Here is a 57671-nt window from a genome sequence, read left to right as displayed (position 1 = left end):
TTTGGATTCGACAAATAGGTAACAGCAACTATTTTAGCCTTTTAAGGGATCATTTCGCTTGACTTGCTCCCAATAGGCATCCAGTTCCTCAACGGTATGCGCCTGCATGGGTTTGTCCGCCTGGGCTGCCAGGGCCTCCACACCACGAAAGCGATGTTCAAACTTGTTGGTCGCCCGGCGCAGCGCCTGCTCAGGGTCCAGCTTAAGATGCCTGGCCAGATTCACCACGGCAAACAACAGATCACCCAGCTCATCCTCCATCTTGTCGCTATCCTGGGCGGCGACCTCCACCATCACCTCGTCAAGCTCCTCATGGATCTTGGCCACCACAGGCCCTAAGTCGTTCCAGTCGAAGCCCACAGTTGCCACCCGGCGCTGTACCTTGGCCGCGCGGGTCAAGGCTGGCAGTGCCCTTGGAATATCATCCAGCACCGAATGCAGCGAGCGCCCGGCGCGCTCCTTGGCCTTGATGCTCTCCCAGGTCTCGCGCACCGACTCGCTCGAGGCCTGACTCATCTCGCCAAACACATGGGGATGACGCTCGGTGAGCTTAGTGCAGATCTTCTCCACCACCTGATCAAAATCGAACCTGCCCTGCTCTTTACCCAACTGACAATAGAAGATCACCTGAAACAGCAGATCGCCGAGTTCCCCGGGGAGCTCATCCAGGGTGCCGCGCTCTATGGTGTCGGCCACCTCGAAGGCTTCTTCCAGCGTAAACGGTACTATGGTCTGATAGCTCTGGGCCTTGTCCCAGGGGCAACCCGTTTCCGGGTCTCTGAGCCGCTCCATTATGGTCAGCAGCCTTTGGATGTCTGATTTGCTCTGCATCGTTTACCTCATCAAAAAGGCGGCCAGGGCCGCCTCTTATTACGCTTTATAGGCTGTCATTACAGCTTAGAGGCGTCTCGCCTCGATAACGCCGCTGACCTGAGACAACTTGGCGATCACCCGCGACAAGCCCTCGAGGTTATACAGCTCAAGTTCCAGCTCGATAGCCGCAGTCTGGGTCTTCACATCCGACGATGAACTCATGGCCAGCACGTTTGATTTCTCTGCCGCCAGCACAGAGGTGAGATCCCTCAGCAGCCCGCTGCGATCATTGGCCAGCACCTTGAGCTTGAGCTTATAGCCGCCGGAGTAGTTCTCACCCCAGACCACATCGACACTGCGCTCGGGATGCACTCGCATCAGCTCCTTCACCTGTTCGCAATCGGCTCGGTGAACCGAGATCCCCCTGCCCTTGGTGATAAACCCGAAGATCTCATCCCCCGGCACCGGCTGACAACACTTGGCGATATGGCTGAGCAGGTTACCAACGCCATTCACCTCGACCTGGCCCTTGCCCTTACCTGTAGAACGCGCCTGATTCTTCTTCAGCAGATCTTCCAGCGCCTCCTCTTCGGAGACTTCGTTGACCCGCATACGGCTCTGTACGTGGTTGACCACCTGGTTGAGCCTGACGTCACCGCCGCCGATACCGGCCAGCAGATCGTCCATGCCCACCATGTTAAAGCGTTCCACGGCGCTGTGAGCATCTTTCAGCGTAAGGCCAGAGCGTGCCAGTTCGGCCTCGAGCATCTCACGGCCGGCGACGATATTCTTGTCCCTGTCCTGCTGCTTGAACCAATGCTGGATCTTAGAGCGGGTGCGCGATGCCTTGATATAGCCCAGGTTAGGGTTAAGCCAGTCGCGCTTAGGGTTAGGATGCTTGGAGGTGATGATCTCTACCCGTTCACCGGTTTCGACCTGATAGGTAAAAGGCACAATGCGGCCATCGACCTTGGCACCGATACACCTGTGGCCCACCTGGGAGTGGATATAGTAGGCGAAATCCAACACGGTCGAGCCCATGGGCAGATCCACCACGTCACCGTTTGGCGTAAACACATAGGCTCTGTCTTCGAATACCTGGCTGCGCACCTCGTCCACCAGGTTGCCGCTCTCGGCCACATCTTCCTGCCACTGCAGGATCTTACGTAGCCAGTTGATCTTCTCTTCGTAGCCGCTCTGCTTGCCTGTGGTGCCCTCTTTATACTTCCAGTGGGCAGCCACCCCCAGCTCGGCATCTTCATGCATCTGCTCGGTACGGATCTGGATCTCCACCGTCTTGCCCTCTGGCCCCACGACTATGGTGTGGATCGACTGATAGCCATTGGGTTTAGGGTTGGCCACATAATCGTCGAACTCTTTAGGAATATGATGCCAGAGCGTGTGTACTACACCCAAGGCGCCGTAGCAGTCCTGCAGACGCTCGGTGACGACTCGCACCGCGCGCACATCGAAGAGTTCATCGAAGGTAAGATCTTTACCGCGCATCTTCTTCCAGATGCTGTAGATATGCTTGGGCCTGCCATAGACCTTGGCGCGGATCTGCTCTTCGTCCAATCGCTGCTGCAACTGGTTAACGAAGTTATCTATATAGGTCTCGCGATCCATCCGCTTGCCATCGAGCTGCTTGGCGATGTCCTTGTAGATCTCAGGGTGCAGATAGCGAAACGAGATATCTTCCAGCTCCCACTTGAGCTGACCTATGCCAAGGCGGTTGGCCAGAGGCGCATAGATGTCGGCGATCTCCCGTGCCAGTAGGACACGGGTTTCCTCATCGGCATTCTTAACCTCACGCAGCAGACAGATACGCTCGGCCAGCTTGATCACGACGGCGCGGACATCCTCCACCATGGCCAGCAGCATCTTACGTATGTTATCTATCTGGGGTTCGGCGTTCCGGCTCTGCTCGTTGACCTTGAGGGCCCCAATGGCTTCCATGGTGACCACGCTATTGACCAGGGTGGTAAGCTTGTCGCCAAACAGCTCAAGTATCTGCTCCTCGGTCAACAAGCCAGCATCGAACACCACGAAGATCACCGCCGCCTGCAGGGTCTCGATATCCATGTTGAGCGGCGCCAGGATCTCGATCAGCTCTCGGGCACGGCCGATCAGCAGGGTATCGTTAGCATCATGTTTCGCCACCAGCGCCTCGATCTGCTTAATCAGCGCGAGTAAGGTGCTGGCGTCATCGGCGTCACTCAGATAACGATTAACCCACTCGGTCAATTGAAAATCTGTGTCTTTAAAATGTGCTTCTCTAACAGATACCATCTACTGCATGTCCTATTACTTGATTGCTTGCCCCTAACAGCGTTCGACCGCGGCCTAAATAAGCGCCATATGACATCGCCAATAATGAACTCACTATCTTGGGGATTCCCTCGCCAAAGTCAAATGATATACGCCGACTATTTGCGCGCTTAGGCCAAGATTAACAACTATTTACCCAGCTCAAACAAGGCCATGGCCTCGATATGATGTGTCTGGGGAAACATATCGATGAGGCCTAGTCGACTCAGCACATATCCCTGGGCGAGCAAGGGCTCACAATCTCTGGCCAGACTCACCGGATTACAGGAGATATAGACGATCGCCTTAGGCTTCATCTTCTTTAACCATTGTAGACTCTCATAGGCGCCGGCTCTGGCAGGATCCAGCAGTAACTTGTCGATACGCCCGAGCCAAGGTGCAGCGGACAGATCCGCGCTAAGATCCCCATGATAAAACTCGGCGCCCTCGACGCCGCTCGCACCGGCATTTAGTCTTGCCTGGGCCACCATGGCTTCGACCCCCTCGACACCCACCACCTGGGCGCCAGCCTTGGCCAGCGGCAGGGTAAAGTTACCCACGCCGCAGAAGAGATCCAGCACCCGCTCGCCGGGATGAACCTGCAGCCAGTCGATGGCCTGAGTCACCATCTGCTGATTGATCTCACCATTGACCTGGATGAAGTTGCCTGGCGAAAAGCCAAGCTGACTGCCATCCTCTAGCCGATAGAAAGGCAGGCCCTCGTCGCCCCAAAGGGTCTCAAGCCTGCTTTCGTCGTCGAGCAATATCACCCTTACCCCATGCTGCTCGCCAAAGGCTGCTAGCAAGGCTTTATCCTTGTCATTCAAGGGACTCGTGATACGCAGCACCACACCAGGGCCCGAGTCGACTGACAGTAGCTCCACATGGCCCAGACTACGCTTGGCACTCAGGCGGTTAAGGCATTGATTGAGCGGCGTGATAAGATCTGACAGCGACTCAGCCAGCACGGGGCAGGCATCTATGTTAACCACCTCGCTGCTGGCCAGGGCACGAAAGCCCAGGTTGAGGTGCTTACTATCGCACTGATACTGGGTTGCCAGACGGGCGCGGCGGCGATAGTGCCAGCCCTCGCCACTTAGCGGTTCACTCATGGCCTGAGGCTGGGTGCGGCCCATCTTATTAATCAGGTTTTCAAGCGCATCTTGCTTAGCGGCACGCTGGGCTGAGAGCTCAAGGTGTTGCAGGTCGCAGCCGCCACAGCGGCCATAATAAGGACAACTCGGGGCGATACGCGCCGCGCTGGCGGTCTCGACCTTAATCAGCTTCGCCTTGGCGTGACGCTTCTTCTGCTCTGTTATCTGCGCCGTTACCTTTTCACCGGGCAGGGCGCCGGGAATAAAGACGATTTTTCCCTGATGCTCGGCTATCCCCGCCCCTAGGTGATCCAGCTGGCTCACATGGAAACTTTGCTTGGCCTGGGTTTGTTGTGTCTTACGGGGTTTAGCTTTATAAAATTGTGCCATTTAGGCCTCTAAAACAATAAAAATACTAGTAAAGACTGCACAAAGTCTGGCAGTCTAATGTAACCTATATCCATCGTAGATAAATAATACCAACTCAATGAATAGTGCAGACAATATGACTAAATACAGCCTGAGAGCCTGGGTTCTCGTGCTGGCCTTAGCGCCCACTATTTTGGTTGGTATTTTGCTTGGCAGCTATTTTACCATAAATCGTTTCTATGAGCTGGAAGAAAGCTTAATCGAGCGCGGCGGTAACATCATCGAGCCCCTCGCCATCTCGGCCGAAATAGGCCTGGAAACCAAGAATTTCGAGACCACCAAGCGACTGATCACCTCGGTACAGCTCAACAAATCCAACCTGGTGCAGTTCATTGCCATCTTCGACACCAGTAACCGGGTGATAGTGACCTCGCATCACTATAAGAGCCACGAGTTTATGCGCTACAACGAGCCCATAGATTCGCTGCAGACCACAGAGGTAGAGGAGTTTGGCGATAGCATCATCATGCGCAGCCCCATCTTCTCCAGCCAGCGCGAACTTGTGGTCAGCCCCTACGACAGCAACTCCATGGCCCAGCAGGTTAACTCCGCCAAACTCGGCTATATCGCCGTGTTACTCAACAAAGAAAATGCCCTGCTTGAGCAGCACAGGGCCGCGGTGGCCGCCTTTATCATCGTCCTTATCGGCGTGCAGCTTAACCTATTATTTACCTTCCGCCTGGTGAAAAACGTTACCCACCCCATCACCGAGATGGTGCGCGTGGTGGCCAAGATCCGCGAGGGCAAGTTGGACACCCGGGTCGACGGCAACCTGATCGGTGAACTGGACCTGCTCAAGCGCGGCATCAACGCCATGGCCGGCTCCTTGTCGGAATACCACGAGGAGATGCAACAAAACATCGACCAGGCGACCTCGGATCTGCGGGAAACCCTGGAGCAGATAGAGATCCAAAACGTCGAACTGGATCTGGCCAAGAAACGCGCCCTGGAGGCCAGCCGTATCAAGTCTGAGTTCCTGGCCAACATGTCCCACGAGCTGCGCACGCCGCTCAACGGGGTGATAGGTTTCGCCAAGCAACTATTAAAGACGCCACTGCATGCCAGTCAGCAGGACTACATCAAGACCATAGAAAAGAGCGCCACCAACCTGTTGGGGATCATCAACGACATCTTAGACTTCTCCAAGCTGGAGGCGGGCAAGATGGAACTGGAGAACATGCCCTTTGCCCTGCGCGAGCTGATCGACGACACCATCTCACTGCTGGCCAACAGCGCCAAGGATAAAGATCTCGAACTAGTGGTGGATATAGAGCCGAGCATCAACGACAACGTCTCTGGCGATGCCCTGCGGGTCAGCCAGGTGATCACTAACCTGGTGGGCAACGCCATCAAGTTTACCGACAGCGGTAGCGTGCACCTCAAAATGCGCCTGACCAGCGAAGAGACTGACAAGGTCAATGTCCGCTGTGAGATCACCGATACAGGCATAGGCATAGACAAGCCACATCAGGCGCAGCTGTTCCAGGCCTTCGGCCAGGCAGACTCCTCCATCTCGCGCCGCTTCGGCGGTACCGGCCTGGGCCTGATTATCACCAAACGTCTGATCAACCGTATGGGCGGTCAAATCGGCTGCATCTCGGCGCCGGGTAAGGGCTCTACCTTCTGGTTCACCCTGCCTCTCAAGTTGAGTTCCTACCCTATCAGTCAGTCGCTAGAAACCGATAAACTCATCGACAAGACGGTGCTCTTGTTCGAGCCAAGGGAACTGTCACGCAAGGTCCATGAGAGCCTGCTTAGCCACTGGGGCATGCAGAGTGTCAGCATCACGACCCCGGAAGATCTGGCCCGTGTCGCCGGCGAAGAGGGACGTCACTTCGACTATGCCATCATCAGCTGTAACGATCTGGCCAGTAGCCCTAATCTGCTCAACGTACTGAATAAGATTGCCAAGATCAGCGACTATACCCTCTACCTATGCAGCAGCACCGAAAGCGCCGCCAAGATGAGCCTGATCCAGCCCACTGTAGACAAGGTGATGCAGGCGCCGGTAGGCGAGCGCGCCCTGGCGGTGACCCTGATCAATCCTCACCGAGCCCAATTCGAAGCCATGCCGTTCAAAGAGGCGGCCAAAGAGACCCAGGAGCGCGAGCCCATGAGCGTATTGGCGGTGGATGACAACCCCGCCAATCTCAAGCTGATAAAGACGCTGCTCAAGGAGCTGGTCACTCAGGTTACTGTCACCGACAACGGCCAGGAGGCAGTAGAGATCGCCAAGGCCAAGAGCTTCGATCTCATCTTCATGGATATTCAGATGCCGGGCACCGACGGTTTTAGCGCGACCAAGCAGATACGTGAGCATTCGCTCAATCGCAACACCCCCATAGTCGCCGTGACCGCCCACGCCATTGCCGAAGAGCGCGAGCGTATCGATCAGAGCGGCATGGATGGCTACCTGCCAAAACCTATCGATGAGGCTGCGCTCAAGAGCGTGATTAGCCGCTGGAAGACGCGGCCACAGTTTACCCATTTCGACCAGCACACCCTCAATTGGGATCTCTGTCTGACCCAGGCCAACCAGAAGACCAACCTGGCGCTGGAGATGCTACAGATGTTGGTCGACTCCCTGCCCGAGACCCGCGACAACATATCGGGCGCCCTCGAAAGACAAGACAGCCAGGCCATGGTCAGCCATGTCCACAAGCTACACGGCGCCAGCTGCTACTGCGGCGTGCCGACCACGCAGCGACTCTGTCGAGAGATTGAACAGTCACTCAAGCAAAATGCCGACGTCGATCTCGTCGAGCCGGAAATACTTGAGTTACTTGACGAGCTTTCTAAGGTAGAATCGGCCGCAAATCAAGTAATAGCCCAGTTATCTATGGATGTGATCGATGAGTAATAAACCCGGGTTTTTCAAGCGCCTCAAGGCCCTCGAACTGGAACAGAAGAAGCTGTTCGCCATCGCCCTTTGCCAACGCATGTACCCCAACTATCAGCTGTTCAGCGAAGTCTGCGAGTTTGGCGACCCACAGGTGCTCGATACCGTGCTCAACCTGCTGTGGCAATCTATGTACGATCAGAAGCTGAAGCTTAACATCGACCTCTACCTGGAGCGTCTGGATCTCAACACCCCAGAACCCAGCGATTTCGATGTCTATGGCGTCTACCCAGCCATGGATGCGGCCGTCGCCCTCACCTCACTGCTCAGCGCCCTGCAGAGCAAGGTTGAAGACGATATCACCAACATCAGCAAGCTCTCATCCGCCACCGTAGCCAACTATATCGAGGCCACCCTAGAGGATGAGATGGATGAAGCGGCGCTGGACGAGCACATCTTCAATCACGAGGTGATGCAGGAAGAGAAGGCACTGCAGGCCTCTTTACTGGAGATCATCGAAGAGAACCCTAAGATCACCGCCGACTTCGTCAAGGCGCTGCGCAAGGAGGTTGTTCAGGCAGGCGTATCCAACATAGGTATCTCGGCGGGCGCCTAATGCGCAAACTTATCTACCAGGGATTTGTATTGACCAACCCCGATGGGTTAACCAATACCTGGTGCCTCACCATAGGGGAGCAGCGACGCGTCGGCTCCCTGTTTGAACTCAGGCGTCAGATCCATTTCTATCTGGAGCTGGGCATCCTGCCGCCGCCCAAGCCGCTGCAAAGACGGTCTGGCCCCAAGCATTAGACTTTAGCGTTATAGGGACACGACGGGCTAAGTGGTAACCTAATAGCCATAACAGTTTTTAGGATAAGCGCCACTCAGACTCAAGCCAAGGAAGTCGTCTCCCTATGTTATCCACTCTCTCGCCACTCTTTGTCGTATTTGGCATCATGGTCACCGGCTTTGTCGTGCAAAAAGCCCGGCTACTGCCCGAAGGCAGCGACAACGTGCTCAATCAATATGTCTATTACATCGCCTTTCCGGCAATCATGATGATAGTGCTGGCCGAAACCCCAATCGAGGAGATCGCCAACTGGGGCTTTATTGGCGGTTATAGCCTGGCCATGACCCTGATTTACCTGCTCACCGGCCTGCTCTCCCTCTGGTTACAACCCAAAGAGAAGCCCCTCGCCGCCATCAGGGCCCTCAATACCACCTTCGGCAACACCTCCTTTATCGGCATCCCGCTGATGATGATGCTGTTTCCCGGCGATCAGCTGGCGTTGGCCGCAGCCGCCTTGGCCAGCCTATTGTCCGTCACCGTATTTGCCATAGTGCTGGCCCAACTGGCATTGTTTCAGGGCCAGACAGACAGCGCACTCAAGACGGTAGTGTTAGCCCTCATCCAAAACCCCATCATATTGGGCAGCCTGGCCGGGGTTGCTATATCGGCCGCCCACATAGAGCTGTACAGCCCTATCGCCGAGATCATCAGGCAATTTGGCATGACCTCCAGCCCCTGCGCCCTGTTTGCCATCGGCATGGTGCTCTGCAAGGCCAATCAGGGAGGGAGAAACGCCACTGGCATACAATCGCGTCTGGCTGAACTCACCCTGCTCAACCTGACTAAGCTATTGCTACAGCCATTGCTGGCCTACCTGTTGCTCGGCGCCCTGGGAGTAAAGGGACAACTATTGGAAATGGGCGTGATTCTGGCAGCCCTACCGACTGCGCCAGCGTCTACCTACTGGCCCACAGGTTTAATGTGGGTGCCACCAGTAGCGCCCAGACCATCAGCTTAGGAATAGTGATTAGCTTTGCCACCATTCCACTGCTGCACCATTGGCTCGGCTCAGGCACCGCCAGCGTGTTTTAACGGATAAAAAGCACACAGGTATTTACTGTATAAAAATTCAGTATATACTGTTCATGAATACAGTACTTTGTAAAAGGATGTCATCATGCTTTGTCAGCTCAGCATCAATAACTTTGCCATTGTCCGCTTTTTAGAACTCGATTTTAAGTCTGGGATGACCAGCATCACAGGCGAAACCGGCGCGGGGAAATCGATTGCCATCGATGCCCTGGGCCTGTGCCTGGGTAACCGCGCCGATGCCAACACGGTCCGCCCCGGTGCCAGCAAGGCCGAAGTCAGTGCCCGCTTCGCCCTCAGCGATATCCCGCTGGCCAAACGTTGGTTAGAGGACAATGATCTCGAGCTAGACGATGAATGTATCCTGCGCCGCACCATAGGCAGTGACGGCCGCTCACGGGCCTACATCAACGGTAACCCGGTTCCCCTGAGCCAGATGCGCGCCCTGGGCCAGCTGCTTATCGGCATTCACGGTCAACATGCCCATCACGCCATGCTGAAGAGTGAGCATCAACTCACCCTGCTCGACAGCTACGCCAACCACAAGATGCTGCTCGAGGCCTGCAGCGCCAGCTACCAGCGCTTCAAGCTGATCCAAAAAGAGCTGAGCCAGCTGCAGCAGTCGCAGCATGAGCGCATCGCCCGCAAACAGCTGCTGCAATATCAGGTCGAGGAGCTCGACGAGTTCGCCCTGGGCGAAGAGGAGTTTGAAGAGATAGAGGCCGAGCATAAGAAGTTGGCCAATGGTACGGCGCTTATCCAGGCCTGCCAACGCACCCTCTATCTGCTGCAAGACAGCGAAGAGGGCGCCATCGAATCGCTACTCAACATGAGCCTGGATCAGGCCCAGGAGCTCGAAGGTTATGACCCTGAGCTAAAAGGCGTAGGTAACATGCTCAACGATGCCCTGATCCAGGTGCAGGAGAGTAGCAGCGAGCTACAAAGATACTTAGACAGGCTGGAACTGGACCCGGATCACTTTGCCGCCCTGGAGCAACGCCTGTCTAAAATCATGATGCTGGCGCGCAAGCACCATGTGAACGCCAAAGATCTCTATCAGCATCATCAGGCACTTAGCCAGGAGCTCAGTGAGCTGGACTCGGATGAGGAGAAACTCGATGAGATCGCCCAGCAGCTCGAGAGCTGCCGCGAGAGCTTCATCGCCCATGCTCAGAAGCTCAGCCAGAGCCGCCAGCGTTACGCCAAGGAATTGGACAAGCAGGTTACCCGCTCTATCCATGAGCTGAGCATGCCTAAGGGCAAGTTTGTCATCGACGTGCAGTTTAATCCCGAGATGATGTCGCCAAACGGCTGCGATACTGTGGAGTTTCAGGTCACGACCAACCCGGGTCAGCCGCTACAGCCCATCGCCAAGGTGGCCTCGGGCGGCGAGCTGTCGCGTATCGGACTGGGCATTCAGGTGATCACCGCCAAGAAGGTTGCCACTCCGACCCTCATCTTCGACGAGGTCGACGTGGGGATCTCTGGCCCGACCGCGGCCGTGGTGGGCAAGATGCTGCGCGCCTTAGGCGAGTCGACACAGGTACTCTGTGTGACCCACTTGCCCCAAGTGGCCGGCAACGGTCATCAGCATATGTTCGTCAACAAGCAGAGCAAGTCAGGCCAAACCGAGACCTCCATGGTGCCACTGGATAAGGGGCAACGTATCGAAGAGCTGGCGCGCCTACTGGGCGGTGATGTCATCACCAACAATACCCTGGCCAATGCCAAAGAGTTACTACAGGGCTAAGCCAGTAAGATCAAAAAATTGGCCACCATTAGGCTGGTTAGCAAGCAAAGCGCGGCAAGATTCAGGCCGCGCTTTTTATTTCATAAGCACCTCTGAGACGAGCCTATTGCGCCGCTTATGTAGCGCTGTTGCACAGCGAAGAGACTCTGATAAACTGAGCCCTTTGCTGTCGATACTAAGTTAAAAGCCACAAGGATTTGAAATGCGACACTTTTTTCGTGCTCTGAAATGGATCTTATTCACCCTGCTGCTCATTCCCGTCGGCGGCTATCTCATCTTGCTGCTGATCAATCTACAAGATAGCGAGCCATCAGCTCAGGCGAGCGCCTATCTTGAGCAGGTAAACGCCGAAGAGACCGCCTTGAGTCTGCACCTGGAAAACAATCCTTATCTTTATGCCATGGGTTTCGATGCGCCGAAAGATGATGACCCGATGGAGGTCGGGCTTAAACGCTATCAGGCGCTCAAACAACTTGTTGTTTTAGAAAGGCCAGAAAAGACTGTCGACGAAAAATTCGAGCGTCCCGAATGGCCAATTACCACTTGCCTCAAACAAGAAGGCTATCTTGATGACTGTGCAGCCCTATTGGCCGAGACAGAGACACTAAAGACTACACTCGTTGACCATACCTGGCTGATTAAGCGCTACCGCACCCTACTCTCCCTCGGTAATTGGCAGGATGATACCCTTTTCAACATGTATAGCGATCTTCTACCTATCCAACATCTGATCGCCGCACAGCAGCTATACCTTGTCGATGCCTACATCAATGGCACGGATTCAACCTCCCTTATTACCGCCATAGACAAAGATATGCAGTTCTGGCAGCAGGCAGCCGAACGAATCAATATGCTAGGTAATAAATTCCTAGCCATCTCGGCGCTCAAGCAAAACATGAAGCTGGGCGAGCTGCTCGTTAGTCAAATGCGAACAGAGGATGAAGATACTAGCTTACCTAGCCTTTGGCTGGCCCCCACTGCAGGAGACGTGCTATCCCTTGAGCGAGCCAAACGTGGCGAATGGCACTTCCTGACTAAGATGACACAATCATATGAGGCGGGTGAAGACGCAAGCATCACCGCTAAGGTCACCGAGGCTCTGCTTATGCCACTGTTGCAACAACAGGATACCGCCAACCGCTACGCCAACTTCTTAACGGGTGAGGCAGACATCAAGCCCTGCCCCGATGACCTCTCGCTATCGACCCTCAAAGAGTACGCCTATAACCCCATGGGAAAATTTATTCTCTGCTCTGGCATCTCCTCTTTTGAGAGTTATCAGGCAACGGCTAACAAGGTGGAATCGCTGCGCGCCGAGCTGGTTACCCGCTTAACGACTCCTGCTATCTCAGCAGAGATGAAGACTAAGGCTAGTGAAGAAGCTAGGGATAACTCGCCAGAAGAATAAACCTTCTGTTTCGATCATCGTCTTGCTCTCATCCCCTGACACATATCAGGGGATCTTTAACACATGAGTTTATTCCGGAAGACGATCGAAACCGGGCACAGATTGGACTTCTTCCCCCCAATTCGCCCGTTCTTCCATGAACAGCTTTGCCATCGGCGCTATAGGCACCTCAACGTCCAGACAGCCAGCCGGCACTACCAGGTTGAACTCATCGAGCCGATAGGGCATTGGCGAGCCACATACCTTACAGAAGCAGCGCCTATGTCGACTATTGGCCACCTGGAAATGTTGCAGCAAGGCCTCTCCCCGCCGCCAGTTGAGCACAAGATGATGAGAAAATAGATTAGCACCATGGAGCGAGCCTGTGCCCTTCTGACAACGATGACAATGACACAGATAAAAGGCATCGAAGCGGCCCACCAAGCTAAAGGCCACACCGCCACATAGGCAGCTACCACTGAACTCAACTTCCGACCTGTTTTGATTAAGGCTCTCATCATCCATAACTTGTCTCCTGTTGCCTGAAAGCGACTAATACCAATCGTAATAAACAATTTATCATTCTAGCTTGTTAAAACGCTCGATAACTGTATTAGTATTTTTAATTGTAGAATAACTACTTATCTAAAAATCCTGCTTTGTTCTCAAGCGTTTTTCCTGCGCTATTTCTGATCACATATTTACTGTGATTGGTATAAAAGTTAAAACCGCGCAAGCAGTCAGCGCAGCGACAAATCAAATTTTTGCTGGTGTGCCAAAAACAAAAATCCCGATTGTCTCGGCGCGCTCGCCATCGACAGTCGGGACTTAATTTCAACTCAGAACTGGGTAAACCAATCACTATCCGGCCAGATAGACGATCCCCTGTAGGCACAAAAATGCAAACACCCCGGCGAGCACATCATCAATCATGATGCCTATGCCGCCATGAACCTTGGCATCCAGCACCTTGATGGGCCAGGGCTTGAGGATGTCGAAGAAGCGAAACAGCGCGAAACCAATCGCCAGCCAGAGCCAACCGGCGGGCGCAGCGATGAGGGTGATCAACAGACCCGCCACCTCGTCCCAGACGATGGCACCGTGATCATGCACGCCCATATCTTTTGACGCCTTGTCACAGATATAGAATCCGGCGAGTACGCTCACAAGCGTCAACCCCAGATACCAACTCAGCGGAAGGCCTGCCATCAACAGATAAAGCGGAATCGCCGCCAGGGTACCGAAGGTGCCAGGCGCCTTAGCGGCGAGGCCTGAACCGAAACCCAAGGCCAGGAAATGAATAGGATTTGCCAGTGAGAGCTTCTTAAGAACCGGATCGCTCGACCATAACTGCATGTTTAAAAGTGCTCGAAACCAAAGTGTGTTGGGGTGTAGGGTTCGCCGTCCTTGATCAGGCGCAGTTTATCGCCCGTGGCTATCTGCCCCACCTGAGTAAAGCTTACCCCGGCGTGGGCCAGCGCCGTCTCCAGCGCGCCGCGCTGAGCCTCAGGCACGGTAAACAGCAACTCGTAATCTTCGCCGCCGGTCAGGCCATAGCCAAGTGCTACTGATTCATCCAAAGATTCGCGCATCTGGGCCGACAAGGGCAGACGATCGACATCCACTACGGCTCCCACCTGAGACTGTTTAAGGATATGGCCTATGTCAGACACGAAACCGTCGGAAAGATCGATGGCGCTCGAGGCTAATCCTCGCAGCGACTGACCCGCGAGCACCCTAGGGGTCGGGAAATAGTGACGCTGAATAAAGTGCTCTCTCGCCTCACCCTCGACATTAAGCTTGTCTCCCAAAATGGCCAGCCCCACGGCGGAATCGCCGAGGCTACCTGTCACATAGATCCAGTCGCCATTCTTGGCGCCGCCTCGGGTTAACGCCTTGCCTTCGGGCACCTGGCCATTGATGGTGATGGTGATCGACTTAGGACCACGGGTCGTGTCACCACCAACCAGGGCAACTCCATAATACTCGGCGGCCTCTTTCAGCCCCTGACTAAATTCCTGAAGCCAGCTCTCATCCACCTCAGGAAGCGTAAGGGCAAGCGTCATCCAGGCGGGCTCGGCCCCCATGGCGGCGAGATCAGACAGGTTAACCGCCAGCGCCTTATAACCCAGCGCCTTGGCAGGCATGTCGGCATAGAAGTGTACATTCTCAACCAGGGTGTCACAGGAGATGGCAATCACCTTGTTTTCACCAGGCTGGACCAGGGCACAGTCATCGCCTATGCCGAGGTGCACATCACGGCGGTTCTGGCCTAGGTTAGCGAAGAAATGATCTATCAGTGTAAACTCTTTCACAGTCTTAAGAACCATAGTAAGGGTTAATCAGCTAGCACACTTTCTGACGGGGGAGGTGTCGGGGCTAAACCTGAATATAAAAAACGGCATCCTGGGACGCCGTTTATTGTATCACTTTTTAGCGACTATCTTATCGAGAATGCCGTTAACGAACTTGTGGCCATCTTCGGCGCCGAAGGCCTTGGCCAGCTCGATCGCCTCGTTGATGGCGACCTTGTATGGCACATCCTTACGGAAGGTCAGCTCGTAGGTGGCGATGCGCAGCACCGCCTTCTCGATAGGCGAAACCTCATCGAACGGGCGCTCGAGGTGAGGCATAATCAACTCATCCAACTGAGCCGACTTGGTCGTGGTGCCTGATAGCAATTCACGGAAATAGCTAACGTCGACGCCATCGATCTTCTGCTCAGTGAGAAATTCATGCTCCACGTCGGCAACATTATTGCCGCTTAGCTGCCATGAGTAGATAGCTTGTACCGCTAGACGACGGGCTTTACGGCGCTCTGAAGGTTTCATCTTGGTTCCTAATCTTACAACTGCTGTTCTAGTTCTTGCAGAACATTGACCATCTCTAGCAGACCAAGTGCCGCTTCGCCGCCCTTGTTACCTGCCTTAGTACCAGAACGCTCGATAGCCTGTTCAATGGTATCTGTGGTCAATACACCGAATGACACAGGAAGGTCGAACTCAAGCGCTATCTGAGCCAGCCCCTTGTTACACTCGCCTGCAACAAAATCAAAGTGTGGCGTACCACCACGGATCACGGCGCCCAGCGCAATGATACCGTCAAATTTACCACTTGCCGCCACACGACGGGCTGCCAGTGGCAGCTCTACGGCACCGGGTACGCGGACAACGGTAATGTTGTCATCGGCGACCTGACCGAAGCGCTTCAATGTATCCACCGCGCCTTCTAGCAGACTTTCAACCACGAAGCTGTTAAAACGTGAAACCACTATGGCCACTTTGGCGTTTTTCGACTCGATATTACCTTGAACTACGTTCATTTATCTTACCTAAATTAGCTTAACAAACCCGGCACGGGAAAAAAGAGGCGGTATGATACCACAGCCCACCGCGTTGATCCCCATGCAATTTAACTCAAATCGATGAATTCCCTACAGAGTAACTTATTCTGCAATATATTCAGTGACTTCCAACCCGAAACCCGACAGCGAATGGTAACGCTTAGGCGAGCTGAGCAGACGCATGCTGGTCACGCCAACATCGGCGAGGATCTGCGAACCCACGCCCACCTGACGTGAGGTGCCCTGCCACGGTGCCGGTGCGCCAATCTCACCCTTATCTTCCGCCTCGAACGCCTTAACCTTGGCGATCAGCTCCTCGTTACTCTGCTGATGACCCAGTACCACTAACACGCCGCCCTCATCGGCGATACGCGCCATGGCTTTTTCCAGCGGCCAGCTGCGCTTCTCGTCACGCTCAGAGTGCAGCAGGTCGTTGAAGGTGTTTTGCAGATGCACGCGCACCAAGGCGTTAGCCTCTACCTCTCCCTTCACCAACACATAGTGCAGCTGGTTGTCTATGGTGTCGCGGTAGGTGATCATGTCAAACTCGCCGAAACGGGTCGGCAGCTTGCACTTGGCCTCGCGCACCACTGTGGTTTCCTTGGTGTTACGGTATTCGATCAGATCGGCGATAGTGCCTATCTTAAGGCCATGCTTCTCGGCAAACACCTCAAGATCCGGGCGACGGGCCATGGTGCCATCCTCGTTGAGGATCTCGACAATCACCGCCGATGGCTCATGACCGGCCAGGCGCGCCAGATCGCAGCCCGCCTCGGTATGACCAGCGCGGATAAGTACCCCGCCCTCTTGAGCCATCAGTGGGAAGATATGACCCGGCTGCACGATATCCGACGGCTTGGCATCGCGGGCCACGGCGGCCTGCACGGTAACGGCTCTGTCGTAGGCAGAGATGCCCGTAGTCACCCCTTCTGCCGCCTCGATAGACACGGTGAAGTTGGTGGAGAACTGGGCATTGTTGTTGCTCACCATCAGCGGCAGGTTAAGCTGCTCGCAGCGGGCCTTGGTCATGGTCTGGCAGATGAGGCCGCGGCCATAGGTGGCCATGAAATTGATCGCCTCGGGCGTCACCAGGTTGGCAGCCATGATCAGGTCGCCTTCATTCTCTCTATCTTCGTCATCCATCAAGATAACCATCTTACCCAGACGGATATCTTCGATAATCGCTTCTATGCTGTGTAGTGCCATTGTTAGACCTTAAACTGTTAGACCTTGAAATATTCTTATAGTAAGAGTAATTTAATCTGCTATCGACCGGGATTGCCAGTGTCTATCTTAAAAAGCCGGAGCGAGCTAACAGATCCATGGTGACCTTTGATTCTTTCGCTGGATTTTCCTCTGAGTGAGAGAAACTCAGCAGGCGCTCTAGGTGCCGGGCGATCAGATCCACCTCGATGTTGACCCTGTCACCCGCCTTGAGATCAATAAGCGTGGTTTCGCTGGCGGTGTGAGGCACTATGGTCAGGCGAAAACGCTCGCCGTCCACCTCGTTCACCGTCAGGCTAACGCCATCTATGGTGATAGAGCCCTTATGGGCGATATAGCGCGCTAAGCCCTTAGGCGGCGTCAACCAGAATTCGATCGCCTTGCCGCGATACTGCCTGTCGTCCACGCTGGCCACGCCGTCGACGTGGCCGCTTACCATATGTCCGCCAAGACGCGTAGTTGGGGTGACCGCCTTCTCCAGGTTGACCTTCTGCCCCACCTGATAATGGGCAAAGCCGGTCAAGGCCACGGTTTCGGCGGAGATATCGGCCACATAACCATCGACCATCTGCTCGACGACGGTCAGGCACACGCCATTGGTGGCGATGCTGTCACCCAATTTAACGTCACTTAAGTCCAGCTTGCCGCTCGCCACGGTCAGGCGAATATCATCGCCGCGACGCTCAATTTTTCTCAGGCTGCCCACAGCCTCGATGATCCCTGTAAACATGACTAACTACTCTTTATCGATCGGTAAATGATTGTGACTTAATTGAAAGGTAAGGCGTCTGTCGGCGCCGATGCGGCGATCGTCACACAGACGCAGGCCGGGTAACTGTGCCATCTCAGTATAGTCTGGCAGGGCCAGCAGGTTACGTCCGTGGCCGCCTAAGATCTTGGGCGCCTGATACAGCACCAACTCGTCCGCCAGTCCCTGTGCCATGAAGGCACCGGCCAGAGTCGCCCCGGCCTCCACCATCACACTGTTAACTTGCTCGCCAAGGTGTTCGAGCAGCGCCTTTAACGGCACCTGGCCATTGTCGCTGGTCAGTTGCAGCTGACTCACCTGTTCGGGCCAGGCATTCACAACCTCATCGGGATAGGGCTGGCAGCTCACCAAGAGCACGGGGGACTCAGTGTCAAACAGCTTAGGCTTGGCGCCAAGACGCGCGCGAGAATCGAGCACGACACGCAGAGGCTGACGAATATCGGCATCCGCTAGTTGCTCACTTAAACAACCTAGCTCCCCATGTCGCACGTTCAAACTTGGGTCGTCGGCCAGTACCGTCTCTATGCCTGTCACCACGGCGTCGAAACGGGCGCGCATGCGCTGCACGTCACGGCGCGCCTCGGGGCCGGTGATCCATTTAGACACGCCATTGGAAAGCGCCGTCTTACCATCGAGGCTGGCGGCCAGCTTGATGCTTACCCAGGGCAGCCCGGTGCGCATCCGCTTCATAAACCCGGGGTTGAGGGCGGCGGCCTCTTCTTGCAGCAGGCCGACCTCGACGCGAATACCGGCATCCTCGAGCATCTTGATGCCCCGACCGGAGACCTGAGGGTTTGGATCGGTGACCGCTACCACGACGCGGGAAACCTGCGCCTTAATCAGCCCCTCGGCGCAGGGGGGCGTGCGGCCATAGTGACTACAGGGCTCCAGGGTCACGTAGGCTGTGGCGCCTTTGGCGTTATCGCCCGCCATACGCAGGGCATGCACCTCGGCATGGGGGCCACCGGCGGCGATATGAAAGCCCTCGCCCACAAGGGTCTCCCCCTGGACGAGCACGCAGCCCACATTCGGATTGGGACGGGTGGTGTACTGGCCCTTGCGGGCCAACTGGATGGCACGCGCCATCATCTGAGAATCAAATTTGGACCAGGCCATGTCTGGATCGCCATCTCTTGAGAATAATTGGGGAAGCCCCGCTACGCATAATCTAAGACTTGCCCGGTTTGCTCTTATCGTTTTGCAACTTGGCAATCGCCTCGCCGAACTCGGAGACATCTTCGAAGGCGCGGTACACTGAGGCGAAGCGGATATAGGCCACCTTGTCGAGATTGACCAGGTGATCCATCATCAGATTACCTATCATCTTAGAGGTGACCTCGCGCTCGCCCGTGGCCCTTAGGGTAGATTTAATCTTGCTGAGCGCCTGCTCTATCTCGTCCATCGACACGGGGCGCTTCTCGACCGCTCTGAGCATGCCGCCACGCAGCTTGTCTTCATCGAAGGGTTGGCGGCTGCCATCTTGTTTCACCACTCTGGGCATCACCAGCTCGGCGCCTTCGAAGGTGGTAAATCTCTCGTGACAAAGCAGACACTCGCGACGACGACGCACCTGATGACCATCGGCCACCAGACGAGAATCAATCACCTTAGTGTCGGTTGCGCTGCAAAACGGACAATGCATTGAGCCTCCAGCATATGCTAATCGGTATCTTGGGGAGCTTTCCCTTGAAATAGATACAAAAATGGCCGCTACCAATATTAACATCAGTAGCGGCCATCGGAGTTTACCCGATTTAACCCTTAAGGTTAACCGTAAACAGGGTACTTAGCGCACAATTCAAGCACCTGGTTCTTCACGCGCTCGATAGTGCCTTCGTTGCTGATGTCATCGAGAATGTCACAGATCCAGTTAGTCAACTCAACCGCTTCTGCTTCTTTAAAGCCGCGACGCGTGATGGCTGGCGAACCGATACGCAGACCCGAGGTCACGAAAGGTGAGCGTGGATCGTTAGGCACTGAGTTCTTGTTTACCGTGATGTTGGCACGACCCAGGGCCGCATCGGCATCTTTACCCGTGATATCTTTAGCGATCAGATCCAGCAGGAACAGGTGGTTTTCTGTGCCGCCAGATACCACATCGAAACCACGCTCGATGAAGGTGTTAGCCATCGCCTTAGCGTTAACCACAACCTGCTGTTGGTAAGCCTTGAACTCAGGAGACAAGGCTTCCTTGAAGGCCACCGCCTTACCGGCGATAACGTGCATCAATGGGCCACCCTGACCACCTGGGAATACCGCCGAGTTCAGCTTCTTGTACAGGTCTTCGTCGTTTGCCGCAGACAGAATGATACCGCCGCGAGGACCGGCTAGGGTCTTGTGAGTCGTCGAAGTCACCACGTGTGCATGTGGCACTGGGTTAGGATAGACACCGGCAGCGATAAGGCCTGCAACGTGAGCCATGTCAACAAACAGGTAAGCACCAATCTTGTCGGCAATCTCACGCATGCGCGCCCAGTCGACGATACCAGAGTAAGCAGAGAAACCACCAATCATCATCTTAGGCTTGTGCTCAACGGCCAGACGCTCCATCTCGTCGTAGTCGATCTTGCCAGACTCGTCGATGCCGTAAGGCACTATGTTGTACAGCTTGCCAGAGAAGTTTACTGGTGAGCCGTGAGTCAGGTGACCACCGTGAGCCAGGTTCATACCCAGTACGGTATCGCCTGGTTGCAATAGCGCCATGTAAACTGCGCTGTTAGCCTGTGAGCCGGAGTGAGGCTGAACGTTAGCATAGGTCGCACCGAACAGTTCTTTGGCGCGCTCGATAGCTAGGTTTTCGACGATATCGACATGCTCACAACCACCGTAGTAACGCTTGCCAGGATAACCTTCGGCGTACTTGTTCGTCAGCTGAGAACCTTGAGCCTCCATCACACGAGGAGAGGTATAGTTTTCCGAGGCGATAAGCTCGATGTGCTCTTCTTGACGACGAGTCTCTTCCTGGATCGCTTCAAACAGTTGCGGATCAAAGTCGGCGATGTTCATCTCTTTTTTCAGCATTGGTCACTCCAGCTGTAAAGTCTTATTAAGGTAGGGTTGCGCGGTATTCTACAGTGCATTCGATCACAATCCCAGCATTTGCGACATGAAATTAGTTGCGATTCAAGCTGAGAAATGTTCATCAAAATGCCCCTTACAACAAAAGTCGGGCGATTAAGCCCTGTTTTGCCAAGACTCCTTTTTTGCAAGGGACAAAATGGCTGGTTTACAGCCTTTTGAACGAAAACACTGTTTTATTAATCCAACAAAAATGACGGCGCCGGACCGTCATTTTGCATTAGTAAAGGTAATCAGTAAGGTAATCAATAATGGTATTCGAGTTGCAGCCAACTACGCTGCTCCGTGTCGTCGAGGCGGCTATAGATGCCAGGGTTGTCGATACCGTGAATTTCGCCGCTGCGATCGATCCGCTCATGGTGCAGACTCAGGGTCAAATCGCCGCTAACACCATAGCTGAGATAGATCTCATACCTGTCTCTCGCGTCATCAAAATCCAGGTCGCTGTTGTTGGGATTCCACAGCGGCGTGCGCTCATTCTCCCTGTCGTTGATCGAGGTCCAGCGCTGAGACTTAAGGCGCATGCCCAGCAAGAGGTTGCGGTAACTGGCCTCCAGCGACAGATTAAAGGTGTGGCCCCAGGCGTAACCATACTCTCCCTCCCAAAGCACTGATTTAGTGCCCCAGAAATGCCGCCCCTGAGACAGATAATCTTTGGTCGCGAACGGCTTCACCATGGCAAAGTCACCAAAGAGATCGCTGCGCAGATCGATATTGATATCTTGAGTCGACCAGTTGGCCCCAAACGACAGTCCGAGTAGATTGACCACGGCGTAGAAATCTTCATCCAGCTCCAGCCCCAGGCTGGTATATTCCATGCCCGTCGATGGGCCGACATAGAAGCTGTGAGACCAGTCGCTGGCCAGTCCCCCGCCTCTATGTTTGCGGCCGTAGCTGCCCAGCAAGAGTTGCGTGGCCATCTGCCACTCCTCCACGCCCTCTTGAGAGAGGGCCGTCTCCATCATCATCTCGACCCGGCTTGGGGTGCCGCTCAGTGAATCATACTTGCCTTCGCGGCTGTCGATAGCGGCGCGCATCCCCAGCATCGCCATGGTGCTGCTGACGTCCGCCTCGTCCTTGCTGGCATAGCGCACGCCGGTATAGACGGAGAAGCTGTCTTTGGCCTGGCTGCGATCGAACCTGCTAGGGCTCTGGTAGCCAAACCAGCCCCGCACCGCCCGCGAGGGGTTAAACAGGTAGCTAAGGCCCGCTGGCAGCCAGCCCTCTTTGGCGGCCAGCATCTCGGTAAACTGATACAGGCTCTCCCCCAATACCGCGCCGCCCCAGGTGGTGACTATCTGATCGTTGATGCTCACCACTTCCTTATACTCGGCAAACACCTCCCAGATGGTAGAGGCGGCAAAGGTGCCCAGAGTCGACTCGTAATAGTTAAAACCATGGTTACGAAACGCCTGATAATAGAGGGCGCCGGCGTAGGCATGGCCCCAGTTCATGCCGATATCGTTATCATCATATTTCCACGACGCACCAGTGGTCAGCCTGTCGTAGAAAAACTCGGCCGCATTGCCATCGATTTCATAATCGAAATCGTCTTCCATGGCCTGTGAGCCTGTCTTATAGAGCAGCTCACCCAGCACCAGCACGGTAGAGATCTCCAGCGTGGCTCCCCACCAGTCCTTCTCGCTAAGGGTATCTTTTTCACTAAGGACACCTTTTTCACTAAGGGCTTCTTTCTCTAAAGAGGCATCTCCATCACTAGCCAGCGCCGAGTAAGTCACGGGGCGATCTGTCTGTGCCACTAAAGGCAATGTCTCAACGACTTGGGACTGAGTATCGGCTAGCGCAGGGGCTGACAATAGTAGGCTCATGCCGCCAAACAGGGAGGCGGCAAAAAATGGGGGGGTGGCGTTCAAGATCGATCCCTTATCTTTGTGGTTATTTTTGTCTTTATTTTTATTGGTGCCCAGGCATCACCTAACAGGCGGCCAGCCTAGGTTGCGCAGATGTTAACAATTTTTACACTAGGTCACAAAACAAAAACGCCTCACTATGGGAGGGGTGATAATGCGAGCTAAAATCTCCCACCGAAAATCCGATTTAAGTTCTAGGGCGATTACAGTAGAATTGCCCCCATTGTTTCGTCAGTGAGTAAACTTTTTTATGGCTCAGTTTGTATACAGCATGCTACGCGTGGGCAAGATAGTCCCGCCGAAGAAGCAGATCCTCAAAGATATTTCCTTAAGCTTTTTCCCCGGCGCCAAGATTGGCGTATTGGGTCTCAACGGTTCGGGTAAATCTACCCTGCTGCGCATCATGGCCGGTATCGATACCGAGATCGAGGGTGAAGCGCGTCCAATGCAGGATCTTAAGATAGGTTACCTGCCCCAGGAGCCTAAGCTAGATCCCCAACAAACCGTGCGTGAAGCGATCGAAGAAGCGGTAAGCGAGGCCAAGAACGCCCTGACCCGTCTCGACGAGGTTTATGCCCTGTATGCCGAGCCAGATGCCGATTTCGACGCCCTTGCCAAAGAGCAAGGCGAGCTGGAAGCCATCATCCAGGCCCAGGATGCCCACAACCTGGACAATATTCTCGAACGCGCCGCTAACGCGCTGCGTCTGCCAGATTGGGATGAGAAGATTGAGGTGCTATCAGGTGGTGAGCGTCGCCGTGTGGCTATCTGTCGTCTGCTACTTGAAAAACCAGATATGTTGCTGCTGGACGAACCGACCAACCACTTGGACGCCGAGTCTGTCGCCTGGCTTGAACGCTTCCTGCAGGAATACACAGGCACAGTTGTGGCCATTACCCACGATAGATACTTCCTCGACAATGCCGCCGGTTGGATCTTAGAACTCGACCGTGGCGAGGGTATCCCCTGGGAAGGCAACTACTCTTCATGGCTAGAGCAGAAAGACGCCCGTCTGCAACAAGAATCGGCCGCCGAGAGCGCTCGCCAGAAGACCATTGCCAAGGAGCTCGAGTGGGTTCGTCAAGGTGCCAAGGGCCGTCAGTCAAAGGGCAAGGCGCGTATGGCGCGCTTCGAAGAGCTGAACACCAACGACTACCAGAAACGTAACGAGACCAACGAGCTGTTTATTCCGCCAGGGCCACGTCTTGGTGACAAGGTGATCGAGGTCAACAACCTGACCAAGTCTTATGGCGATCGGGTACTTATCGACAACCTGAGCTTCAGCGTACCTAAAGGCGCTATCGTCGGTATTATCGGCGCAAACGGTGCCGGTAAGTCGACTCTGTTTAAGATGATCAGCGGCGCCGAGCAGCCAGACAGCGGCAGCATCGAAGTGGGTGATACGGTACAGATCGCCTCGGTGGAACAGTTCCGCGATGCCATGAACGACAAGGCGACCGTATGGGAGGAGATCTCTGGCGGTCAAGATATCATGCGTATCAACAACACTGAGATCCCGAGCCGTGCCTATGTGGGCCGCTTCAACTTCCGCGGCGGCGATCAGCAGAAGATCATCGGCACTCTGTCGGGCGGTGAGCGCAACCGTGTGCATCTAGCCAAGCTGCTCCAGGCTGGCGGCAACGTGCTGCTCCTCGATGAGCCCACCAACGATCTCGACGTCGAAACCCTGCGTGCACTGGAAGAAGCCCTGCTGGAATTCCCAGGCTGTGCCATGGTGATCTCGCACGACCGTTGGTTCCTCGACAGAATCGCCACCCATATCCTGGACTACCGCGACGAGGGTCAGGTGAACTTCTACGAAGGTAACTACACCGAATATTCGACCTGGCTGAAAGAGACCCTGGGCACAGATGTGATTGAGCCGCATCGTCTCAAGTACAAGCGCATCAGCTAATCGGCGACGATTGCGGTTTATATGCCGCATGACAATCTGCGTAAGTCGAACAAAAACGGAGGCAAAAGCCTCCGTTTTTTATTTGCTCAGCCACTCAATTCTGGAAACTCCCCAACCTCTCGATAGCGGATTCATCATGCATTTCGCACAACTAAACCAATAAAGGCCGCCATTAGTTCAATTTAAGATACAAACAAGTACAGATAACCGCGTTTATCAAACACCAATCTCCCTATACTCTGTCGCATCCAGTCACGGCACCATCCGCCGCGATATAACCTCTTTATTTCCATGACAGCAGGTAAGATCATGATGAAAAACCTTAAACAGCGACTCCTAACGCGTCTTCTCGCGCCGACATTGCTACTCGTTGGCCTAAATAGCCAGGCCGCCCCTCTGGAGGTCAGTCAATTTAATCCGGGGGCGAGCAGTATCTTTGCCGTCTCATCCAGCCTTATCAGCGGCGAAAATGAGGTGATGCTGATCGATGCCCAATTTCAAAACAAGGATGCTCTGTCTCTGGTCGAGCTGATCAAGGCCAGCGGTAAACGTCTTAGCCAGATCTATATCAGCCATAGCGATCCTGACTTCTATTTTGGGCTGGCAACCCTTCGCCAGCACTTCCCCCAGGTGAAGATAGTCTCTACACCGGCGACTCGACAGGCGATTGCCGCCTCCATGGAAGGAAAACTGGCCTACTGGGGACCCATACTCAAAGATGATGCTCCCAAGGCGCTGATCTTGCCCGAGGCCGTCACCTCAGACACCTTAAGCCTCGAAGGAGAGGAGATCATCATCAAAGGCTTTGACGGCCCAGATGCCAAACATACCTATCTCTGGGTGCCATCGGCCAAAACCATTACCGGTGGAATACAGGTATTTGAGAATATGCATGTCTGGATGGCAGACAGCCAGACTCAGGAGGAGCGACAAGTGTGGCGCGACCAACTCAAACAGATGCAGACCCTCAATCCCGTCAAGGTGATCCCAGGCCACTACGCCGGCGAGGCCACATTCGACATCAACGCCGTCCAGGCCACCCTGGACTATATCACGGCGTTTGAAAATGCAGCGGCAACCGCCAAAGATGCGGCCGAGCTCGCGCAGAAGTTACGAAGCCTTTATCCCGACTATCAGCCTGATGCCGCGCTGGAGATCAGTACCAAGGTGATCATGGGAGAGATGCGCTGGCCCATGTAGACAGCCAGTGACATAAGCCTTTGACAGAATAACATAAGCCTTAACTCGCAGGCCGCGCGCTACTCCCCTACTATCCTGTAGCGCGCTGTCTGTGCTGCACTAGAATCAGGCCGATAGAGAGCTAAAGAAAAGACAAGGCCTTTTCGAAATAACTTTCTCTAAATAACCATCTCGAAATGACCTTGACTTGAAAATCTGTAGGCTTGAAAAACATTCAACTTCCCCGCAACTGCTCTTCACTCTCCATTGGTGATAACATGAGTGCAAAGCTCAAGTATCACTAAAATAATAAGAGAGTTACTCTTGAAAAGAACCATTTTCGCCTTGTATGGCGCAACGCTTCTCACTTTCGCCACGCAAGCCTCGGCTGACACACCAAATCAGCAAGCGTCTGTTGCTACCCTCAACGACGGCCCCTATCTGTTTGACAGCAACAGCGGACAGCAAAATGCCCAGTGGATCTGTGCCGGTAAACTGAAACAGACTGCCGTTGCAAACAAGCGCCTCACCAGGCCCAATCATTGCGGCGAGCTCCCCGAGCCCATGCTCAATCCGCAGGCCACCGAAGTACTGGCCGACAGCTATCAGGGCGTCGATAAGATAGTGGCGCTCAGCGATGTCCATGGCCAGTATGAGGTGCTGATCAAGCTGCTGCGCAGCAACAAGATCATCGATCAGGATAACAACTGGGCCTTCGGCAAGGGCCATATGGTGATGACGGGGGACATGTTTGACCGTGGCCCTCAGGTCAACGAAGTACTCTGGTTCATGTATCGACTCGACAGACAGGCCAAGGCCGCCGGTGGCCAGCTACATCTGCTGATGGGAAATCATGAGCAGATGGTGATGCGCGGCGATCTACGCTACGTCAATGACAAGTATCAGACGGCCAGTACCCTGCTTAATCGCCAATATCAGGAGCTCTATGGCAAAGACAGCGAACTCGGCCAATGGCTGCGCAGCAAGCACACTATCGTTAAGATAAACGATACCCTCTTTCTCCATGGTGGCATCAGCCAGGAGTGGGTCGACCGAGAGCTGACACTGGACAGAGCCAACCGTCTCTACCGGGAAAATATCGACAAGACTAAGCCCGAATTGAAACAAGATGAGCTGCTTAACTTTCTCTTCTTCGGTAACGGCCCCACCTGGTATCGCGGCTACTTTAAACCCGACTTCGATACCCAGGAACTGGCCAATATCCTGAATTACTTCAAAGTCAAACGCATCGTTGTGGGCCACACCTCACAGACGCGAGTGCTTGGCCTTTTCGACAACCGGGTGATTGCCGTCGACAGCAGCATCAAGCTGGGGCAATCTGGCGAGCTACTCCTCATAGAGAAAAACAAGCTTATCCGCGGTCAGTATGACGGCACACAGACGCCCCTTTGAGCCCGCTAAGCTCAGCCTAAGCGCAGGCTAGACTCAGTCTGGCGCTCCTTCTATCGAAGACGTGGCGATGGCCAAAAATAAAGCCATCGCCACGTCTAAGCCTCTAAGCCTCTAAGCCTCTAAGCCTCTAAGCCTCTAAGCCAAATCCTAAAACCTGAAACCCAAAGCCCCCCTGAATCCGACACAATCTAGCGGTCTAAATCGACTCAAGAACGTAATGAGGACCTCGCAATTCAAGCCAAGTCCCCTGCTCATTATATTTACCTCCCATCTCCCTGGATAACGAGTCTAATGCGGCGCTTTGGATTAAAAATGTGACTCAATGCCACAGGATTAAACTTGAGAATGAAATTGATTCTCATTAATATTAACCTCAAACCTGATTCTTCTACCCTGCCACTCGCATCTTTCAGAATGGCGCCATAACAAAAGGTAATCATCTAATGCGTCGTCTCCTATGGAAATGGCACGGCTGGCTCGGACTCCTCGCCGCCGCGCCGCTATTTATCATCGCCCTAACCGGCAGCGTCTTGGTGTTTAAGAGCGAACTCGAACACCTGTTGATGCCTGAGAAGGTGCTCGCCGCCGATGATAGCCGCCTGAGCTTTACTCAGCTCCTGAGAGCGGCAGACCTGGCCTTGCCACAACATGAAATTCTTGGCTGGCAGTTTGCGGCTCACGCCGGCGAGGCAGACAAGCTCTATGTGGCCAAGCAGGGTACCTATGACTGGCAGATCCTGTTTGTCGACCCAAGCCAAGGCAACTTGCTAAGCCAGCCCGTCGGCCTGAGTCACTACCTGCTGGATTGGCTGCTAGAGCTGCACTACACCTTACTGGCGGATCATCTGGGGCTCGCCGTTACCGCATTGATATCTGTCTTGCTGATATTGCTTTCGTTATCTGGATTTATCCTACATCGTCAGTTCTGGCGAACCTTCTTCACCCTAAGATGGGGTAAGAGTCTGCGACTTATTCTCAGCGATAGCCACAAGATGCTGGGGATAGTCGGCGCGCCGCTGTTTCTAATCCTTGGCTTTACCGGCGCCTGGTGGAACATAGCGCACATCTTAGAAGAGTGGGATGAGGTAGATCCTAAGACACTCGCCATCACCCAGAGCTACTACAACAAGCAGCTGGATTTCGATACGCTATTGACTCAGGCAAATCAAGTTATCCCGGGCTTCGAGGCCCATTATGTACGCTTTCCCGACAAGAGTTATCCCGGCATCCACCTTTTTGGCGCCGCAAGAGACAGCGGAGCGCTTCGCAGCGACTATGGTTCTATCGTCAGTTTCGATGATAAAGCGGGTCGCCTCACCGCCAGCCTGGATGCCACTCAGGCCGACGCACTTTACCAATTCGTCGACAGCTTTCGTCCACTGCATTACGGCCATTTCGGCGGGCTTATCAGCAAAATTATCTGGTGTGTGGTGGGCTTTTTCCCGAGCCTGATGGCCCTCTCCGGTTATTTGATGTGGCAGACCCGGCGCAAACCGCAAACAAGGCGCCGCACTATGCAAACAAAAGGCAAGACTTCGAAGGAGCAGGTGTTGGCCCGATAGAATATAAAAGGCCGGGTGATCACCCGGCCTCTTGATAAGGATTCGATAGCGTTTAGCCTTCCATGGGCCAGTTATGCTCTAGCATGCGTCCCTGGCTGGTGCTAAATGCTTCCTCTTTTTTGACACACTCATAGACACGTTTCACTAGCATGGGCTTACCGTCTGTGTGGGGCAAGGCGGGCAACTGACTGCCGAGGAGCTGCTTCTTATACTTTGACGCCTTGCTGGGCTGCCAGGAGAAACGCACCAGCACCTGCCCCTTATTGGTGTCGATGAAGCATTTGTAGTCTTCACGGGGTTCCGCCTGTAGCGGCCCAGTCATCGCACAACCGGCGAGTAGCACCAGCAAAGTTAATTTATTCACGCTAATTCTCTCACTTATTGATTTAATCATCTCACCACTCAGCATCACTTATTCCTGAATACCATCAACTACTCGCTATAGTAGTAGAGCTTTTTGGCGCGCAGACGACCACCTATACAGCGGTTATTCCCGGCAGGGCATTCGTCGTCGGGGTTAACCTTCTCCATCTCCTCGGCGGCATTACCTATGCCAATAAGATACATATAGGCATCACCATCCTTTCCTTGGCCGCCCTTGTTGTCGGCGGGGATCACCAGCTGAGGCGTGTCTAGCACCAAGTTACCCGCTTCGAGTACGGTCGACTTATAGGTACTAGTACCATACTGAAGGTTAAAACTTCTTAAATATCCCTTACCTGAACTCAAACACTGATTAGTTGCCGTCGAATTACCAGGAACGAACGTCGTAAACAGCACCTTCCCAGCAATAATGGTCGCCGATGACAGGTTCTTCTCACCATCCTCGGGAAACTTGAAATACCAACCCAGTTTCTTACCGATAGCCAGCTTATCGGGCGTGATCTCCGCTCTCGACTTGGTATTTTCATAGAGATCGCTGATGGTCAAAGCCGCTGGCGCCTTTGGCCTGCCTGTACCGCCAAAGGTCTGAGACACCACGTTTCTGTCTTGCAGGACGAAGAGGATATCCTCCCGGGAAGTATCCGACGGCGCCGCCCTGTGACCGCTGCCCACCACCACGGCATCGTAAGGCACATTCTGACTGGTGGTCACCCTTGTGGTCTTGCCGTTGACCGTATGATCCACCACAGAGACATTATTAATCAGGGTCTGTGCCACAGCAGGCGCCGAGTAAAAGCGACGATTCTGCAGCAGCGACTTTCCACCTAAATCGGCAAACTTAAAGGCAGACCAGCTGGCCTTATCCGCTTTTGGCATATCCATGCGCCAGACGCTACCGCCGGTATCGACGGCATAGATACGGTCGGTGTTGCCATCACCGTCGGCATCGATCACCGCCACACTGCTGGGAATGCTGTCCTGTATCCCTGGCAATGCGGTTCCGCCACCTATGCCAAACTGATGGATGAGTTTGCCGGTGTCGGCATCGATGATGAATACGCCGCGTCCCTTATTGTCCGCGGTGCCGACATTCTTACTATCTTTACCTGCCGGCGAGTAACCGGCGCCGAAGATGAGTACAGGCTTGTCGGTGCCACTGGCGCTGCGAATCGTGGTCACCACAGGCGTCGACCAGGATTGTCCCAACTCACTCAGGCCCGGAGAGCTCGCATCGATACGCCACTTGAAGCTTGGTGAATCAGGATTGCTGATATCCAGGGCATAGTAACTACCACCACCACGACGCATGCCGAAGTAGAGCCAGGCGGTTTCTACACCCGAGGCGCCATTTTTCACATAGGCCACGGGAGAGCCGTCGATACCGTAGACGGAGTGCACGCCCGTGGGCACATTGTTTCTAAGTGTTTGGATATTAGGCAGCACTTCATAAGGCATGAAGGCCCAGCTCTCGCTCACCTCATTGGCAGTCGTGTCATCCTTGAACATATGCATGAAGCCATGGTTGGTACCCACCAAGATACGGATATCCGGGCTGGACTTACTGCCGAAATTCAGCGCAAGGGGCTTGGAATGCAAAGCATCGCCCATGATATCGCTGCGCCAGTTCTTGGCGGGATTGGCAATGCTCGACTGGTTCTTCTCGTTGTCGACATCCAGTCCCTTGGCCCAGTCGAAGAGTTCCTTGAGCTGACTCTTATCCACCCCCATGAAATTGGCCAGGTCTTCCTTACCACCAGCCTTACTGGCCGCCGCCGATAGACTGAGCTTGTCCATGCCGCCCCCCAGATTACTGTAGAGGGTTCGGCTATCTGCGCTCTGCATGGCCGACAAAACACCGCCCTTGCGCACATCGTTGCCATCGCCGCAAAGCTTCTTGGGCGTCCAATAGGAGCAAGCGCTATCTTTAATATTACCGTCTTTACCGATCGCCAGATTCCCCTCGGCGTCGAGCACCTCGCCTTCGGAGTCGACTCTGAACTTCTTGATATTACCCGTCCAGCGCGGACCTCTGTCCGGCAGGAACATGGAGTAATAGGCATAGTTAAAGGTCTGGGTACGATTAAAGTTGTTGCTGGCCACAGAAGGCGAGGTAAAGCTGGCGCTGTTGGCCAACACCTCATTCACCGCCTGTTGAATCGAGCCCTGCAGTTTAGTCGCGTCGGTGGCATCGAAATAGCTTCCGCCCCCCTTGCTCGCCACCTTCTTCAGCAGATCTTCGGCCTTTTTCGCGCCCTCACTGAAGCCAATGGTGTGGGTGATCACATGCTGTTCGCCATCCACGTCAAGGTTGACATCTTTGCGATACATCCAACTCGACAGCGCGCTCATGTAACTGGTGCTGTGCTTGTCGACACCTCTGGTCAACGGCTTTACATATCCGTCAGCAGCACTGTCTAGGGTCGGTTCACCATCTGTAATATAGACAATATAAGCATTGTTCTGGCACTTCTTGAAAGGACTTTGATAGATATTCGTGTTCTCTTTGAGCGCATCGGAGTCAAAGCTAGGGTTGTCAGTGACGTCATACCACCATTGGTAGTTTTTATCTTGATTGCCAAAGAGCATAGGCTTTCCGGCGAAGTAGAGATATGCCTCGTAGAGGGTTTCACACAGGGGGGTATTCCAGCCATACGCGATTTTCTTAACACCGTCTAACAGAGTCTTTTTTTCTGCGCTCGATAGAGTCTTAATCGCCTTGATGATACGGCCACCGTTACGGCCATTCAATAATGTATCGTCCGGGCCATTCATGTTAAAAATCGCCAGGCCGAAATCCACTCCTGGCGTGGTTAAGATAACGTTTTTTATTGCATTTTTGGCCAAATCCATTCGAGTCATATTTTTCGTTGCCTTCTTACTGTGATACCAACGAAGGTAATCCTCGGTATACACGGTGAGCACCCGCCCGGTACCAAAGCCTGTGAGCTGCGACAACTCTTTGGCTCTCTCCTTGACACTCTCATCAGAACCCTCGCTGGCTGGGGTATATATGATTGGCGTGGTGGGCGAGCCTTGACTATCGATCGGCAAGCCTTTAATCAATCCACTGGCGTTGAGATACTTGCCATCTTGAATGTCTTCATAGCAATCCACCGCCTTGGCATTCAGGCCGTTATTGTCGCCAAACTCACGCCAGGCACCGTTGGCACCGCTAAAGGTATACTTGCGAAAGAAGCCGGTAAAGATGCCATAGTCGTTGAGCAACTCCCAAGAGCTCTCGCAGCCGTTAATGGACGCGGAAAATTTACGGCGCTCGTTAGGATCATCGGGATTGGGCAACTTATTCTTCCCCTGATCACCCTTAACATAATAGAGCATCCCTTGCTGGCCATTATTAACTCTTGAACTACCACCAGCCCCAGGCTTATAAGGCACATCCACGTCATAGACTGTGGTACCCATACTGCCTGAGTTATCGAAGATGAGCAGGATCTGTGGCCTGGCCCCAGTACGGGCGCTCGCCTCATAGACATATAACTCGGTATCGTCGGCCCACGAAGAAGCCGAGAGAAGACTCATGATGGCAGTCAACAGAGCAACAAAGCTTTTCACAAGCTCTCCCTTTCGCTGCATGATGATATTTGCCAGAGCAGACTGACCAGCGCGCAAAATATCCATTTCACTAAACCTATTACTTCAAATTTTTTTAATTTTTTAAATGACCCCCTACCCCACTCCCACGGCTCAACTCTCAATCCTAGATGACAAAGGCTATCAGCCAAAGACAGACTTTCAGACAAGAGAAAACTAGCCGGAAGCATGAATTTGGCAATACAAGATGAGACAAAAGTGCGATAGAAAGCGGATTTAACACGCCATTGATACAAAATGCAACATTTTTAACCAAATTGAATCATGCAAACAGGAGGAACATCGCGTTTTGAATGAATAGCGAACTTAGCCAGCAAGAGTGCTATTTTATTGACACTGGAATGACCAGTTTAATAAACAAACAAGCCCAGACTAAAGCAAAAACTCAAATATAAATTAACATCATGAATAAAAAGGATTTATTTGAAATGAAGTGGCGTTAATTAAACAACCAGTCAGATGAAAACAAGATAGAGTCAGCCGTCGTATTAATGACACTCGCGTCATTTCAGCTATCTTGATGAATATTTAAACAGCAAAGCCTGTGAAATATTCACTTTTTCTTTAAGATGTAAATTTTTCAACTTAATGACAATATTTACTCATCGCAAAACATGAAATAAATCTAATAAAACCTGCATGACCAAAATAGGTCATCATTCGATGCTATTGGCAAAGATTTACCCTCCTCTTAAGCAACTCTCTTTTAAACCCGTATAGCGCTCAATCGACGCCGCTTGAATAAGAGATGCCCAATTGATTGTAGAATGGTGCACTTATTATCTGAATTCGGCGGAAGTTAGTTTATTTAGCTAATATCTAGGCAATATCTAGCCAATATCTAGCCACTGTTTAGCCACTGTTTGCCCCGTCGCCCATCAGCCGCGCCAGCCTCGTCTTCACGGACAAGGCTGGCGGATGATTTAAACGCCTGTCGCCTGCTGTTTGGCGATAGCATGCTCTAACTGTTCGGCCACAAAGCCGGGCGATCGGGTACGACCGGAGATCAACCGATACATGGCGGGGATCATTAGTAGGGTCACCAGGGTCGCAAATGCCATGCCGAAGAACACCACAGTGCCCACGGCGATTCGGCTCTCGGAACCCGCGCCGCTCGATAAAATCAGGGGCACGGCCCCCACCAAGGTAGTAAAAGCCGTCATCAGGATCGGACGCAGGCGGCGCGCCGAGGCGTCCAATATCGCACGCTCCAATGAGGCCCCCCTATCCCTGAGCTGGTTGGCAAATTCGACGATCAGTATGCCATTCTTGGTCACCATGCCGATCAACATGATCATCCCTATCTGGCTGTAGATGTTGAGTCCGACGCCCATCAGATAGAGACCCATGAAGCCACCGAAGATCCCCATGGGCACAGTCAACATCACCACCAGAGGGTTGATAAAGCTCTCGAACTGAGCCGCCAGCACCAGGTAGGCCACCAGCAACGCCAGGGCAAAGACCATCATGACGCTACTCTGGTTTTCCTTAAAATCCTTGGACTCACCCGTGTAGCCGATACTGATATCGCCGGGCAAGATCTCAATCGCCTTGGCATCGAGAAAATCCAGCGCCTCGCCTAAGGTGTAGCCCTCTCCAAGATTGGCCTTGAGGGTAATAGACTTCTGCTTATTGGTATGACTCAGCTTGTGCGCCGAGGCCACCTCCTCGATATGGGTAATGGCATCTAAGGTGATCAGTTCGCCGTTAGCGGCTCGCATATAGATCTGACTCAGATCCGCCATGCTGTTGAAGCTCTCCTCCTTTCCCCTCAGATACACGTCGTACTCCTCTCCTCGCTCGATAAAGCTGGTTTCGCTGCGGCCCCCAAGCATCACCTCCAGCGTCTGAGAGACCTGGGCGACGCTGATCCCCAGCTCGGCGGCGCGCTGCCTGTCCACACTCACCACCAGCTCTGGCGTGGTTTCGGCATAGTCGAGGTCCGCGCCGGTCACCATGGGCGAAGCATCGGCAATCGCCTTAAGCTCGCTGGCCCACTTAAACAGCTCATCATAGTCACTGCCCCCCAACACAAATTGCACCGGCTCACTAGACTGCCCCCTAAAGCCGGGTAGCATGGGCCGCACCATCACATCCGGGATCCCCTTAAGCGCCTTAGCCACTATGCCCAATGCCTGTTGCGCATTGATGTCACGCGCCTGCCAATCTTCCAACTGCATGATCACAAAGCCGGTTTGATCGCCGGCGCGTCCGCCGAATGCCGGCGCCTGCACGCTGAAGGACTTGATCACTCCCTGGCTCAGCAGCGGCATCAGTCGCTGCTCGACGATATCCATGTTGGCCGTCATCCGGTTATAGCTGGTGCCCTCGGCGCCCTTCACGAAGGCGAAGATCACCCCCCTGTCTTCCTGAGGGGCCAGCTGTGCCGGTACCAGCTTCATCAACAGACCGCTACCAAAAACACAGGCAATGATCACCACAGGTGCCCCCAGGCGATAACGCACCGCCCAGGCCAGGCAGCGGCGATAGACGGCCTCTAGTCTTGAGAATCCTGCGTCCATCACACGGTTAAGTGCATTAGGCTCATGCTTACGCTTGAGCAGCTTGCTGCCGAGCACTGGGGTCAGGGTGAGCGCGATCACCGATGAGAAGATCACAGCCATGGCGAGCATCACGGCAAACTCGGTAAACAGACGTCCCACCATGCCGTCCATGAAGGAGATTGGCAGAAACACCATCACCAATACGGCGGTGGTCGCCACCACGGCAAAGCCCACCTCTCTGGCGCCTTTATAGGCCGCCAGAATAGGCGGCTCTCCTCGCTCGATATGATGGAAGATGTTCTCGACCACCACTATGGCATCATCCACCACCAGGCCTATGGCTAAGATAAGCGCCATCAGGGTGAGCAGGTTGATGGAGTAGCCGAGGTAGTTGGCTGCGATGAAGGCCGAGATCAAGGAAACCGGCACTGTCACCGCCGGGATCAGCGTCGCCCTCGCCTGACCGATAAACAGGTAGAGCACCAGCACCACCAGGGCGCCGGTAATATAGAGGGTGTTGTATACCTCGCCGATCGACTGGTCGATAAACACTGTCGAGTCATAGTCCACCGACAGCAGTGTCCCCTCGGGCAGAAACTTCTGTAACTTGTCCACCTCCTGATGCACCCGCTGCGCCACCTGCAACGGGTTAGCGTCGGACTGTGCCACGATACCCAGGCTCAGGTTAGGCACACCGTCACTCTTGAAGGTAGAGTTCTCATTCTCGGCGCCGATAAACACCTTGGCGACATCCTTAAGATAGATGGGGCTGCCGTCGCTGGCGCTGCGCACCACCAGATAGTCGAAGTCCTCGGGATGCAGATAGAGTCTGGCGGTGCGTACCGTCATCACAGTGGTGTCGTTACGCACCTCGCCGCCAGGGCTCTCGACGTTTTCGCTGCGCAGCGCATTGCTAATATCTGTGGTGGTCACCCCACGCCCGGCCATCAACTTGGGATCCAGCTGCACATACATCACCTTGTAGAGGCCGCCGGAGATATTGACCGAGCTGACCCCGGTGATCAGGCTAAACCTGTCTTCCAACACCCGCTGGGCATATTCGGTCAGCTGAGTCCTGTCCATGGTGTTGGAGCTAAGGTTGATGTAGACAGAGGGCTCGCCCGAGCCATTGTCTTTAGAGACGATGGGCTCGTCCGCCTCGTCGGGCAGGCGGCGCTGGGCCCTGGCCACGGCATCGCGAACATCGCTCACCCCCTCGGTCAGGTTCCAGTCGAGATCGAAGCTGATGGTGATGCGCGACATGCCGTTGCGCGTCACAGAGGTGATCTCATCTATGCCGCTGATCCCCGTCAGCTCATCTTCCAGCACTGTGGTAATTTGACTCTCCATGATGCTGGCCGAGGCGCCGCTGTAAGTGGTCATCACAGTGACCACAGGGCTCTCCACATCCGGCATCTCACGCACCGCCAGCTTGGAAAAACTCACCAGACCAAACACACACAGCAACAGGCTTAGGACGATCGCCACCACAGGGCGTTTCACCGACAGATCCGACAGCAACATTAGCTCTGTCCTCGCGTAAGTTCAGCCTCGCCCGTCTGGGCCTCTGATAGCCGCCCCTCGCCCGAGCTGTCAGCCAGCTGGCTAGCCTCGACATCCTCGACCTTGATGCCATCACGCATGTTCACCAGCCCCTTGACCACTATGGTGTCCCCCAGGGATAAGCCATCATCGATCAGCACCTGATCGTCGATACGCGCCCCCAGGGTCACCCGAGTGCGGCGGGCGATATTGTCGCTCCCCACCACATAGACAAAACGTTTGGTGCCGGAATACTCCAATGCCTGAACCGGTACCACGGCCTGGGTCACGGGGGCAAAATTGATCCGCGCCAAGATCAACATGCCGGGCCTTAGCCGATGATCCGGGTTATCGAAATTCACCCTCACCTTGAGATTGAGGGTCTCAGGATTGATCCTTGGGGCCATGGCCACCACCTGACCATGAAACTCGGCGCCAGGCCAGGCACTGCTGCTGGCCACCACAGGCATACCCATATAGATCTGCGACAGATAACGCTCGGGGATCTGCAGATCCAGGCGCATGCTGGAGAGATCGTCCAGGCTCACCAACTCACTGCCGACACTCACCAGCTTGCCCAGACTAAAATCCACTAGCCCGACGACGCCATCGAAAGGCGCCTTGAGCGTGTGATAGTCCAGATCCGCCTGTGCAGCCTCTAGCCTGGCCTTGGCGATATCGACGCTGGCCAACTGAGCATCTATCTCGGTCTGGGTGATGGCGTGCTTACCTATGAGTCGCTGGTATTCGCCTAATTTGCGCCGCTCGTCATTGAGATAGGCCTTGGCCTCTGACAGGTTTGCCTTGGCCTTGGCATCTTCGAGACGCACCAAAACCTGTCCCTGTTCCACGGCCTGATTATCGCTTAAATTGATCGCCTGCACCTTACCCGCCACCTCGGCGGCGATCTGTACCGAGTGATTGGCGGCGAGCTTACCCACTAACGACAGATGCTGCGCCACCTGATGGGCCTCGACCCTGGCACTGGCGATAGGCACGGCTCTGGTATTAAGGGCTCTGGTATTAGTCGCTTTGGTATTAGTCGCTTGTGACGACTGCCCCTCAGCCTGCTTGTCGGCGAGGGCAAAGGTGAACAGCACTGCCAGGGCGAGCAGGGCAAGAGGAACAAACAGGTATTTCTTATCCATTGGGGCGGTATCTTATCCATGGGTTTTTCGAGTGCCCCTATTGTAAAATGGCGCCGTGGCTTAGAGGGTAAAGCAATGTAAAGCTGCGCAAAGCGTCACACTCATTGAATCACAAGAGTGCAAACAGATATGTCGGCCAAGCATGACAGGTAGCGAGCACGCTAACTTCCGACTGATGAATCACAAGCAGCGTAAATTGGGAAAAGACAAGCAAGCATGAAACTCGACTGGCTAGATAGCGACAGCCGTGCACAGGCATTTACCTTCTACAAGGCGTTCATGCCCCACGCCAGGATCGCCAAGAAAGAAGCCCTCTGCGTCGTCTACTTCGGTGAGCAGACCGAACAGGCAAGCAAAGCGCAGGCAACTAAAGCGCAGGCAATGGCGCATCAAACAAGGCAAGAGCGAGAGAGCCTACTATTCGAAGACAGACAGATAGCCGCCGCGGCGCGCATCCGCCCAATAGGTCGCTATCGCCTGCTGACAGGCCTGTTAGTCCACCCACATTTAAGGGGACAAGGCCTGGGTAAAAGCCTGATGCAGGCATTGGCACCGACACTTGGCGCGGCGCCCAGTTTCCTGTTTTGCGAAGCCGAGCTCACTGCTTTCTACCGCGGCCTGGGCTTCATGTTACCCAATAACCCTCCCAGCGAGCTGCTGCAGCTGCAAAGGCGCTACCAGACTCAAGGCAAACAGCTCGTTTTGATGCAATATGGCAAAGAAACATGAACGCACTTTCCCAAGAACGCACTTTCCTATGTGTAGTCACTCGGGTATGGTCTAACGACCAAACAACAAAAAGATGAGAATGCGTGAAACGAATCGCCCTCTTTGTCGATGTCCAGAACATCTATTACACCTGCCGCCAGGCCTATGGTCGTCAGTTTAACTATCACGCGCTGTGGCAGAGGCTCAATGAGCAGGGAGAGATAGTGAAGGCGCTAGCCTATGCTATCGACCGGGGCGATGACGGTCAGATCAAGTTTCAGGATGCCCTCAAGCATATCGGCTTCGAGGTCAAGCTAAAGCCCTTCATTCAGCGCAGCGATGGCAGCGCCAAGGGAGACTGGGACGTGGGGATCACCATAGATATCATGGAGCTGGCCGCCGAGGTGGATGCTGTGATTCTACTCTCGGGGGATGGTGATTTCGCCATGCTGCTCGAGCATATCGCAAGCAAGCATGCCGTAGAAACCCAGGTTTTCGGTGTGCCTGAGCTCACCGCCAAGGCGTTGATGGACGCCGCCACAGAGTTTCACCCCATCGACGGCGAGCTGCTGCGCTAATGCGCTAATGCGCTGACAGCTTGTAGAGCCGCTGGCAATAGGCCTTCGCCGAAGCCTCCCAGCTAAATCGTTTGTGACTGGCGTTATCACAGACCTGCTGCCACTCCTCCTTACCTATGAGTGGCAGGGTCTGCGCTAGGGTCTGTAGCAAGGCACCCGACTGCTCCGCAAGGCTATCCCCATAGAAAACGAAGCCGTCTTCCCCATGGCTTACCGTATCTTTGAGCCCGCCAACCCCATGCACCAGACAAGGCTGCCCCGCCCGCATCGCCAGCATCTGACTAATGCCGCAGGGCTCGAAGGAGCTGGGCATGATAAAGAGATTACCGCACTCATACAGGGCGTCTGACAGGGGTAGATCGAAGCCATTGATAAACAGCAGGTTATGATATCTGCCAGCCAGCTGCATCAGCTGCGTTTCGATGGCATCTTCACCACTGCCCAGGATCGCCATCAGGCCACTTGGCGCATGCTCGGCCAGCATCTTAAGCAGATGCTCCAAGGTGCTAACGCCCTGCTGGTCGCGGTAGCAGAGGATCGCCATCTTCTGATCCGTCAAACGCCCCACTGAGGTCAGTAGCAGCCTTGGGGCATCTTGAAATTCCGATTGTCGCCGCAGCCGGGCAAGGGTCATCAATGCCAGCTGATCGCCGCTGCGAACCCAAGGCGTCTGACATAGCCAGCCCCCAATGGCTTGCTCGGCGCTATCGATGAGTGGCGTCAGCTTATCCGTGCTCCCCCTGAGCAGCGCCTGACGCTTACTGAGCTGACCCGAGCCTTTATGACTTGGATACTCGCAGCCGTTTAAGATGCCGTGCAGGGCGCCCGCTTGTTGTTTCAGCTGCAAATCAGCCTCCAATCCTTCGCCGCCGACAAACCCAAGCTCTGGCGCTGAGGGCCGCAGCACCTCCTGAGCATAACTCGGCGATACCAGATGCACGCGATCGCTCAGCACTATGGCCGCGCGCAGCGGGTTGAAACACTGGGGATATCTGGGATCTGTCACCCTAGCGAGGGCGTCGTCATCGAGCGTGGCAAACAGACCGGGTAGCCAGGCCTGCAGGGAAGAGTGCTCCTGACTGAGCGGCCGCGTGCCTTGAATCGCCAGATTATGAATGGATAACACGCAGGGAATCGCCTTAAGCGCGCCATACTCGGGGGCAAAGGCGCGCAGCAGCGCCAGCACGCCGCAGTGCCAATCGTGCAGATGCAGATGATCCGGCATCGGCATCAGGCCCGACGCCAAGGCCTTGGCAACGCCCAAACAAAACAGGGCGAACTTGTTGGCGTCCTCGGCAAAGGGGCGTTCGCTCGCCCCCGGGGTGTAGATCTTACCGCCCTGGTCGAACAGCGGATGATCGATTAGATAAAGATTCACCTCGGGCAGACTGGGGTGCGCCGCGCGGTAAAGGCTTAGCCAGTGTGGCTGCCCATAGAAATCCACCACCAGCTCCCCCAGCGATTCGGCCGCCTGCTGACGATGTAAAAAGCCATAGCTTGGCATGATCACGTCGCTACACACGCCCTGGGAATAGAGGGCACCCGGCAGGTCACGGATCACGTCCGCCATGCCGCCCACCTTGGCCCCCTTGAGCGCGCCGTTCTCGGCGGCAACCATCAATACGCGCTTCATCGCGCCCTCCCCTAATCTCTTACTCATAGCCTACAGGTAACCCTAACATGTCACGGGTCACCAGGGTGATCCCCCCTGCCGAGACCCTAAAGCCCCGCGCCCTGTCGTGATCATGGTCATGGCCGATCACTGTGCCTTCTGGGATGATGCAGCCTCTGTCTAAGATGGCGTTCTTTATCTGACAGTTACGTAGCACCACCACATCGGGCAGCACCACAGAGTTTTCCACCGTGGAGTAGGAGCAGACCTGCACCTCATTAAACAGCACGCTGCGTCTCACGGTGGAGCCCGAGATGATGCAGCCACCGGAGACGATGGAGTCTACCGCCATGCCGCGACGCTCATCGTCATCGAAGACAAACTTGGCCGGCGGCAGCTGCTCCTGGAAGGTCCAGATGGGCCACTTGGCGTCATAGAGGTTCAGCGCAGGTGTCGGCGACAGCAGTTCCATGTTGGCCTGCCAGAAGGAGTCCAGGGTGCCCACGTCGCGCCAGTAGGCTTCCTCATCGGTAAAGCCGCTTCTGAAGGGATGGGCGTAGACCTCATGCTCCTCGATGATCGACGGGATGATATCCTTACCGAAATCGCGATCCGAGTTCTCATTCATGGCGTCTTTCTTGAGCTGCTCGAACAGGAACTCGGTGTTAAACACATAATTGCCCATGGAGGCCAGGCACATCTCGGGATTTTCCGGCAGATGCTTGGGCAGCTCGGGCTTCTCTTCGAAGCCCAAGATCTTGTTGCGCTCGTCCACCTCGACCACCCCAAAGGCGCCCGCGGCCTCGGCGACCGGCACCTCGAGGCAGGAGACAGTCATGTCGGCGCCCGACTCGGCGTGGGCCGCCAGCAGGCCGGCATAGTCCATGCGATACACATGATCGCCAGAGAGGATCATCACATACTTGGGCAGCTCGTGGCGTATGATGTCGATATTCTGGAACACGGCATCGGCCGTGCCCTTGTACCAGCTCTCGGAATAACGCTGGGAGGCGGGCAGGATCTCCACCGACTCCCCCACTCCTTCTTGAAGTGGCCCCAGCCACGCATCACATGGCGGATCAGGGAGTGCGACTTATATTGGGTCACGACGCCGATACGGCGAATGCCCGAGTTGATGCAGTTCGACAGCGGGAAGTCGATGATGCGGAACTTGCCACCGAAATAGAGCGACGGCTTGGCGCGCCAGTCGGTCAATTCATGTAGACGTGAACCTCGCCCCCCGGCCAAGATTAACGCATAGGTTTCTCGGGTTAAATTACTGATATAACGTGGGCTAGGATTCATATTAGGCATAGGTACTCACTCCTTGAGATAAAAAACACACCAGTTGCTTGGGCGCCGCAGCGGCCCGACTTAGCTCGATAAACGTCATTAGGCTATCCCCCAGATCTCGTCTCGATATTGACCAATGGTGACATCGCTGGAGAAGCGACCACTGGCGGCGGTATTGCGTATGCTCATCTGTGTCCAATGGTGGCGATCCCGGTAGGCCTTGGCCGCCTGCACCTGAGCCCGTCGGTATGACTCGAAATCGGCGGCGATCATCCAAGGGTCCCGTGGACAACGTATGCTGTTGATGATGGGGTCGAAGATCCCTGGCTCCAGCAGGTTGAAATGGCCGCTTTCCAGCAGGTTCATCACCTCGCTCAGCGCCTGGGAGTTATTGATAAACTGTTGAGGGTCATAGTGGGGCTTTAGCGCTTCCACCTCGTCGGCCCTCAGACCGAAGAGGAAGAAGTTGTCCTCGCCCACCTCTTCGAGCATCTCGATATTGGCGCCATCCAGGGTGCCTATGGTGAGGGCGCCGTTCATCATGAACTTCATGTTGCCCGTGCCCGAGGCCTCCTTGCCCGCGGTGGAGATCTGCTCGGAGAGATCCGTCGCCGGGCAGATACGTTCCATGGCACTGACGTTATAGTTGGGGTAGAAGGCGAAACGCAGATAAGGTGCCACCAGGGGATCCGAGTTCACCATGTGGGCGACATTATTGGCCAGCTTTATCAATAGTTTGGCCATGGCATAGCCGGGGGCCGCCTTGCCGCCGATCAGCACGCACCTAGGGGTGATATCGGTAAGCTTGCCCTGCTGGATCTGGTGGTACAGATGGATCACATGCAGTATGTTGAGCAGCTGGCGCTTATATTCATGAATGCGCTTCACCTGCACATCGAACATCATGGCGGGGTCGAAGCGGACCCCGCACTCCTGCTCCACCAGCTCGGCGAGCTGCTGCTTATTACCATGTTTCACCTCCTGCCAGGCTTTTAGCAGGCTCTCATCATCGGTGAAGGCATTGAGGGCGCTGAGGCGACTCAGGTCCTTCACCCAACCGTCCCCTAAGCGCTTGCTTAAAAGCTCAGCCAACGCCGGATTACTCTGGGCCAGCCAGCGTCTCGGCGTCACACCATTGGTCTTGTTGTTAAACTTCTCGGGCCACAGGGTATAGAAATCCCTAAACAACCCAGAGGTCAACAATTGGGTATGCAGCCCAGCAACGCCGTTTACCGAGAAGCTGGCGACAATCGCCAAATAGGCCATACGAATATGGGGCTCATCGCCCTCTTCAATGATCGACATGGCTCGCAGCTTGTCACCGTCGCCGGGCCAGTGGTGGGCGACCGTGTCGAGATAGCGGGCGTTGATCTCATAGATGATATCCAGCAGCCTGGGCAGCATATGGGCAAACATGCGCACCGGCCAGCGCTCCAGCGCCTCGGGCAGCAGGGTGTGGTTGGTGTAGGCCATAGTCTGGCTAGTGATGGCCCAGGCACTGTCCCAATCCAGGCCGTACTTGTCCATCAAGAGGCGCATCAGCTCGGGGATCGCCACGCTTGGGTGGGTGTCATTAAGCTGCATCACATGCTGGCGGGCAAAATCCCTGAAATCGGTGCCATGCTGGCTCACCCAGGTGTTGAGCAAGTCCTGCAGGCTGGCAGAGGAGAGAAAATATTGCTGCCGCAGCCTTAGCTCCTTGCCGTTCTCGCTGGCGTCATTGGGATAGAGCACCATGGTGATCTGCTCCGCCAGGTTCTTGCGAGCCACCGCCTCGGTGTAATCCCCCTGGTTAAACTCTTCGAGATCGAAGTCGTCCGTCGCCTCAGACTTCCACAGCCTGAGGGTGTTGATCCGCTCGTTACGATAGCCGGGTACCGGCATGTCGTAGGCCACCGCCAGTACGTCCTGGGTCTCCACCCAGGTGTATTGGCGTTTACCGTCACGGTCGATATAGGACTCGGTATGACCGAAGAAAGGCACGGTCACATTGTGGCTCGGCACACGCACCTCCCAGGGGTTGCCGTCCCTGAGCCAGCGATCGGGGCGTTCCACCTGATAGCCGTCACACAGCTTCTGGGCAAACATGCCGTACTCGTAACGAATACCATAGCCGGTAACGTTGAGATCTAGGCTGGCACAGCTGTCGAGGAAGCAGGCTGCCAGGCGCCCCAGGCCGCCGTTGCCCAGCCCGGCATCATGCTCCTGCTCTTCCAGGGTCTCCAGCGCGACCGCATAATCTTGCAACACTTTGGCACTCTCGTCGTTCATATCCAGATTGAGCAGCGCATTGCTAAGGGCTCGCCCCATGAGGAACTCAAGCGACAGGTAAGCGACCTTCTTGTTACCCGTGTCGCGATCCAGCTGGCGGGTGGCGCGCCACTTGGGCAGCATCTGATCTTTCACGCTCATGGCGAAGGCGTAAAACAGCGCCTGCTCGTCGCGCTCCTTGGGGGTCAGGCTCTTGTCGATATGACGCTCGAAACAGGCGCCCAGGGTCTCGCAGGGATCGCAGATGAGGCTGTCGGCCTTGGCCAGGCTCTCGGCTGACACATCAGCTGTGTCCCGACTGGCAGTTTCACTGGCCGTCTTAGCGGGCTTGTTGGTCTTTACGTGCTTTTTGGGTTTAGTAGTCGAACTCATCGAGACTCTCCTGCCGCACTCGGCATTGAGGAAAATTGGGCGTAATAGATGGTCAGGCTCTTGTCCTGCAGCACCAGGCTGGCGCCTTGCAGCAAGGCCTGATGGGGGATGGGCTCGCCATACTGGGGACTATCCTGGGTACTGACCAGACACTGCCACTGCACTATGCCTTCCAGGCTTGGCAGGGTGAACTGCTGCGGCCTGTCGTCGGCGTTGAACATCAATAGCAGCGCCTGACGACAACCGGCCTGGACTTCGAGTTCGCCGCTGATCACCAGACTCAGGGTCCGGGTCTGCGCCTCGCCCCAATGGGCCTTGGTCATGTGCTCCCCCTGACGGCAGAACCAGTCGAGGCCGGGAGAGGCCTGATTGGCGCTCTCATGGATATAGTCTCTGTGGCACAGCATGGGGAAACGGCGACGCAGCTTGATCAGCTGAGCGGTGAAACTCAGCAGCTCATCGCTGTCGATATCCATGCGCCAGTCCAACCAGCTCGCCGGGTTGTCCTGGCAATAGGCGTTGTTGTTGCCCAGCTGGCAATGGCCCATCTCGTCGCCGGCCAGCAACATGGGCACACCTTGGGACATAAACAGTGTGGTGAGCAGGTTACGGCACTGGCGGGCTCTAAGTGCACTGAGCGCCGGCTCGTCGCTCTGGCCCTCAAGGCCATAGTTGTCGCTGTAATTCTCGTTGTGGCCATCACGATTCTGCTCGCCGTTGGCCTGGTTATGTTTACGGCGATAGCTCACCAGATCCATCAGGGTGAAGCCGTCGTGGCTGGTGATAAAGTTGATGCTGGCCGCCGGCTTGCGCCCGGCATGCTCGAACAGATCGCTGGAGCCATGAAAGCGTCTGGCAAACTCGGGCAACATGCCCGCATCGCCGCGCCAGAAGCGCCTCACAGTGTCGCGATACCTGTCGTTCCACTCGCTCCAACCTATGGGGAATTGCCCCAGCTGATAGCCTCCCGGGCCTATGTCCCAGGGCTCGGCGATGAGCCGCACCCGGCTGAGCACAGGATCCTGGGCAATGGCGTCGAAGAAGCCTGAGCCCGCATCGAAGCCGTGCGCCTCACGCCCTAAGGTAGTGGCCAGATCGAACCTGAAACCGTCGACCCCCATCACCTCGACCCAGTAACGCAGTGAATCCATCACCAGCTGTAACACCCTGGGGTGAGACAGATTCAGGGTGTTGCCGCAGCCGGTATCATTGATGTAGTAACGCGGCTCTATGGGATGCAGGCGGTAGTAGCTGAGGTTATCTATCCCCTTGAAGCTGTAAGTGGGCCCCAGACGATTGCCCTCGGCGCTATGGTTATAGACCACATCGAGGATCACCTCTATGCCAGCCCGGTGCAGGGCACTGACCATGTCGCGAAACTCATCTATCGCCGCCTTCCCCTCTTGCTCGCTCAGGTAGGCATTATGGGGAGCGAAGTAGCCCAGGGTGTTGTAACCCCAGTAGTTCGTCAGTCCCTTGTGCTGCAAGAAGGCTTCGCTGACAAACTGCTGCACGGGCAGTAGCTCGACGGCGGTGATCCCAAGGCGGGTCAGATGTTGCACACTGGCGGGATCCCCAAGGCCGGCGAAACGTCCCCGGTGGGCCGCTGCCACCTCGGGGTTTTGCTGACTAAAGCCCTTCACATGCAGCTCGTAGATAGCGCTGCGGCGCAGCGATAGCGGGCTGTCACTCTGGTCAAAGGGATTCACCAGGGGCGTTATGGGCCTAAGGGTTTCGAGATCCACCACCACGCACTTGGGCATGAAATCGGCGTTATCCAGCTCGCAGAAGCTCAGATCCTCCTGCTCGTGACCGAAGCGATAGCCATAGTGAGAATCATGATCGCTTATCCCGCCGGTCAAGCGCTTGGCATAAGGGTCGATCAGCAGCTTGTTGACATTAAACCTGTGGCCGATCAGCGGCTGATAGGGCCCGTCGACCCGATAACCGTAGCAGCACCCCGCCTTGAGGCCAGACACATGGCCATGCCAGATCTGCTGAGACTGTCGCTCTAGCCTTAGCCTGGCGACTTCCCGCTCCTCCTCGTCGAACAGACACAGGTAGACGGCGCTGGCATGGGCGGAAAACAGCGCGAAGTTCACCCCCTCGCTATCTAAGGTGGCCCCGAGTGGATAAGGCTTGCCGTGGGTCAGTCGCATGGGCGGCGCTCATCCAGTTCCTGCACCTGTTCCAGTACTAGGCAGGCCAAGGGCGGCACGCTGATGCAGGCGCTCTGGGCCTGGCCCTGATAGGGCTGCGCCTGGGTCTGGATCATCCCCTGATTGCCCACGTCGCTGCCGCCATAGTAGTGGCTGTCGCTGTTGAGGCGTTCACGGTATCGCCCAGGCTGAGGCAGACCGATACGAAACTCGCGGTAGACTTCTGGTGTCATGTTAACGATAAAGATCAGCTGCTTGTCGCCGCTCCGGCGGATAAAGCTCAGTACCCCGGCGCTGGCGTTGTCGCAATCGAGCCAGTTAAATCCCTCGCCATGATGGTCGTCGCCATAGAGGGCCACGCTCTGTCGGTAGAGGCTGTTGAGATCTTTCACCCAGCGCTGCATCCCCTGATGAGGCGCGAAGGCTAGCAGGTGCCAGTCGAGGCTATGCTGGTGATCCCACTCGTCGCGCTGGGCAAAGTCTGCCCCCATGAAAAGCAGCTTCTTGCCGGGATGGCCCCACATGAAACCGAGATAGGCCCTCAGGGTCGCAAACTTCTGCCAGTCGTCGCCGGGGATCTTATGCAACAAAGACCCCTTGCCGTGCACCACCTCGTCGTGGCTGAGGGAGAGGATAAACTGCTCGGTGAAGCAGTACATCAGGCTGAAGGTCAGCTCGTTGTGATGATGGCTGCGATAGATAGGATCCCGGCGGATATAGCTGAGACTGTCGTTCATCCAGCCCATGTTCCACTTAAAACCGAAGCCCAGGCCGCCCTCATCGACCCGTTTGGTGACGCCGGGCCAGGCGGTCGACTCCTCGGCGATCATCATGATGCCAGGAAAGCCCTGGTAGAGACGGCTGTTGAGATCCTGCAAGAAGGCGATGGCATCGAGATTCTCGCGCCCGCCGTGAGCGTTGGGTAGCCACTCATGGGGCTCGCGGCTGTAGTCGAGATAGAGCATGGAGGAGACGGCGTCCAGGCGCAGGCCATCCAGATGAAACTCCTGCAGCCAGTAGTGAGCATTGCTGAGCAGATAGCTGTGCACCTCGCCGCGGCCGTAGTTATAGATAAGCGTGTCCCAGTCGGGGTGCTCGCCCTGACGGGGATCTTGATGTTCATAGAGGCAGGAGCCGTCGAAACGGGTCAGCCCATGGGGATCCTTGGGGAAGTGCGCCGCCACCCAGTCGAGGATCACCCCGACCCCGGCCTGATGGCAGGCATCGACGAAGGCCTTGAGTTCATGGGGCTGACCGAATCTGTGGGTCGGCGCATAGAGTCCCACGGGTTGATAGCCCCAGGAGCCGTCGAAGGGGTATTCGCTCAGTGGCATCAGCTGCAGATGGGTGTAGCCCATCTCCACCACATAGGGGATCAGCTGATCGATGAGCTGACGATAACTGAGATACTGCTCGCCATTTTCCCCCTGGCGACGCCAGGAACCCAGATGGACCTCATAGATGGAGACGGGCTGATTGTGCCAGGTCTGCTTGGCCCGCTTCGCCAGCCAGGACTTGTCCTGCCAGGCATATTCGAGTTGGGGCGGCACGATAGAGGCGTTCCCCGGGGCACCTTGCATGGCGCGGCCAAAGGGATCCGCCTTAAGCAGTCGCTCGCCCGCTTGGGTAACAATCTCATATTTATAATGGGTCAGCGCCTTCATCTGCGGAATGAAGATCTCCCACACGCCATTGGCCGGATGCTGGCGCATCACATGCCGTCTGCCGTCCCAGTCGATGGCATCATGCACCAACGATACCCGCTTTGCATTCGGCGCCCAGACACAAAACTGCACGCCGCAGATCCCATCCACCTCACGCCAGTTGGCGCCCATGAAGCGGTAGGCCTGCTCCTGACGCCCCTCGCTAAACAGGTACAGCGCCTCCTCGCTCAGCAGGCTGGCATACTGATAGGGGTCATTGACCTCCTCGGTGCAACTGGGATAATGCACCCGCAGGCGATACTCGAAAGGATTGATGCGGCGCCCGGCCAGCCCGGCGAATATCCCCGCCTCATGGCACTTATCCAGCTCGGCCACCTTGCGGCCATCTTGGGCGGCGATCAGCTCGACACGCTCGGCCCCAGGCAGAAAACAGCGCACCACCAGACGTTTAACCAGGTTCACAGCCTTGGCATCCTTGATGCTTTTGCCTGATTTAGTCGCGGCGGCAACCTCAATGGCGTGCATACCGAGCAAGGCGAAGATATCCACATAGTCGGCAGCCAGCAGAGCCTCAATTTCGCTTGGTGCAATCAGTGGAGTAGGTGCAATCACTGGTTTAGGCACAGTCACTGATTTAGGCTTAGTCTCTGATTTAGGCTTAGTCATCTGGTTATCCCTTTGCTTGTCTGTGTCATAGGTCTGTTATCGACTAAAAATAGGCTGACGATGGCAATCGCCTGCCCGGCAATATTGGTCGCTGGCCTCGGCCGAGCTGCGCCCCTCGACGATGCGTCGCAGCAGGCGTTTGATCGATGGCGACTGTCTCAGGCTGGTCAGGCTATAGGGCAGTCGTCGCTGCCAGTTGGCGTATTCCTGCCAAGTCCCGGGGATATTGACCCCGTGTCGCTCGCAGCAGAGATCCGCCAGTTGAACGCTAAAGAGACGTGAATTGGAGCGCGCCGCCACCGCCACCCAGCCACTTAGCAGCTGCAGATAGTCGTCTTCCAGCGAGCCCGCTTCGCCGTTGGCCTCGAGCCAGGCCAGTAGCTGCTGACGCTCGCCGTCGCGCCGCTCGAGGGCTTGCTCCAGCGCCTCATCGCTGTCGATGAGCTCGAGCTGGCGCTTGAGATGCAGATCGCTTTGACTCCACCAGGCCAGCAGCGTCGGCACGTCGTGGTTGGCCAGCATCATCAGGCTGTCGCGCCTGTGCTCCTTTGGTGACTTGAAGGTTTCGCCCTGTTTACAGAAGTAGAAGAGTTCATTGGCATAGATGCCGCCGTCGCTGAGTTTGGCGCGTACCTCGTCCGGCACTATGCCGAGATCTTCGCCGATCACCACACAGTTACCGCGCATACTCTCAAGGCGCACGATCGCCAGCAGCGTGTCTATGGGGTAGTAGACATAAGCCCCGGACGCATTTTCGGATTCACTCGGCCACCACCACAGACGTAGCAACGCCATCACATGGTCGAGTCTCAGCGCACCGTAGTAACGCATGTTGCTGCGAATGAGGCCGATGAAATGGCTAAATCCAGACTGAGCCATGGCGATGGGATCCGGTGGCGTCAGCCCCCAGTTCTGCCCCTTTGGCGCAAAGTCATCGGGCGGCGCACCTATGCTGGCATTCTGGCAGTAGCAGCCTTGATTGTGGTGGACTTCGGCGCCATCGCCGCGCGCGCCCACCGCCATGTCGCCGATAAGGCCTATGCTCATGCCCGCCGCGAGCGCCCTATGCTGACAATCGAGCAGCTGCTCATGGGCGACAAACTGCAGGTACTGATGCAACTGGGGATCGGCGGCCAGCGCTTCTCCCTGGGCCGCGGCCTTGTCTGCCTCGAACTGGCAAAAACGGCTCAGCGCCTCCCCCTCCTGGGCGACAAATTTCAAAAATGCCTGCTCCCGCGCCCCACCGCTGCCCAGCACATCACGACTAAACACCTGATAAAGGGCGGTAAAGAGACGATACTTGAGCCGGGTCAACTTGGGATAATCGAGCCAGTTGTCGCGATTTAGCCGCTCGCGCTCCAGCGCGAGTGTTTGCCGCAGCGGCGCTATCTCTTCGGCTTCTGCTACCTGCTCGATATGAATATAGAGGGGGTTCAGACGGCGTCTGTCGCTCGGGCTATAGGGGCTGATATAGGCCTCTTCCTGATTAAAGGGGTCACCCAGGGCATGAAGCGGATTGAGCTGAATGAAGTCACAGCCATAGCCAGCCAACCAGGCGATCAACGCCCCCAGATCGCCAAAGTCCCCTATCCCCCACTGGCTGTCGCTGCGCAGGCTATAGAGGGCGATGCTCACTCCCCAGAGTTTATCCGTCTCCCGCAGCTGCTTGGCCTTGGGCGGTGCCAGTAGCCAGATCCCCTGATGCCCCTCGGCTTGCCAGTCGATGACCTTGGCTTGCGTGTTTGCGTTGGTGTTTGCGTTGGTGTTCGTGTTGGCCTCGCCCGTGCCTTTACTAAAGCCAACCCACAACTTGTGATAGCCCATGGGCAGAGATTGCCCCCGTGCCAGATAAGGCGCGACCGATACCCGGTAACGGTAATAGAGATGCGGCTCGTCATAATAGTCGCCGACCCGCTCCAGCGCCGAGAAGGGGATAGTCATCTCGAGCTGGGCACCGCCCTCGGTGACGATACGCACCCTAAGATCGCGCTGCATCTCGCTGGGTAGAGATAATATAAAGCTTGGCGCCGTCAGACAGGCAAATTGAAACGCCGCGAGCGGTCGTTGCCAGGGCGCGGCGTCGAGGGCGAAGTTGCGCTCTGCAATCGCCTCGCCGTTGGCGGCGACAAAAGCATCTGGGCTGAGATCATCCAGGTTAAATTCAGGCTGGGTACAATTAGCCAGCAGGCAGGCCAGTATGCCGAGGCGCTCGGCCTGACTATGGTGCACCATGCGGCCCGAGTAGTCGCTATAGCTGGCACCTACGCCCTGCAAATAGAGTAACTTTTCTAAGCCCTTCTCTAAGCCCATCGCCCTGTCCCTGCCAGTCAGTCAAACAGCCCTAATTCCTTGAGCAGTAAACATGCCAAGCACAGGTAACAGCTTGACGACAGATTTATGTCAATCAGATGAACTCTATTTATCTATAATAATTAGCCACTTAACACTTCACGCTTAAGGCCAGGCCAGGGAGCAAGCCAGACAGAGCGGCCGCTGATAAAGACTGGGCGCCGCACAAATATTGTGCAACCGACCTAAAGCGATGCACAAAAATCAAACAGATGATGATCGGGTGGTTTGGTTTATCTGAATGAGTTTCACATGATGAAAGTCGCCGTGATAGATTTTCGAAATTGAAAATCAGTCAAATTTCGTATTTGTCATAAATTTACAAATTTAGTCGTATTGATCTAAGTTTTTGCCATGCTTTCGACTGGACAGATGCTATTTATGAGGCAGATCACACCTTTGCGATAACCGCATTGGTACTTTAGTTACCAGAAAAGATAACAACTTTTAACTTTAAGCATAAAAAAGGTGATTTTATGGCTGCTAAATTTTTTATCCCATCAGTCAACGTATTAGGACAAAATGCTGTTGACGACGCAATTGGTGATATTAAAACCTTAGGCTTTCAGCGAGCGCTGATCGTTACCGACAAGCCACTGGTCGAGATTGGTCTGGTTGGTCAGATCGTCGAGAAGTTTGGCGCGGCGGGCATCACATCGACTGTGTTTGACGGCGTGCAACCTAACCCAACAGTGGGTAACGTGGAAGCGGGCCTCGAACTGCTCAAGGCGAACGACTGTGACTTCGTGGTTTCACTGGGTGGCGGCTCGCCACACGACTGCGCCAAGGGTATCGCCCTGGTTGCCACTAACGGCGGTAGCATCAAGGACTATGAAGGTCTGGATATGTCGGCTAAGCCACAGCTTCCATTAGTCGCCATCAACACCACTGCCGGTACCGCCAGTGAGATGACCCGCTTCTGCATCATCACAGACGAGGCTCGCCACATCAAGATGGCGATCGTGGACAAGCACACGACCCCTATCCTGTCGGTTAACGACCCAGAGCTGATGCTACTCAAGCCTGCCGGCCTGACTGCGGCAACCGGTATGGACGCGCTGACACACGCGGTCGAGGCCTATGTTTCTATCGCGGCTAACCCTATTACCGATGCCTGTGCCATCAAGGCGATCGAGCTTATCAAAGGTAATCTGGTCGAAGCGGTTGAAAACGGTCAGAGCCTTGAGGCACGCGACCAGATGGCTTACGCCCAGTTCCTGGCGGGTATGGCCTTCAACAACGCAAGCCTAGGTTATGTTCACGCCATGGCGCACCAGCTAGGCGGTTTCTACGACCTACCACACGGCGTCTGTAACGCCCTGCTGCTGCCGCACGTTCAGGCCTACAACGCACAAGTTGCTGCGCCGCGTCTAAAGGATGTTGCCAAGGCCATGGGTGTCGATGTCAGCGCAATGACAGATGAGCAAGGTGCAAACGCCGCCATCGAAGCAATCAAGGCACTGTCTGTTGCGGTGGAGATCCCTGAAAACCTCACCACACTGGGCGTTAAGGCAGAAGATATCCCAACGCTGGCCGACAACGCATTGAAAGATGCCTGTGGCCTGACTAACCCTAAACAGGCGACGCACGAAGAGATCTGCCAGATCTTTACCAACGCGCTATAGACTCGCCGCATAAGTTTCGAATTTCTCCCTGCAAGTAGAAATTCCCAAAGGCCCACCTCAGGTGGGCCTTTTTTCGTCTCGCGTTTGCCAAGGGCAAACAATCGATTTCACTAATTTACCTGGCAAAAACATATCTTTCACAAGAATTTTGTCTAGCTGCTAGCACTTTGCACCAACAATCTCACACGCGTCACACTTTAGGACTAGTCCGAAAGGATACATGTGTTATAAAATGGTGGCAGCTCGCTTTTTCCCTGCAAAGATTCAGCTAGCGACAAAAGGCTCCTTGCCCATTACTGGACAAGGAGCCTTTGACTTTTCACACAGCGACTGAGTTAGGCCGCCTAGGCAGACGCCCCCTTCATACGTTCACGCAGCTTCTGCATGATGACGTAAAACACAGGCACTAAGAGAGTACCCACCAAAGTCGCCGCCATCATGCCACCGAAGACGGAATAACCCAGGGCGCGGCGGCTTCCCGCGCCGGCACCCGTTGCGATAACCAGCGGCAAGACCCCCAGCAGGAAGGAGAAGGCGGTCATCAGCACGGCGCGAAAACGCAGGCGCGCGGCGGTTTCAGCCGCCTCCAGTATGCTCTTGCCCTCCTCCCTGAGCTGCTTGGCAAACTCGACGATCAGGATGGCGTTCTTACAGGCCAAACCGATCAGCAGCACCAGGCCTATCTGGGCATACAGATTCAGTTCGCTCCCCACCAATAGTATGTTGAGGAAGGCCCCCAGGATGGCGATGGGCACCGCCAACATCACCGCGAACGGAATGCTCCAACTCTCATACTGGGCTACCAGGAAGAGATAGGTAAAGATCAATGCCAGACCGAAAATCAACGGCGCTAAGTTACCGGCCTTGATCTCCTGATAGGTCTGCCCCGTCCATTCAAACTTATAGCCCGCCGGCAGTGTCTCATCCGCCGCCCGCTCCATAGCGGCGATGGCATCGCCCGAACTAAAGCCTGGCGCAGGGAAGCCGTTGATAGTGGTCGAGCTGAACATGTTATAGCTGTTCATCACATCGGGCCCTAGAATCGGCGTGACCTTGACCAGGGTGCTCAGGGGCACCATCTCGCCACTGGCGGAGCGCACATAGAAGCTGGCGATATCCTTGTCGGAATTACGAAACTCCCCTTCGGCCTGGAGTATTACCCTAAACACCTTACCGAAGCGGTTGAAATCGTTGACATACATGGAGCCAAGCATGGTCTGCATGGTGGAGAAGATCTCGTTTAGCGAGATCCCCAGGGCCTTGGCCTTGTCTCTGTCCACATCCACATACATCTGCGGCACATCGGCACGGAAATTACTAAAGGCCATGGCGATTTCCGTCTGTTCGTTGGCCTTCATGATCAAGGCGCGCATCACAGAGGCGAGCTCCTGGGGCGAACGCCCCTGGGTGTCTTGCAGCACAAACTCGAAACCGCCGACGCTGCCCACGCCAGGAATAGGCGGCAGGGAGAAGGCCATCGCCTTCACCGACGGGTTGGCGGCATACTTGGCCTGCAACTTGGCGACGATAGCCGCCTCCACCATGTCGGGTGAGTCGCGCTCATCCCAGGTCGACAGGGTCACGATCATCAGGCCACCATTGGAGGAGACTGAGCCGGTCAGAATACTGAAGCCGCTGGCATGGATGACGTTCTCTACCCCAGGCTCTTCCAGGGTGAGCTTCACCAGATCCCGCATCACCTCTTCGGTACGGTTGAGCGAGGCACCATCGGGCAGCTGAATATCCACCATGAAGGCCTTCTTATCCTCCATGGGCACGAAGCCTGACGGCAGAATCTTGGCAATGCCACCAGTTACGCCGATAAGACAGGCATAGGCTATGCCCACCAGCACCAACTTACGCACCAGGGAGGAGACCAGCTTCATGTAACGACCGGTAAAGCGCTCAAAATAGGTGTTAAACAGATAGTGGAAACCCTTGGTGTGTTTCTTGGGCGGCTTCAACAAGGAGGCGCAAAGCGCTGGACTCAGGGTCAAGGCATTGACCGAGGAGATGAGCACAGAGATACAGATGGTCACAGAGAACTGGGCATACATCTGCCCCGTGATCCCCGGCATCACCGCCGTGGGCGCGAACACCGCCAGCAGCACCAGGGTGGTGGCGATAACGGGCCCAGTCACCTCTTTCATCGCCTTAGAGGTAGCCTCGGTAGGCGACAAGCCTTCGTCTTCCATCAGGCGGGTGACATTCTCCACCACCACGATGGCGTCATCCACCACGATACCGATAGCCAGGATCAGGGCGAACAGGGAGACGGTATTGATGCTCATGCCAAACAGCAGCAAGAAGGCAAAGGTACCTATCAGGGAGACGGGAATGGCGATCCCCGGCACTAAGGTCGAGCGCGCATCCTGCAGGAAGATGTAGACCACAAACACCACCAGGGCGATGGAGATAAACAGGGTCTGTACCACCTCGGTTATAGAGGTCTCGACAAATTCCGTGGTGTCATAGAGCACCTTATATTCGAGATCGTCCGGGAAGCGGCTGGCGAGGTTTTCCATCTCTGCCTTGACCGCCTTGGCGACCTCTAACGCATTGGCGTCCGGCGCCTGATAGATGGAGATGATGGCCGACGGCTTGTTGTTCAACTTACCCTGGGCATCATAGGTCTGGGAGCCCAGCTCGACTCTGGCGACATCCGAGACGATCACCTTAGAGCCATCTGAATTGGCGCGGATCATCACCCGACCAAACTCTTCGGGATCCTTCAGGCGCCCCTTGGTCTGCAGGGTATATTGAAACTGCTGATCCGGCTGCACCGGCGCAGCGCCGATACGTCCGGCGGCCACCTGAATATTTTGCTCTCTCAAGGCGGCAATGACATCGTTGGCCGTCACGCCGAAGCTGGCCATCTGGTTAGGATCGAGCCAGATACGTATGGCGTAATCCAGCGCACCGATCACCTGCACCTTAGAGACCCCATTCTGCCGCGCCAGGGCATCTTTCACATTCAGGCCGGCATAGTTGGTAATAAACAGGGAATCGAAGGTCTCATTGGGGGAAACCAGATTGACCACCATGAGGATGTTAGGGCTCTGCTTCTCGACCTTGACCCCCTGGCGTTTTACCTCCTCGGGCAGCCTGGGCATCGCCTGCTGCACCCGGTTTTGCACCTTCACCTGAGCCATGTCGGCGTCTGTGCCCACATCGAAGGTGACGTTGAGGGAGTAGCTACCGTCGTTGGCGCTCTTTGACTGCATGTAGAGCATGCCCTCGACGCCGTTGACCTCCGCCTCTATGGGCTGGGCTATGGTGTCCTTGACGATATCGGCACTGGCCCCCGAGTAGCTGGTGCTGACGCTTACCTGAGGCGGCGCAATCTCGGGAAACTCGGCCACCGACAAGATGGGGATAGAGATCAAGCCCACCAGGGTAAGTACGGTCGAGATGACGAAGGCAAATTTCGGCCTATGAATAAAAAATTCACTGATCATAATGACCCCCGATTAGGCATCGTTAGCTTCTTGGAAAGGCACCGCCTGCTGCTCGACCGCCTTTACCTCGATACCCGGACGGATCTTCTGCAGACCATCCACCACGATACGCTCCCCCTCATCGAGGCCACTGAGCACGCGCCAGTCGACACCGAACCTGTCGCCCAGCTCGACCACCCGCTTCTGTACCTTGTTCTCCTTATCGACCACCATGACGAAGCGCCCTTGCTGATCTTCCTGCACCGCAGCCTGTGGGATCAAGATAGCCTGCTCGCTAACGGGCGACTCGATGACCAGGGTGACAAACAGGCCAGGCAGCATCAGCTTACTCTCATTCTTGAAGGTGGCTCTGAGCTCCAGGGTGCCGGTGGCGGCGTCGACCCGGTTGCTGATAAAGTCGATATAGCCTGTCTCGTCAAACATGGTGCCGTTGGGCAGACGCAAACGGATCAGGATATCCGAGAGCTCCACATCATGTTTGGCGGCCTTGGCAAAATTCTGTTTGGCGGAGATGATGGTCTTCTCGGCAACCTGGAAATTGACCCACATGGGCTGTAGCTGTACCAGGCTGGCGAGCTCAGACTGAGGCGTGATGATATCCCCCTGGCTCACCTTGGCACCACTGATGCGGCCCGAGATGGGCGCATAAACCTTGGTATAACTCAGCTGCAGTTCGGCGGCCTTGACCGCGGCCTCGGCCTGCACCACCCCGGCGGCCGTGGTCAACTTGCGACTGGTGAGTTCATCCATATCCTGGGCGCTTATCATGCCGTCGGGTAACAGGCGACGACCACGCTCCCAGTTCATCACCGCCACATCCCGCGAGGCGATGGCCTGCTTGAGCACCGCCTGTTGCTGCGCCAGTTCGGCTTCG

At 55.3% G+C, this 57671-nt stretch carries 37 protein-coding genes and 2 pseudogenes (1 of these 39 only partly in view); 13 read left to right on the top strand and 26 right to left on the bottom strand.

What is annotated here, in order from left to right; genetic code table 11:
- Positions 1-33 precede the first annotated feature (33 nt).
- The 3 genes from mazG to rlmD all read right to left on the bottom strand — a co-directional run bounded on the left by mazG (position 34) and on the right by rlmD (position 4604).
- The gene (gene mazG, locus DB48_RS11875; RefSeq protein ID WP_041510478.1) at positions 34-831 is read right to left on the bottom strand and encodes a nucleoside triphosphate pyrophosphohydrolase; all 798 of its coding nucleotides are present in this window, start codon (positions 829-831) and stop codon (positions 34-36) included.
- A 66-nt stretch (positions 832-897) separates the two neighbouring features.
- Positions 898-3102 (bottom strand): GTP diphosphokinase, encoded by a 2205-nt coding sequence (relA, locus tag DB48_RS11870; protein ID WP_041510477.1) that lies wholly within the window; start codon positions 3100-3102, stop codon positions 898-900.
- Between the two features lie 167 nt (positions 3103-3269).
- Positions 3270-4604: a 23S rRNA (uracil(1939)-C(5))-methyltransferase RlmD gene (gene rlmD, locus DB48_RS11865; protein ID WP_041510476.1), complete on the bottom strand. Its 1335-nt coding sequence runs from the start codon at positions 4602-4604 to the stop codon at positions 3270-3272.
- Between the two features lie 115 nt (positions 4605-4719).
- On the opposite strand from rlmD, the gene barA reads away from it, so the two are divergent.
- The 6 genes and pseudogenes from barA to DB48_RS11835 all read left to right on the top strand — a co-directional run bounded on the left by barA (position 4720) and on the right by DB48_RS11835 (position 12519).
- Positions 4720-7503, top strand: a complete 2784-nt coding sequence (barA, locus tag DB48_RS11860; protein WP_443018647.1) for a two-component sensor histidine kinase BarA — start codon at positions 4720-4722, stop codon at positions 7501-7503.
- Positions 7496-8098, top strand: a complete 603-nt coding sequence (locus DB48_RS11855) for a YjaG family protein (RefSeq protein ID WP_041510474.1) — start codon at positions 7496-7498, stop codon at positions 8096-8098. Before barA ends, DB48_RS11855 begins: the two co-directional genes overlap by 8 nt.
- Positions 8098-8292 (top strand): hypothetical protein, encoded by a 195-nt coding sequence (locus tag DB48_RS11850; RefSeq protein ID WP_041510473.1) that lies wholly within the window; start codon positions 8098-8100, stop codon positions 8290-8292. Before DB48_RS11855 ends, DB48_RS11850 begins: the two co-directional genes overlap by 1 nt.
- A gap of 104 nt (positions 8293-8396) precedes the next feature.
- A pseudogene (locus DB48_RS11845) lies at positions 8397-9364 on the top strand (AEC family transporter).
- A gap of 85 nt (positions 9365-9449) precedes the next feature.
- Positions 9450-11111, top strand: a complete 1662-nt coding sequence (gene recN / locus DB48_RS11840) for a DNA repair protein RecN (RefSeq protein ID WP_041510472.1) — start codon at positions 9450-9452, stop codon at positions 11109-11111.
- Positions 11112-11313: 202 nt separating this feature from the next.
- Complete coding sequence (locus DB48_RS11835; RefSeq protein ID WP_052813768.1) at positions 11314-12519, top strand: hypothetical protein; 1206 nt, start codon at positions 11314-11316, stop codon at positions 12517-12519.
- A gap of 69 nt (positions 12520-12588) precedes the next feature.
- On the opposite strand, the gene DB48_RS11830 is transcribed toward DB48_RS11835, so the two are convergent.
- The 11 genes from DB48_RS11830 to DB48_RS19700 form a co-directional block, all read right to left on the bottom strand.
- Positions 12589-13023: a GFA family protein gene (locus DB48_RS11830; RefSeq protein WP_052813767.1), complete on the bottom strand. Its 435-nt coding sequence runs from the start codon at positions 13021-13023 to the stop codon at positions 12589-12591.
- Between the two features lie 336 nt (positions 13024-13359).
- Positions 13360-13854 carry a phosphatidylglycerophosphatase A family protein gene (locus tag DB48_RS11825; RefSeq protein ID WP_041510471.1) on the bottom strand — a complete coding sequence of 165 codons (495 nt, stop codon included), beginning with the start codon at positions 13852-13854 and terminating at the stop codon, positions 13360-13362.
- Between the two features lie 2 nt (positions 13855-13856).
- Positions 13857-14813, bottom strand: a complete 957-nt coding sequence (thiL, locus tag DB48_RS11820; protein ID WP_200890552.1) for a thiamine-phosphate kinase — start codon at positions 14811-14813, stop codon at positions 13857-13859.
- A 111-nt stretch (positions 14814-14924) separates the two neighbouring features.
- The gene (gene nusB / locus DB48_RS11815) at positions 14925-15329 is read right to left on the bottom strand and encodes a transcription antitermination factor NusB (protein ID WP_011864993.1); all 405 of its coding nucleotides are present in this window, start codon (positions 15327-15329) and stop codon (positions 14925-14927) included.
- A 14-nt stretch (positions 15330-15343) separates the two neighbouring features.
- Positions 15344-15820, bottom strand: coding sequence for a 6,7-dimethyl-8-ribityllumazine synthase (gene ribH / locus DB48_RS11810; protein ID WP_011864992.1), 477 nt, complete (start codon positions 15818-15820; stop codon positions 15344-15346).
- 123 nt (positions 15821-15943) lie between these two features.
- Positions 15944-17047 (bottom strand): bifunctional 3,4-dihydroxy-2-butanone-4-phosphate synthase/GTP cyclohydrolase II, encoded by a 1104-nt coding sequence (gene ribBA / locus DB48_RS11805; RefSeq protein WP_041510469.1) that lies wholly within the window; start codon positions 17045-17047, stop codon positions 15944-15946.
- Positions 17048-17129: 82 nt separating this feature from the next.
- Positions 17130-17795, bottom strand: coding sequence for a riboflavin synthase (locus DB48_RS11800; protein WP_041510468.1), 666 nt, complete (start codon positions 17793-17795; stop codon positions 17130-17132).
- A gap of 6 nt (positions 17796-17801) precedes the next feature.
- Complete coding sequence (gene ribD, locus DB48_RS11795) at positions 17802-18950, bottom strand: bifunctional diaminohydroxyphosphoribosylaminopyrimidine deaminase/5-amino-6-(5-phosphoribosylamino)uracil reductase RibD (protein ID WP_041510467.1); 1149 nt, start codon at positions 18948-18950, stop codon at positions 17802-17804.
- Positions 18951-19002: 52 nt separating this feature from the next.
- Positions 19003-19476 carry a transcriptional regulator NrdR gene (gene nrdR / locus DB48_RS11790; protein WP_041510466.1) on the bottom strand — a complete coding sequence of 158 codons (474 nt, stop codon included), beginning with the start codon at positions 19474-19476 and terminating at the stop codon, positions 19003-19005.
- A 125-nt stretch (positions 19477-19601) separates the two neighbouring features.
- Positions 19602-20855, bottom strand: coding sequence for a serine hydroxymethyltransferase (glyA, locus tag DB48_RS11785; RefSeq protein WP_041510465.1), 1254 nt, complete (start codon positions 20853-20855; stop codon positions 19602-19604).
- Positions 20856-21157: 302 nt separating this feature from the next.
- Positions 21158-22786 (bottom strand): DUF3943 domain-containing protein, encoded by a 1629-nt coding sequence (locus DB48_RS19700; protein ID WP_052813766.1) that lies wholly within the window; start codon positions 22784-22786, stop codon positions 21158-21160.
- Positions 22787-23033: 247 nt separating this feature from the next.
- On the opposite strand from DB48_RS19700, the gene ettA reads away from it, so the two are divergent.
- From ettA to DB48_RS11755, 4 genes are all read left to right on the top strand, one after another.
- Positions 23034-24698, top strand: coding sequence for an energy-dependent translational throttle protein EttA (ettA, locus tag DB48_RS11775; protein ID WP_041510464.1), 1665 nt, complete (start codon positions 23034-23036; stop codon positions 24696-24698).
- A gap of 312 nt (positions 24699-25010) precedes the next feature.
- Entirely contained in the window at positions 25011-25898 is an 888-nt protein-coding gene (locus DB48_RS11770; protein WP_041510463.1) for an MBL fold metallo-hydrolase, read from the top strand.
- 303 nt (positions 25899-26201) lie between these two features.
- A complete protein-coding gene (locus tag DB48_RS11765) occupies positions 26202-27290 on the top strand; it encodes a metallophosphoesterase (RefSeq protein WP_152619149.1) in 1089 nt (362 codons plus the stop codon).
- Between the two features lie 443 nt (positions 27291-27733).
- The gene (locus tag DB48_RS11755; protein WP_052813764.1) at positions 27734-28852 is read left to right on the top strand and encodes a PepSY-associated TM helix domain-containing protein; all 1119 of its coding nucleotides are present in this window, start codon (positions 27734-27736) and stop codon (positions 28850-28852) included.
- A gap of 52 nt (positions 28853-28904) precedes the next feature.
- On the opposite strand, the gene DB48_RS11750 is transcribed toward DB48_RS11755, so the two are convergent.
- The 4 genes from DB48_RS11750 to DB48_RS11735 all read right to left on the bottom strand — a co-directional run bounded on the left by DB48_RS11750 (position 28905) and on the right by DB48_RS11735 (position 38042).
- Positions 28905-29216 carry a TapY2 family type IVa secretion system protein gene (locus DB48_RS11750; protein ID WP_152619148.1) on the bottom strand — a complete coding sequence of 104 codons (312 nt, stop codon included), beginning with the start codon at positions 29214-29216 and terminating at the stop codon, positions 28905-28907.
- A gap of 68 nt (positions 29217-29284) precedes the next feature.
- Positions 29285-32830 (bottom strand): pilus assembly protein, encoded by a 3546-nt coding sequence (locus DB48_RS11745; protein WP_235375394.1) that lies wholly within the window; start codon positions 32828-32830, stop codon positions 29285-29287.
- Positions 32831-33771: 941 nt separating this feature from the next.
- Positions 33772-36876 carry a multidrug efflux RND transporter permease subunit gene (locus DB48_RS11740; protein WP_041510460.1) on the bottom strand — a complete coding sequence of 1035 codons (3105 nt, stop codon included), beginning with the start codon at positions 36874-36876 and terminating at the stop codon, positions 33772-33774.
- Positions 36876-38042: an efflux RND transporter periplasmic adaptor subunit gene (locus DB48_RS11735; RefSeq protein ID WP_052813762.1), complete on the bottom strand. Its 1167-nt coding sequence runs from the start codon at positions 38040-38042 to the stop codon at positions 36876-36878. Before DB48_RS11735 ends, DB48_RS11740 begins: the two co-directional genes overlap by 1 nt.
- 216 nt (positions 38043-38258) lie before the next feature.
- Between DB48_RS11735 and DB48_RS11730 the strand changes: the two genes are divergently transcribed.
- Positions 38259-38771, top strand: a complete 513-nt coding sequence (locus DB48_RS11730; RefSeq protein ID WP_041510459.1) for a GNAT family N-acetyltransferase — start codon at positions 38259-38261, stop codon at positions 38769-38771.
- A gap of 83 nt (positions 38772-38854) precedes the next feature.
- Positions 38855-39328: a LabA-like NYN domain-containing protein gene (locus tag DB48_RS11725; protein WP_041510458.1), complete on the top strand. Its 474-nt coding sequence runs from the start codon at positions 38855-38857 to the stop codon at positions 39326-39328.
- Positions 39329-39332: 4 nt separating this feature from the next.
- On the opposite strand, the gene DB48_RS11720 is transcribed toward DB48_RS11725, so the two are convergent.
- From DB48_RS11720 to malQ, 6 genes and pseudogenes are all read right to left on the bottom strand, one after another.
- A complete protein-coding gene (locus DB48_RS11720) occupies positions 39333-40961 on the bottom strand; it encodes a glycogen synthase (RefSeq protein ID WP_235375389.1) in 1629 nt (542 codons plus the stop codon).
- 19 nt (positions 40962-40980) lie between these two features.
- Positions 40981-42254 (bottom strand): annotated as a pseudogene (glgC, locus tag DB48_RS11715) (glucose-1-phosphate adenylyltransferase).
- Between the two features lie 78 nt (positions 42255-42332).
- Positions 42333-44876, bottom strand: coding sequence for a glycogen/starch/alpha-glucan phosphorylase (locus tag DB48_RS11710; RefSeq protein WP_041510457.1), 2544 nt, complete (start codon positions 44874-44876; stop codon positions 42333-42335).
- Complete coding sequence (gene glgX / locus DB48_RS11705; protein WP_041510456.1) at positions 44873-47035, bottom strand: glycogen debranching protein GlgX; 2163 nt, start codon at positions 47033-47035, stop codon at positions 44873-44875. The genes DB48_RS11710 and glgX overlap by 4 nt, the downstream gene beginning before the upstream one ends.
- Positions 47026-49365 carry a 1,4-alpha-glucan branching protein GlgB gene (gene glgB, locus DB48_RS11700; RefSeq protein ID WP_443018646.1) on the bottom strand — a complete coding sequence of 780 codons (2340 nt, stop codon included), beginning with the start codon at positions 49363-49365 and terminating at the stop codon, positions 47026-47028. The genes glgX and glgB overlap by 10 nt, the downstream gene beginning before the upstream one ends.
- Before the next feature lie 36 nt (positions 49366-49401).
- Positions 49402-51675 carry a 4-alpha-glucanotransferase gene (gene malQ / locus DB48_RS11695; RefSeq protein ID WP_052813761.1) on the bottom strand — a complete coding sequence of 758 codons (2274 nt, stop codon included), beginning with the start codon at positions 51673-51675 and terminating at the stop codon, positions 49402-49404.
- A 515-nt stretch (positions 51676-52190) separates the two neighbouring features.
- Here malQ and yiaY point away from each other — a divergent pair.
- Positions 52191-53339, top strand: coding sequence for an L-threonine dehydrogenase (gene yiaY, locus DB48_RS11690; protein WP_041510455.1), 1149 nt, complete (start codon positions 52191-52193; stop codon positions 53337-53339).
- 344 nt (positions 53340-53683) lie between these two features.
- Here yiaY and DB48_RS11685 read toward each other — a convergent pair whose 3' ends face one another.
- Both DB48_RS11685 and DB48_RS11680 read right to left on the bottom strand, forming a co-directional pair.
- Entirely contained in the window at positions 53684-56797 is a 3114-nt protein-coding gene (locus DB48_RS11685) for an efflux RND transporter permease subunit (RefSeq protein WP_041510454.1), read from the bottom strand.
- Positions 56798-56809: 12 nt separating this feature from the next.
- Positions 56810-57671, bottom strand: partial view of an efflux RND transporter periplasmic adaptor subunit gene (locus DB48_RS11680; RefSeq protein ID WP_041510453.1) — the 3' portion only. 296 nt of this gene lie beyond the right edge of the window; only the last 862 of its 1158 coding nucleotides appear in the window; the start codon falls outside the window, past its right edge — the gene reads right to left on this strand; its stop codon occupies positions 56810-56812.

This window comes from Shewanella sp. cp20 (assembly GCF_000832025.1).
In the GTDB taxonomy this organism is placed as follows: domain Bacteria; phylum Pseudomonadota; class Gammaproteobacteria; order Enterobacterales; family Shewanellaceae; genus Shewanella.
This window is presented reverse-complemented; position numbering and strand designations above follow the sequence as displayed.

Excerpts from the sequence above, each read along its gene's own strand:
- malQ (WP_052813761.1), bottom strand. The coding sequence starts at position 51,675 with ATGGGCTTAGAGAAGGGCTTAGAAAAGTTACTCTATTTGCAGGGCGTA.
- DB48_RS11855 (WP_041510474.1), top strand. The coding sequence starts at position 7,496 with ATGAGTAATAAACCCGGGTTTTTCAAGCGCCTCAAGGCCCTCGAACTG.
- DB48_RS11825 (WP_041510471.1), bottom strand. The coding sequence starts at position 13,854 with ATGCAGTTATGGTCGAGCGATCCGGTTCTTAAGAAGCTCTCACTGGCA.
- yiaY (WP_041510455.1), top strand. The coding sequence starts at position 52,191 with ATGGCTGCTAAATTTTTTATCCCATCAGTCAACGTATTAGGACAAAAT.
- ribH (WP_011864992.1), bottom strand. The coding sequence starts at position 15,820 with ATGAACGTAGTTCAAGGTAATATCGAGTCGAAAAACGCCAAAGTGGCC.
- DB48_RS11685 (WP_041510454.1), bottom strand. The coding sequence starts at position 56,797 with ATGATCAGTGAATTTTTTATTCATAGGCCGAAATTTGCCTTCGTCATC.
- glgX (WP_041510456.1), bottom strand. The coding sequence starts at position 47,035 with ATGCGACTGACCCACGGCAAGCCTTATCCACTCGGGGCCACCTTAGAT.
- mazG (WP_041510478.1), bottom strand. The coding sequence starts at position 831 with ATGCAGAGCAAATCAGACATCCAAAGGCTGCTGACCATAATGGAGCGG.
- DB48_RS11800 (WP_041510468.1), bottom strand. The coding sequence starts at position 17,795 with ATGTTTACAGGGATCATCGAGGCTGTGGGCAGCCTGAGAAAAATTGAG.
- DB48_RS11835 (WP_052813768.1), top strand. The coding sequence starts at position 11,314 with ATGCGACACTTTTTTCGTGCTCTGAAATGGATCTTATTCACCCTGCTG.
- glgB (WP_443018646.1), bottom strand. The coding sequence starts at position 49,365 with ATGACTAAGCCTAAATCAGAGACTAAGCCTAAATCAGTGACTGTGCCT.
- ribBA (WP_041510469.1), bottom strand. The coding sequence starts at position 17,047 with ATGGCACTACACAGCATAGAAGCGATTATCGAAGATATCCGTCTGGGT.
- DB48_RS11830 (WP_052813767.1), bottom strand. The coding sequence starts at position 13,023 with ATGGATGATGAGAGCCTTAATCAAAACAGGTCGGAAGTTGAGTTCAGT.
- DB48_RS11730 (WP_041510459.1), top strand. The coding sequence starts at position 38,259 with ATGAAACTCGACTGGCTAGATAGCGACAGCCGTGCACAGGCATTTACC.
- DB48_RS11740 (WP_041510460.1), bottom strand. The coding sequence starts at position 36,876 with ATGTTGCTGTCGGATCTGTCGGTGAAACGCCCTGTGGTGGCGATCGTC.
- DB48_RS11735 (WP_052813762.1), bottom strand. The coding sequence starts at position 38,042 with ATGGATAAGAAATACCTGTTTGTTCCTCTTGCCCTGCTCGCCCTGGCA.
- recN (WP_041510472.1), top strand. The coding sequence starts at position 9,450 with ATGCTTTGTCAGCTCAGCATCAATAACTTTGCCATTGTCCGCTTTTTA.
- DB48_RS11850 (WP_041510473.1), top strand. The coding sequence starts at position 8,098 with ATGCGCAAACTTATCTACCAGGGATTTGTATTGACCAACCCCGATGGG.
- rlmD (WP_041510476.1), bottom strand. The coding sequence starts at position 4,604 with ATGGCACAATTTTATAAAGCTAAACCCCGTAAGACACAACAAACCCAG.
- DB48_RS11710 (WP_041510457.1), bottom strand. The coding sequence starts at position 44,876 with ATGAGTTCGACTACTAAACCCAAAAAGCACGTAAAGACCAACAAGCCC.
- glyA (WP_041510465.1), bottom strand. The coding sequence starts at position 20,855 with ATGCTGAAAAAAGAGATGAACATCGCCGACTTTGATCCGCAACTGTTT.
- ettA (WP_041510464.1), top strand. The coding sequence starts at position 23,034 with ATGGCTCAGTTTGTATACAGCATGCTACGCGTGGGCAAGATAGTCCCG.
- DB48_RS11770 (WP_041510463.1), top strand. The coding sequence starts at position 25,011 with ATGAAAAACCTTAAACAGCGACTCCTAACGCGTCTTCTCGCGCCGACA.
- barA (WP_443018647.1), top strand. The coding sequence starts at position 4,720 with ATGACTAAATACAGCCTGAGAGCCTGGGTTCTCGTGCTGGCCTTAGCG.
- ribD (WP_041510467.1), bottom strand. The coding sequence starts at position 18,950 with ATGGCCTGGTCCAAATTTGATTCTCAGATGATGGCGCGTGCCATCCAG.
- DB48_RS11755 (WP_052813764.1), top strand. The coding sequence starts at position 27,734 with ATGCGTCGTCTCCTATGGAAATGGCACGGCTGGCTCGGACTCCTCGCC.
- nusB (WP_011864993.1), bottom strand. The coding sequence starts at position 15,329 with ATGAAACCTTCAGAGCGCCGTAAAGCCCGTCGTCTAGCGGTACAAGCT.
- nrdR (WP_041510466.1), bottom strand. The coding sequence starts at position 19,476 with ATGCATTGTCCGTTTTGCAGCGCAACCGACACTAAGGTGATTGATTCT.
- DB48_RS11745 (WP_235375394.1), bottom strand. The coding sequence starts at position 32,830 with ATGCAGCGAAAGGGAGAGCTTGTGAAAAGCTTTGTTGCTCTGTTGACT.
- relA (WP_041510477.1), bottom strand. The coding sequence starts at position 3,102 with ATGGTATCTGTTAGAGAAGCACATTTTAAAGACACAGATTTTCAATTG.
- DB48_RS11720 (WP_235375389.1), bottom strand. The coding sequence starts at position 40,961 with ATGAAGCGCGTATTGATGGTTGCCGCCGAGAACGGCGCGCTCAAGGGG.